Below are 56,971 nucleotides of genomic sequence, written 5' to 3' on the forward strand. Positions count from 1 at the left end.
CGCCCAGCGCCCGGAAGCAGAACTCTTCTTCATTACCGGTGCAGACGCGATGAGTCAGATCATGAGTTGGCGCGACATCGATCAAGTTTGGGACCTAGCGCATTTTGTTGGTGTTAGTCGTCCGGGTTACGTGATGAGTGATTTGGGACGTGAAAATGTCTCACAGCTTGAAATTCCAGCACTAGCGATATCCTCTACGGATTGTCGTGAACGCGTCGCCCAAGAGAAGCCAGTTTGGTACCTTGTGCCTGACGGTGTGGTGCAGTACATTGCAAAATATGGGCTGTATACCGAGTCGTAACCTCACATTCGGTGACGTAACACGGCATAATCTCTAGGTAAGGGTGACGGTATTTGTCTATGCGGTCGGGAGAAGTACAGGATGAGCGATAACTCGCAGCCGGTTTCTAGCAGGCGAGCTCTGCGAGAAAAGCGACGCGCCGAAATGGAAGCTTTGCTAGCTAATAGCAAGGCTGAGCAAGACGCTAAAGAACTCGCAGATCAGAAGAACACAGGGGAGTCCGAGAAGTCGGCTAAGCCTGCGAAAACTGAAGCGAGCCCTGAGGCGAAGCCGGATGCAGTCAAGCCGAAGGCGTCACAGCCCGAAGCTAAAGCAGAGGCTAAGCCCGCTGCTTCTCCAAAACCTTCGACTCCAGCCGCTAAGCCGGCTGTCAAGCCGTCGACCCCTGCCGCGCAAGCTACCGCTAAGCCAGCACCTGCTGTTGCTCCGAAGCCTGACGCCGCAAAACAGCCAAACGCAGCCAAGCCAGTTCCTGCTAAGCAGAATGAGGCTAAGGTCACCCCAGCATCCACTACAAGCAAGCCCGCGGACAAGCCTGTCGCAGCTCCTGCTAAACCTGCACCGCAAAGTCAGGCTAAAGCAGCTGTGCCTGCCCCTGCATCTAGCAAGCCAGAGCAGCCAAAGAACGATTCTTCAAAAGCGCAGCCTCAAGCAGCAGCCTCGGCCAAGCCTGAGACCAGCGAAAAATCCGCTGAAGCTGAACACACTCCTGAGGGGTCCACGGGGAGCGCGCCTCATTGCGCCGCGCACGCAACCGTGAGGCACTGCGCGAGCGTCGCCGCCTAGAGGGCGAAGTTGACGCTTTGACTAGCCACATTCCAACCGTGGAACCTGGCGATGACCCTAAGCCACTTACTCGTCGTCAATTGCGCCTTCAGGCGTTAGCCGAGCAAGGTCATGCCGCGCCAGCTGCATCGCCAAAGCCTGTAACCAAGCCAGCGAAGAAGCCGGCAGATCATGATGATTCACCTGAAACTACGGTGATGAGTGTTGAGCAGGCCTTGGCAGCACGTCGAGCTCATGCACCGAAGACTCCAATTGATCCAAACCTGCTGGGGGAGGACGACTCCGAGATTGATCTCGAAGTTCTTGCTCACCAGCGCGAAATGGCTGCACGTGCAGCGATCATTTCTCGTCGAGCAGCTGAACGCGAACGTCTGCGTGTGGAGAATGCGAAGCAGGGCAAGGACGACAAGTCCTCTGATCCATTCACCGGCGCGATGGGCAACATTCGCGAGGTTGAGGACCGTATCGCCAAGACTGGCGTTCAAGGTCCAAAGACACAAAGCGTTTCGCTGAACCTGGATGCTGACGGCAAGATCAGCTCGAAGAAGAACCAGGCCGCTCCTGCAGCTAAGAAGCCAGCTGGCAAGTCTGGTGTTACGGCAAAGCCTGCTCCAAAGCAGACTGCTATGCCAGCACCAAAACCAGTGGCTAAGCCTGAGGCAAAACCAGAAGCTAAGCCAGCTGCCAAGCCGGCCGCAAAACCTGCGGTGAAGCCTGCAGATAAGTCAGCTGTTGAGCAGAAGAAAGCAACACCTGCTGGTGATTCGGCAGCAGTACAGATGCCTCGCATCAACGCGGTAAATGCTCAGGGTCTGGAACCGTTGGACGTACAAACCCACGGTGTTCGACGTGCCAACAACATGCTGATTGCCATGATTGTGGCCCTTAGCCTTGGCGGCGCAGCACTGATCGCAGGACTGATCATGTTGCTCGGCAACTAATTTCATAGCAAAATAAGATTCTCGATCTACACCTCTAACAAGGAGACACCCCACTCAATGGGAGCACACGCAGATTCAATTGCCCTCGTGAAGATTGCAGCTCATGCTGCATCTGACAAGATGGCAGAAAACATGGTCGCGCTCGACGTAGCCGATCGCTTGGGCGTCACCGACGCTTTCTTGATTGTCTCTGGTGGATCAGAACCGCAGGTGAACGCAATCGTTGACGAGATCCAGGCAAAGGTTCTCGCAGAGTACAGCATGCGCCCGGTCCGCCGTGAAGGCTTCGGCATGGGTCGCTGGGTACTTTTGGATTACGGCGACGTTGTTGTCCACGTTCAGCACCAGGAAGATCGTATCTTCTACGCTTTGGAACGCCTCTGGGCCGACTGCCCAGTTATTGAGTTGCCTGAGGAATTGTCCCAGAACAACCAGTAATCTGGAATTTGCATCCTGATCAGTTAGTCCTCTATGATAATGGAGTTGCCTGATCAGGGTAGCAATCCTTTGGGGGTATGGCGCAGTTGGTAGCGCGTCTGCATGGCATGCAGAAGGTCAGGGGTTCGAATCCCCTTATCTCCACCAATTAAATCCTGAAATTCTTGGAAAAGAATTTCAGGATTTTCTCGTTTATAGGCTCATTGATTTCATCAATAGATACGTGTCTTTGAAGGACCAGAGCAGCGGGGACCTCACGCAGAGAGCAGTTGCACAAAACTCGTTGTGTTGCCGAAAGCTTTGTGCACCACTATTTTGATTCTCCTTGCGATACTGGAACAAAGTCATTCAACCAGGAGCACCATGGCACGAATTCAGCGACGCAGCTCACGAGCAAAATACACCGCCAACAACCAGACATCGACTCATAGCCTGAAGCGAGTGCGATTCATTGATGACGGTGCTGTGGAGACGGCTCCAGCGGACATCACCGCAACTCAAGCTCTTGAATTCAGCCAAACTGGTGACAACAGGATCGCTCTTTCGCTGTACCCAACGCCGAACGAAGCCGATATCCAAGAACTGACCGAGGCTTGGAACCTGCACCCGGTACTCGTTGAAGACCTCTTGCATGCTCGGCAGCGCCCCAAGCTTGAACGCTATGGCGACGTGCTCCTCATCGTTGTTCGTTCCGCGCTGTATCTTGATGAAGCCGAGACAGTTGAACTTTCTGAGTTCCATATTCTCGTCAGGCCTGGCTCCGTTGCGGTCTTTTGCCAAGATCACCGCTGGATTGATGGAACCGACGGTCACGAATTTGCTGAGTCCATCAGTAATGGAAACCTTCAACAACATCAGATGTTGCTCAAAGACCCTAAGCTACTGCGGCTAGGGGCGGAGGCTGTGCTCTATCGGATATTGGATGAAATTGTTGACGGATACGCTCCAGTTCTTCGCGGACTAGGCATTGATAAGGAACAGATCGAAAGCCAGGTGTTCGGCGGTGATGCAGCCGTCACCGAACGCATCTATCGACTAAGCCAAGAGGTCGTTGATATGCAGCACTCCACGGCGTCCCTGCTTGAGGTAGTGCGTTCACTGGACGACGGGTTCAGTAAGTATCCAGTTCCTGAGGAGCTGCAAACCTATCTACAGGACGTCACTGACCACCTAACTCGCGCTAATACCCAAGCGCTTGAGTATCGAGAAGCCTTGTCCCAGATTTTGAACGTGAACGCCACATTGGTCGCCCAACGGCAAAACGAAGACATGAAGAAGATCTCTGGTTGGGCCGCAATTCTCTTCGCCCCGACGCTGATCGCGGCCATCTATGGCATGAATTTCGATAACATGCCGGAACTTCACTGGTCCTTTGGGTATCCCGGTGCGGTGCTGTTCATGGTCGTATTTGCTGCAGCACTATATGGTGTATTCAAATGGCGTAAGTGGTTCTAAGTAGTCGTGGAACTAGGGGAGCGAAGTATTGGTCGAGAAGATTGATTTCAAAAAAGTTAGCCCCGGTTATCGTGCGAAGACTTCCGAATTTCAAGTACTAACCCTTGAACCCACTCGTTATCTGATGGTTGACGGAACCGGAGATCCCAATACATCCACGGCCTATACCCAGGCGGTGGAGTCGCTATACCCAATTGCTTACAAGCTGAAATTCGCGAGTAAGCAGATCGGGAGGGATTACGTGATGCCACCGCTTGAAGGGCTGTGGTGGGCCGATGATCTGACTAGCTTCACTGATCATAGGGATAAGTCTTTGTGGCACTGGACGCTGATGTTGATGATTCCGCGGTGGTTAGACGACGGTGACGCGCTGCAAGCTAAAGAAGCCGCACAAGCTAGCAAGAACTTGCCTGCCGCCGACAAGGTGCGCATAGAAGTCTTGGATGAAGGTCAATGCGTTCAGACCTTGCACGTTGGTGCTTACGATGACGAGGGACCGGTGCTCAAGAGCATGCACGAGGATTTCATCCCAAAGCATGGATTGCAGATGACCGGCAAACATCACGAAATCTATCTTGGAGATCCTAGACGAGTGACCCCGGAGAAGTTAAGAACAATACTTCGACAACCTGTTCAATCGCTTTAGCAACTACTAGATGTGGAGCAGAAATTGAGCCAGCAATTAGGACCAGACAGTTTGGTCAAGGACGTCCAGCAGGCGCTGGCCGAGCTGGAAGACCCCAAAGCTAGGGCCATCAACGAACGCCACGGCGATGACTTTGGCGTTAACTTGAGTAAGTTGAGGGCTTTAGCGAAGTCGTTGAAGTCTAATCAGGAACTTGCCGAGCAACTCTGGAACACGCAGGACACAGCAAGCTCTTTGGTTGCCATCTTGATTGCTAAGCCACGTAGCTTCACCCTTGAACAGCTTCTTCAATGGAGCAAACAAGCCAGCACGCCTAAGGTGCAGAGCTGGTTCCTTAGCTACATCGTCAAAAAAACTAAGCTCCTTGAACAGCTTCGATGCGCGCTAATGCTCGAGCAAGACCCAGTCCTAGAAGCAGCAGGTTGGGAGCTGACAGCACACCAAGTGGCCAAGGACCCCGACAAGCTTAATCTTCCAGAACTGCTGGATGCCATCGAGCGACGGATGGTCACGGCACCGGACCGCTTGCAGTGGGCAATGAACAATACCTTGGCAAATATCGGAATTGAACATGCCCCGCTTCGTGCCAGGGCTTTGGCAATTGGCGAGAAACTGCAGGTACTCGCGGATTATCCGACGTCACCCGGGTGCACCTCACCATTCGCTCCAATCTGGATCAACGAAATGGTGAAAAGAAAAGCCTAGGTTCAATTCACGGATGAATTGAACCTAGGCTTCGATCTCGACTGCAGTCGTTAACTTTCGTTGCTGACCAACTCGTCGGACTGTTCACGTAAGACTAGTTTGGAAACTAGCCAGATCGCTGCGGTGAGTCCACCGGTCAGTAGCAACTGGGTGCGTGCTGCAGGATCAGTCACGGCGATAACTACGATCACCGCGAGAACAACCAGAGTTGCGATGCTCAGTGCTGGGAAACCCCACAGGCGCAAAGGCAATTTCTCGCCATTCCTATCTGCCCGGCGTCGCAAGATCAACTGAGTTACCGCGATAAACGCCCAGATGATGATGATCGTTGACCCGACTACATTGAGCAGGACAGGCATGACGGTCTCAGGCCAAATCCAATTCAGACCCACCGCGAGGAATGAGAAAGTGACCGAACTGAGCACGGCCTTGGATGGCACGCCCTTGCCAGTCACGTGGGTGACAGCTCGTGGAGCCAACTTGCGCTGACCCAGCGAGTAGAGCATGCGCGAAGCCCCGTAGATATTGGCGTTCATTGCCGAGAGCAATGCAACGACGACCACGGCGTTCATCAGTAGTCCGACACCCGGGACGTTCATAACACCCAAAGCGGCAGCAAAAGGACCGTCGGCAATAGCCGGATCGTTCCATGGCAGCAGTGCCACAATGATGAGGATCGAGCCGAGGTAGAAGAAGAGGATGCGAAGCATCACTGACTTCACAGTTCGCTTGATGTTGCCAGCAGGATCACTCGACTCAGCAGCGGCAATAGAAACAACTTCGGTGCCACCGAAGGAGAAGATCACGATGAGCAGTGCGGCAGCGATCCCGGGCATTCCGCCCGGTGCGAATCCACCGTGAGCAGCAAGATTGCCAAATCCTACGGATGCGTCGGTAGGGATAACGCGTGTAAGAACCAAGACGCCGAAGACCAAGAACGCGAGAATCGCGGCAACTTTAATGACCGCAAACCAGTATTCGAACCGTCCATAGTTCCGAACACCCAATAGGTTCCCGGCGGTCAGGATGACTACAAAGCCGAGCACCCATGCCCATTGGGGGACTGCAGGGAGCCAAGTGGCCGTGATGGCTGCTGCACCGGTAGCCTCGGCGGCGATCACAACGACTAGCTGAATCCAGTACAGCCAGCCTAAGGTGCTCCCGGCGCTTCGACCCATGGCCCTGTGGGCAAAGGTACTGAATGCGCCGGAGGATGGGTGTGCAGCAACCATTTCGGCGAGCATCGCCATGATGACGATGATGACCGCCCCGGCGATCAAGTAGGAAATCAATACTGCCGGGCCTGCGATGGAGATCGCCTGGCCGGATCCAACAAAAAGGCCAGCGCCGATAGCTCCGCCCAGACCCATCATGGAAATCTGGCGTTGAGTCAGCGAAGAGTGGAGCTGGGAAGTCGGAGTTTTTATTGCGGTCATGCGGTGGCCGCCTCTGCGGGTTTGATTGCTGGCAAAGCTGCCAGCACACGATTGACATCTTCTTCGGTGCCGGAGGAAATACGTAGTCCATCACCGGCGAATGCGCGGACAATGACTCCGCCGGAAGCAAGCTGGGCTTCCAACTCGATGGTTTGCTCACCGGCATCAACCCAAACGAAGTTTGCCTGCGACTTCACAACTGGGTATCCAGCGGCCGCTAGAGCCTCATACATGCGTTCGCGCTGAGTCACGACCTCTTCGATGCGTACGGAGAGCTCATCGATGGCAGCTAGGGAAGCTACTGCGGCACGCTGTGCTAGGTCAGAGACACCGAAGGGCACTGCGACTTTACGCAAGTTTTCTGCTACTTTCAAAGGGCTGATTGCATAGCCGATTCGCAGGCCGGCAAGTCCGTAAGCCTTGGAGAACGTATGGAGTACGGCCACGTGTGGGTACTTGCGGAAGAGGGCAAGTCCATCAGCGCGTACGGTGGAACGGTCAAAATGCACGTAGGCTTCGTCGACTACGACAAGGACATCGCGTGGCACAGCATTGATGAAATCATCGAGTGCCTGGGCCTGAACAACCGTTCCAGTCGGGTTGTTGGGATTGCAGATAAAAATGAGGCGTGTTTTTTCGGTAATCGCGTTGAGCATGGCCGGCAGATCGTGACGTGATTCGCTGTCGAGGGGGACTTCAACCGGAGTGGCGCCAGCAATTCGGACCAGTGATGGGTAGGCCTCGAACGAACGCCAGGCGTACATGACTTCGTCACCTTCTGCGGCGACGGCATGAATGATCTGGGCCGCGACTTCAACTGAACCTGCCCCGAGGGTGATGTGCTCAGGGGCGATATCGAATTGGTCGCTGAGTGCATTGGTGAGCTGTGGAGCTGCAATGCTCGGGTAACGATGGATAGTTGCCAGCCCCTCCTGGATGCTGGAGAGCACAGAGGGAAGTGGGCTGTGCGGGGATTCGTTGGAGGAGAGTTTAGAAGCTCCAGCGGGTGCGGGCTTACCCTGCTTGTAAGCGGGTACTTTCTGCAAGGAGGGGCGCTGGTGAAGGGTCATGAGTTTCCTCTCTGATTGCCAAAACAACTTGAGGCTGGCAATCGTTCAAACAGCAAGACCCTTGCAACGACACTCCTTGCAGTGGTCTCGCTCATATTCTCGCGTGTCGCGATTCACAAGCAATGACTGTAGGTTGAACGATTGAACCGTGCAATCGGAGTCTGAGTACCTATGCAGGCTGCATAGTGGTCATTGCCCACCTGACTATTTTACTAGTCATTCTGCTTAGCCTTTTCCGTCTCGGCCTCGGCCCTAGCGCAAGCGGAGACTAATGGAAGCGTGCGCCCTTGAAAATGTTCATGCAGGGCAAATGAGGATGAGGTCCTTGCCACACCGGGCACGCGGTTGATCCTGTCAAAAATTTCTTGCAGGTCTTCAGCCGTGCGTGCAACTACACGTAATTGCAGATCCGAGGTTCCGGTGACCGTGTACATATCTACGATCTCGGGGATGGACTCTTCTAGGGCCGAAGCGACCGGACCATGCCCGTATCGCTGAATAATTTCTACTTGGCAGAACGCCACCAAAGAGTAGCCGAATCCCGCAGGTTCAATGCGCGGGATAATTCCTTGGATCACACCGGCATCGTGTAGCCGGGTCAACCGACTACTTACTGTCCCTCGGGCAACACCAAGGCGCCGTGCGCATTCCATGACCGGCAGCATCGGTGATTCGGTCAGTAACTCAATAAGGTCCGCGTCTAGGCGGTCAATGCTCACGATAGTCCCTCCGGGGTGTGTTTTTGATATTTCAAGGCTAACTGGCAAACGCGATTGTCTGACTCAGGATGTGCGTGGTTGTAACCCGCGTCACAGGATATGCTGAGCCCAAGAAAGGATCTACGGGAGGGTAACCATGTCAAAGCCAGCATTGGAATCAGTCGCAGGGAAACAGGTATTGGTCACTGGAGCGGCTAGCGGGATGGGACGATTGTTTGCCCGTAAGGCTGCTCTCGAAGGCGCATCCCGAGTGATCATCTGGGACGTTAATGAGGCAGGCTTAGAAGAGGTAGCTGCAGAACTCCGGTTACTCGAAGTTAATGTAGACGCTCAAGTGGTTGACTTGGCTCAGCTGGATCAAATCAAGAGTGCTGCAGCCCAGGCCATCAGCTCCGGCGGTGTGGACATTCTGATCAATAACGCGGGCGTTGTTACTGGATCTCCATTTGAACAACACCGCACCGAGCAGATCACCACCACGATTCAAATCAATACCTTGGCTCCGATGTACATCACTCACGAGTTGTTGTCTCAACTGACGCAACGGGGCACCGGACGCATTCTGACGATGGCTTCTGCAGCAGGGCTGGTGTCCAACCCGAATATGAGTGTCTACTGCGCCTCAAAGTCGGCAGCTTTGGCATGGAGCGACTCGTTGAGGCTGGAGCTTGAAAGCGATCCAGAGATTGCAGTCACGACCATCTGTCCCACCTACGTTTCAACGGGGATGTTTGAGGGAGCGAAACCCATGTTGCTCACCCCAATCTTGCGACCAGAGCAGGTCGTTGAGCGTGCATGGAAAGCCATGCTCTCAGGTACCCCATTGGTGCTCCTACCGTGGACCAGCAGGCTGGGTCAGTTCCTACGCGGTGTCTTGCCTCGCGTCGCCTGGGACTACGTGGCTGAGAACGTCATTGGCGTCTATAACTCAATGGACGAGTTCAAGGGTCGTGATCGAGAGACTACTGATCTGAAAAATCGCTGATTGCTCTTCCAATAATGGAAGCGAGTTCGTAACTTGGAATGACAGCGAGGAATAGGGGACGCAATGCAAAATCTGACGGTAAATCTATGGATGCAAGGAAACGCTGAGGAAGCCGGAGATTTCTACGCAGCTGCGTTGCCCGAAGCTAGATCTGAGGTGGAATCCCGATATCCCACCGAGGGGCTGTTGGACTTTCAGAAACCCTTTGCGGGAGAGGCGCTGACGGTCTCCGTGTGGGTTCGGGGCACGAAAATTACCCTCATTAATGCCGGAAATGAGTTTGACCCGAATCCTTCGATTTCGATTATTCTCAATTTCCGGGCCTCGGAACGAGAGTTGCTGGACAGTACATGGGCGGCGCTCAGCGATGGTGGCCAGGTCATGATGCCACTGCAGCAGTATCCTTTCAGCGAGCACTATGGATGGGTCACTGACCGTTTTGGTGTGTCGTGGCAACTGATGGAATCAGCCCAAGAGATTCAGCCCGGTGCCCAGGTATTGCCAAGCCTTATGTTCTGCGGCCAGGCACAGAATCGTGCAGCGGAGGCCTTGGAATTCTACTCAGACGTCTTCGGGGCAAAGGTCCATATGCAAGTGCCGTATGGGCAGGCCAATGAAGTAGTACATGCCGAATCAATCATGTTTTCCCAATTTTCGTTGGGTGAGGATGTTCTCTCAGCAATGGATTCAGGGGTGAGTCAACCCTTCACCTTTACCCCCGGTGTTTCTCTGCAATGGGATTGTGAAGGTCAGGCAGAGATTGATCGACTCTGGGATGCATTATCCGCCGTTCCAGAGGCGGAAGCCTGCGGTTGGCTCAGCGACAAATTCGGCGTTAGCTGGCAAATCGTCCCTGCCAACATGGACGAATTGATGAAACGACCACATGCTTTCCAGCATATGCTTGGGATGAAGAAGCTGGTGATCGACGAGTTCTAAAGTTGGTCAAAAAGAGGAGAGTTGATGCACGCGCCGAAAATCAGACCGTTTACACTGCCCCAGCTGGCGACCGGATACAGCGGTGATTTAGATGGCGGCGAGTACCTAGAACTTCTCCACTTTGACAGGCTTGTAGAACCGCTGCAGGCCCGTGAAGCGCGCCTAGAAGAATGCCTGATCAGTTCGCTGCAACTTGAACAGATCAGCAACGCTCGGTTGATCCAGTGCGAATTGAGACAGATCGACTCACCAGTCATGCAGGCCGCCGGAACGTACTTCAATGACGTACGAGTTGGATATTCACGGTTTGGATCAGCTGACTTTGCGGACGCCGAATTTGATTCCGTGGTTTTTGATAACTGCAAATTTGGTTGGTTGAATTTGCGTGGAGTGAACGCTCGCGATGTTCAGTTTCGCAATTGTCAGTTTGATGAGCTGGACCTGCAAGGAGCAAAGATTCAGCGCATGTCATTCGTGGATAGCCGCGCTGGGCAGCTGTCGAGTTCTCAGGCGACGCTTCGCGAGGTTGATTTTCAAGGATTGGATTTCGGCTTTGTTGATGGACTCGAGGGGCTCCGCGGCGCGCAGATCAGCACAATGCAACTTTCTATGCTGGCCGAACAAATGGCCTCGCACTTGGGGATCAAGCTAGCTAAGTAATTTGTTCGTGGCGCTCTGATAATTCCTTGGCGGTATCTGCAAGTAAGTCTTGCATAGCCGTTGCGGCCCTGGTCAAGGCGACATCTTTACGATGTGCCAGTCCAACGGTTCGTGACAACTGCGGCGCGCGCAACGCAATGGTGCGCAGCCCTGACGATTCAAGTGCAACGGTCGCGGGGACCACCGCAACGCCTAGCCCCTGCTTTACGAACCGCAAGACGGCATCCATTTCCCCGCCTTCAACAACGACATTTGGATGAAGGCCTGCGTCTCTATAGGTGCGCATGGTGCTAGCTCGAAGATCGTAGCTGCGCGAGAATGCGATCTGTGGAACAGGGGCTAACGCGCGTAAATCTAGTTCTTCGAGTTCCGGCAAATGCGGATTTGTCGTTGAATCAACAACCACTAGTTCTTCTTTGAATAATGCCAAGCTGTCCAAGTTACTTCCGTTGATCGAGTGCTCTGAAGTGACGATCAGGGCCAGATCCAACAGGCCGCCGTTGAGCTGATCTAGTAACTCTCGTGACCCGGCCTCCGATATCTGTAATTGCACCCCAGGGTATCGATCATGGAACGTACCGAGAGCCTGGGCCACCACTGACACACAAAGTGTTGGCGGCGCACCCAGACGCACCCGACCTCTACGTAAGCCCGCGAGGTCGGCCATCTCGCTTCGGATAGATTCTTCATCGGCAAGCATGCGCCGCGCGCGAGGAAGCAGCGCTTGGCCAGCAGAGGTGAGTGAAATGTTTCCCCTAGCACGGTGGAACAGTTCTGACCCTAGCTCCTGCTCCAACGTCGAAACTTGGCGGCTCAACGAAGGCTGAGTCAGGTGCAAAAGCTCGGCAGCGCGTGTGAAGTGCCCCACCTCGCTGATGGTGACAAAGCCTCGTAATTGCTCTAAATTCATATGCATAGCCTATCGCTATTGAAAGCATGATTATTATTCATTGGACGTATTCTCGGCAAAGGTCGAAGCTGAGAAATATGAGAACAGAAAAGCAAATATCAACTTCAGTCCTCGTCATCGGCACCGGTGGTTCAGGACTAAGAGCCGCAATCGAACTGGCCGAACTGGGCACCGACGTCCTCGCCGTGGGAAAGCGTCCAAAGAATGACGCTCACACCTCACTCGCCGCCGGCGGCATCAACGCCGCACTCGGAACCATGGATGAAGAAGACAGCTGGCAGCAACACGCTGCGGACACCATCAAGGAAAGCTACTACCTGGCGGATCCGCGGACCGTGCAGGTCGTGGCTCAAGGCGCAACCCGTGGCATCGAGGACCTTGAACGCTACGGCATGAACTTTGCACGGGAACACGACGGCCGAATTTCACAACGATTCTTCGGAGCCCACAAATTCCGTCGCACCGCGTTCGCCGGAGACTACACCGGACTAGAAATTCAACGCACACTCATCAAGCGTGCCGAACAATTGCAGATCCCGATTCTGGACTCGGTCTACGTCACCGAACTCTTGGTCGCCGACGGCGTGATTTTTGGAGCGTACGGCTTCGACGTCAACGATGGTACGGGCTACCTGATTCAAGCCGACGCAGTCATCTTGGCCGCCGGAGGACACAACCGCATCTGGCGTCGCAGTAGTTCACGGCGAGATGAAAACACCGGAGATTCCTTCCGTCTTGCCGTAGAGGCCGGCGCCCGTCTGCGCGATGCCGAGCTGGTGCAATTCCACCCCTCAGGCATTATCGAACCCGAATCCGTCGCTGGAACATTGATCTCTGAAGCAGCCCGAGGCGAGGGCGGAATCCTCACCAACGCCTTGGGCGAGCGCTTTATGAAAAGCTACGATTCCGAACGCATGGAACTGTCCACCCGCGACCGAGTTGCGTTGGCCGCCTATACGGAAATCAGCGAAGGACGCGGAACGGACAAGGGCGGTGTATGGCTTGATGTCTCTCACCTGCCACGCGAAACCATCATGTCGCGACTTCCACGGGTCTATCAGACCATGCTTGAAGAACAGATGCTCGATATCACCCGAGAAAAAATTGAGATTGCACCGACAGCCCATTATTCGATGGGAGGGGTGTGGGTTGATCCGTTGACTCATGCCAGTGAGGTTCCAGGACTGTACGCCATCGGAGAAGCCTCATCCGGACTCCACGGAGCCAACCGCCTTGGCGGCAACTCATTAATTGAGTTGCTTGTATTCGGCCGAATCGTTGGGCAGGAAGCTTCCGATTATTCACGCTCACTGTCGGTGCACCATCGGTCGCATGAAGCCATAAACAAGGCACGCAGCACTGTGGATTCGCTAGTGAACGCCGACGGTGAGGAAAACGTTCGTTCCTTGCAACGAGCAATTCGGGATGTCATGACCGAACATGCCGGGGTCGTTCGCAACGAAGAGAGCCTAAATCGCGGACTGGAGAAACTGGCGGAGATCGAAGAGAGAATGCAAAACATTGGTATTCATCCGGACATCGCTGGCTACCAAGACCTCTGTCATGCCTTTGATCTCAAGTCTTCTGTTCTAGCTGCCAGGGCAACATTGGAATCCGCCGTGGAACGCAAAGAGACACGCGGTTGTCATAACCGTAGTGATTACCCAATGACGGATCCAAGGTTGCAAGTGAATCTGGTGTGGTCGCCAGAGGGAATTGTTCGTGAAGCGATTCCTGCAGTGCCTGAAGAGATCGAAAAACTGATCACCGAAGTCTCGCAAATCGGCAAGCTGGTCGAATAGGTCTTATTGGACGCGAGAAATCGACATGCTCCTGCTCCTCGGAACGAATAAAATGGCGTAACTTGCCAGTGGCGTTCCGGGGAGCAGACTGCGTTCATTTGATAGTAATTCTCCTTCTTTGAACCGCTACTGACCTGGAAAGGCAACAGCCGTAATGAAGTCTTAACTTCATAGAAATAGACACGTGGGGGAGCCGACGCGGTCGATGGGTAAAATCAAGATTGTCTAGGGACAATGAATTTTGTCTATGAGTGTTTCGCGGCCGTTTATCGGTCAGAGTACGAAAAGCTCAGAGCAACTGTTGAATGGGGAATCTGTCGATGCATCTAACGCCGCGCGAGCACGAAAAGCTCATGATCGTTGTCGCCGCGGACCTGGCGCGCAGGCGTCAAGGACGCGGACTGAAGCTCAACTATCCAGAAGCTACGGCCATCATCACCTATGAGCTGATGGAAGGCGCCCGTGACGGTCGCACCGTGGCGGACCTGATGAGCTACGGAACCACGATCCTTCGACGTGAGGACGTGATGGAAGGAATCGCCGAAATGATGCATGACGTTCAGGTCGAAGCAACTTTTCCTGACGGCACCAAGCTCGTTACGGTCCATAGTCCCATCCGTTAGCATCGACGGTTAGAAAGGCACTGATCATGATTCCCGGAGAATACGTACTTCGCGACGAGCCGATAGCTTGCAACCAGACGCAGAAGACCCGAACGATTAATCTCGTGAACCGTGGCGACCGCCCGGTGCAAGTGGGCTCCCATTTTCACTTCGCTGAAGTCAACCCAAAGCTTGAATTTGACCGTGATTCCGCTCGCGGATTCCGCCTCGACATACCCGCCGGAACAGCGGTGAGGTTCGAACCAGGGGACGCACGCAGCGTTAGGTTAGTCGAATATTCCGGAGCACGAGAGGTTCACGGATTCCGAAATGCGGTTGGCGGTCCACTAGAGAATACCGCCGATCAGATCACAGCCAACGAAGCATCGCAGAATGAGCAGGAGCTGTAATCATGGGCTTCGAAATGACCCGCAAGCAGTACTCGGAAATGTATGGCCCAACCACCGGTGACGCAATTCGCCTGGCTGACACGGAACTGCTTCTAGAAATCGAAAAGGACTACACAACCTATGGAGAAGAAGTTGTCTTCGGTGGGGGAAAAGTCATTCGTGACGGCATGGGACAAAATGGTCGCCTAACCCGAGATCAAAACATTCCCGATACCGTGATCACCAACGTCGTGGTTCTGGATTACAGCGGTATCTACAAAGCAGACGTAGCTTTGCGCGATGGACACATCTTCAAAATCGGAAAGGCTGGCAACCCAGATATCTCTGACGGCGTCGACATCACTATTGGTGCCGCAACCGAGATCATTGCCGGTGAACACAAGATACTGACGGCCGGAGCCATCGACACCCATATTCACTTCATTTCTCCGGGTCAGGTAGAAGCGGCTTTAGCCAATGGCACCACCACTATGATCGGTGGCGGTACTGGACCAGCTGAAGGAACCAAGGCGACCAGTCTGACCCCTGGTTCGTGGAATATCGCACGGATGTTGCAGGCAGTGGAAAACCTTCCGGTCAACATCGGATTTTTGGGTAAAGGGCACGCCAGCGATACGGCACCTCTAGTCGAACAGATTCGAGCCGGAGCCATTGGGCTGAAGATCCACGAGGATTGGGGCGCAACTACATCCTCCATCGACACATCGCTGAAGGTAGCCGATGAATATGACGTTCAAGTCGCGATTCACACCGATACGTTGAACGAATGTGGCTTTGTCGAAGACACCATTGAGGCGATCGCTGGGCGCGTTATTCATACCTTCCATACCGAAGGCGCCGGAGGTGGTCATGCTCCGGACATCATTCGCATGGCTGGCCTGTCCAACGTCATCCCTGCTTCGACCAATCCCACGCTGCCGTATACAACCAATACGGTTGATGAGCACCTGGACATGCTCATGGTGTGTCACCACTTAAATCCCGATATACCCGAGGATGTCGCCTTCGCCGATTCACGCATTCGTCCTGAAACGATTGCTGCCGAGGACGTCCTGCACGACATGGGAGTATTTTCCATTACTTCCTCAGACTCGCAGGCCATGGGCCGCGTGGGCGAAGTGGTGCTACGTACCTGGCAGGTAGCGGATTCCATGAAACGCCAGCGCGGTAAATTAGCCGGGGATCCAGAGATTGGCGACAATGCGCGGCTGAAGCGCTACGTTGCCAAGTACACGATCAATCCTGCAATTGCGCAAGGAATTTCAGATTCCATCGGTAGCGTTGAAGAAGGAAAGTTCGCTGACCTGGTGCTGTGGGATCCTGCGTTTTTCGGTGTGAAACCAGACCTGGTGATCAAGGGTGGCATGGTCGTGCAATCGATTATGGGCGATTCAAATGCTTCGATTCCAACCCCACAGCCGCGCACGCTCCGCCCTAGCTTTGGTGCTATGGGTTCGGCAGTTCATTCCAGCTCCATCACCTTCATGTCCCAGGCGGCCATTGATGACGGGGTCCCGGAGCAGTTGGGACTTCGCAAGATCATTCGACCTTGCCACGGCATCCGCAACCTCACCAAGGCTGATCTGAAGCACAACGGGCAGACCCCAGAGATCAAGGTTGATGCTCAAACCTATGAGGTTTTTGTTGATGGTGAACTGGCCACCTGCGAACCGTCCAAGGAACTGCCGATGACTCAACGGTATTTCCTGTTCTAGCAGAGCTATCGCATGAAAGTTTTTGAGAAGGAGCACAATGATTATTGAAAAACTCGTGGGAAACATCCATGAGGAATCCGCCGATCTGCTTGCCGACAGGCATCACGAGAAGGTGGTTCTGCCCAGTGCGGATCTGGTCAAACGAATCCAACGGGTTAGCACTGACCATGGGCGAGAACTAGGGCTTCGGCTAGCGCCGGGACCGGATTTGAAAGACGGTGATATCTTGATGATTTCAGATTCCGAGCTCATCACCATTTCTGTCTTGCCTACAGACGTTTTGGTTATCGCTCCACAATCAATCTACGAGATGGCTTTCATCGCTCATTCACTGGGCAATCGTCACCTGCAGGCACAATTCTTCGATATTGAATCGGAGTACACGGCTGAGGTGATGGTGGTGCAATACGACCATACTGTTGAGGACTTCTTGAAGCATCACCACGCTCCATACGAACGTCAGGAACGTGTTATGCCTGTTCCTTTCCGACATGCAGAACACACCCACTAGCTCTGGGCATCTGCTGACCTTATTGCAGCTTTCGGATTCTGCTCTTCCCACGGGCGCCTTCAGTCACTCGTTTGGAATGGAATCCTATTTGGAATCAGGTCAGGTTCAGGATGAACATAGTTTTGCCCTGTGGCTTCGGCAGTTTCTAGCGCAATCGTTGGCCTATACAGATGGCTTGCTACTTCGCTTTGCTTTCGAAGCTGAAGATAAGGAACGCATTATTGCGCTGGACTCAATGATCCATGCTTCGACACTGCCTAAGCAGCTACGTCTGGCGGCTCAAAAAATGGGTGGGCGGATGTTGGCCGTATCCTTGGCAGGATTTGAGGTGCCTGAGCTGCGAAGCTATGAACAAGCGATACGTTCGGGGCGGTGCGTAGGGCATCCGGCCATCGCTTTTGCGTTGGCCGCTCGCGGAGCCGGAGCACCGCTGGCGGATGCGCTGAGCAGCTACTTGTTTTCGACAGCGATAAGCCTGACACAGAACGCAATTCGTGCCATTCCGCTGGGGCAAGATGCCGGGCAACGGGTGATCCGCTCGATGCACGAAGCCGTTGGTGAAACAGTTACCAAAATCTTCACCCTGGATGACCAAGATTTGGGTGTGGCCGCACCGGGACTCGAGATCGCACAGATGCGACATGAGCACCAGCGCGCACGCATGTTCATGTCTTAAAACATCTGCCAAAGACCGTTGACGCGGTCCGAACTAATTTGAGGAACACACTTATGGAACCGATTCGTATTGGTATCGGAGGCCCCGTGGGCGCCGGAAAGACCCAACTAATTGAACGCATCACCCGTGCACTTGACGGGGAGATCTCGATGGCGGCGATCACCAACGACATCTACACCATCGAGGACGCAAAAATTCTGGCAGCCAACGGAGTGCTGCCGTTGGACCGAATTGTTGGGATTGAAACTGGCGGTTGCCCACACACCGCTATCCGTGAAGACACTTCGATGAACGAAGCGGCCATTGAAGACCTGAAAGCAAAGCATGAGGACTTGCAGGTCATCTTCGTTGAGTCTGGTGGCGATAACCTTTCAGCCACGTTCTCGCCAGAGTTGGTTGATTTTTCTATTTACATCATCGACGTGGCCCAGGGGGAGAAGATTCCCCGCAAGGCAGGCCAGGGCATGATCAAGTCGGATCTTTTCATCATTAATAAGACAGACTTGGCCCCTTACGTTGGAGCAGACTTGTCGATTATGGAATCTGATTCCAAGCAATTTCGAGGCCACAAGCCGTTCTGCTTCACTAATCTGAAGACGGATGACGGACTCGAAGAGGTCATCACTTGGCTCAAGCGCGACGTTTTGATGACGGATCTTGCCTAGTGGACCAGTCTCGACTCACCGGTGAACTGGCGCTGCGTATTGAGCGCAGGGCGGGTAAGGACGTCGCCACCAGCCAGTTTCATCAAGGTGCCCTGCGGGTTTTGCGACCCCACTATCTCGATAGCACCCCGCAGGTCTGCTACACCGTAGTTAATCCCGGAGGCGGGTATCTTGGCGCCGATACGTACGGCGTTGACGTGCAGGTTGCGGCTTCGGCCAGCCTTCTATTAACTACGCAGTCTGCAACAAAGATCTACCGCACGCCACAGGGCGAAGCGCTCTCACGTATGAGCGTTGAGCTAGAGCAAGACGCAGTCCTAGAGTATTTGCCCGATCAGCTCATCGCTTATCAAGATGCAAGTTATCGGCAAGAAACCGTCGTGAAGATGGACAGCTCCAGTTCACTGGTCATCTTCGAAGTAATTACGCCTGGCTGGAGCCCTGACGGACAGTTATTTCGTTATGATCGAATCCGTTTGCGCACTGAAATTCATGTGGACGGTGAGCTGGCAGTACTCGACAATCTATTGGTAGAACCGGGAGCCCAAGCCGTAGAGTCGCTCCTGTATTTGCAGGAGTACACCCATGTGGGAATGCTTCTGGCGGTGGATTCACGGATCGATTCTCAGATGGTTGAATCCTTGAGAGACGTTGCCTACGAGGTTGCTGAGAAACAAAGTGAGCCCGTGCATGTTGGGGTTTCCGAGACTGCTACCTCAGGGCTGTCGGTACGAACCTTGGGCACATCAACTGAAGGTGCCACCGCAGTGTTGATGAGTATCGTCAACGAGTTGCGTCAGCGTTTGCGCGGTCAGGCAGCTGTACAACTGCGTAAGTACTGAGTCCTTATCGTCGTTGTAATTGATCTAGGGCCAGAACCTCATCGCAGGTATTGGCAAGTGAACTAAGGTCATGCGACGCGATGATGACTGCGGCACCCCTCGACGCTCGGGCACGCAGGACCTCAAAAACGGCACCTGTCGTTTTTGGGTCTAAGGCGGACGTCGGCTCATCACAGAGCAACACCTTTGGATCTAAACTGATCGCTCGTGCCAGCAGTGCTCTTTGCAACTGACCATCCGAGACTTCCGCCGGACGCCGTTCCAAAAGGGTTTCGGGTAGTTGGGCCTCGGCACAAAGTTGGAGTATATGGTCTCGATAGCGCTTTTGATTAGGTCTCGACCGGCCGTCCCGGAAAGACAAAGGTGTACAGATCGTTTCGGCCAAGCTCAGGCGAGGATCTGCATAATTCCTAGGATTTTGGGGGAGCAAACCGATGTTCTGGCGCAGTCTTGCAGGGATTTTCGATTTGTTGGTTCCTGCCGAGACCACCGTTCCGCTGATCACAACGTTTCCCGAGTCCGGCAAGTGCAGTAGAGAGGCCACGGACAGCATTGTCGTTTTGCCCGCCCCAGAAGGCGCCGTAATTCCAACGACTTCTCCGGCGGCCACAGTCAGTGACGCTGACGATAAGATCATTTGTCCGCCACGACTTACAGTTACCTTTTCAAGAGTCAGGCTCAACGCTTTGCTCCTACACTGTCGGCCTGGATGGTGACGAGTTGCCCGTGATCCATCACGTGCACAACATCAGCCATGTTTTCGGCCAGATCATGGTCGTGGGTAACGATGAGGACGATCGCGCCCCGTTGAGCTGCGCCGCGCAGAATGTCAGCCACAATCGTTCGGGTCGTGTTATCCAGTGCGCTGGTTGGTTCATCGAGCAAGATGCATTTCGGCTCTGAGACCAGTCCGAGAGCCAGAACCGCACGTTGAGCCTGTCCACCGGATAGTTGGTGCGGATACAGATCTAGTAGGTGTGGCTCTAATCCGAATCCTTGCCAGTACCCAATGAGGTCAGGATTGCTGGTTGGGCGTAACTGCTGACGGAAAGTTCGTTTGAGCGCCGAACGCAGCGTACGTACTGGATTGAGGGCGGTGGCCGCCGAGCCGGGAATGAATACCAGTTCTTTACCGAGGAGCTTTCCTTCGGCGGCATTTTTGTCCGATTTTCCGTGGAAGGTCAGCCTGGAACTAGCCTCCAAATTTTCGGGAAGTAGTCCTGCGATGGCTCGCAAGAACACGGTTTTTCCGGCCCCTGATTCTCCGGTGAGCGCATGGATAGTTCCGGGGGAGGCACAGAGCGAAGCCGAATGCACTAGATGACTTGTTCCGGCTGTAACCGACGCCGTGATTTGTAGCCCGGGCGCGGATATCTGCTTTTGGAATTGCCCGGATGATTCGTTTGATAATGCCGCCGGTGCCTTGTGGCGAGCACCCTGTTTTGGTTCGTGGAGATGATGCGATCCGGTCGTGGCCGTCCAACTGGCCAGGATCAACGCTATGGACGGGAATACGAGCAGCCACCACGCGCCGGAGAGAATCCCGCTGCGGGCGTCTTCGAGTAGCAGCCCCAATGAAGCTGACTGTGCAGGTAGCCCCACGCCGAGAAACGACAATGCGGACTCATGCCACATGGCGTGCGGTATCTGAAGGGCGAAAGCGATTGTGGCCTGCGGTAGCACGGCCGGGATGAGGTGAGTTCGCCACAAGGCTAGTGGCCGTGCACCTGTTGACAGACTCAGCTGCACAAATCCACGTTCGCGCTCCGAGAGGAGCTTGGCACGCAGTAGCCTGGCGGTTTGAGTCCAATGGGTGAGTGCAATGGACAGCACAATGGCCCAGATCTGCCCTGGCCACAAGGCCAAAATGACTACGGAAAGTAAAAGGTGCGGAATCGCATTGAGTACATCAATGAGCCGCGTGATGATTCGGTCGGCCCATTTACCGGAGGTGACCGCCACTACCGCAGCAAGAATCCCCAAAAGCGTCGAGAAAACTGCAGCGCCGATGGCCATCACCAGCGAGACGCGCAATGCAGCGGCTGTGCGGGACCAGAGGTCGCGTCCAAGTTGGTCTGTACCAAACCAATGACTGGGGCTTGGGGGCTGATACACCGAGGCGAGATTCACTGTATTTACCGCTGCGGGATTCAGTGCCGGAACCAACAGCGCGTATGTCAGCAGCGCAGCCCCAATGATTGCTACAAACCAGGAGTAACTGGACTTAGTCATTGTTCACCCGGGCATCCGCTAGTAGGTATGCGGCATCGGCTAGGGCATTGCCTGCAAAGACCGCCAGTGCAGAACAAGCAGTGACCGCTGCCAGCAGAGCGAAGTCTCCTGCTATGGCTGAACCAACAACTGCTGAGGCGATACCTGGCCAGGAAAAGATGGTTTCAATTAGTAGGGCGCCAGTGATCAATTCGCCTAGACGAGCACCAATGACCGTAATAAAAGGAAGTAGCGCTTGGGGCAAGGCTTCGGCAAGTAACACCTGTTTTGCACCTCGACCGCGGGCAGCCAAGACCGAATCAGAATCCACTGCTTCCAGCAGCGAAGTGCGCAAGTTTAAAAGCAGCCAGGGCAACAAGCTAATGGCCAGAATGACTGCCGGCAGGAATAAGTGCGACAGTATCGATGCGGGCGTCGGGGTCATGCCTGCTGCCGCTACACCTGAGGTGGGCCAGCCTAGCGGCAAAGCAAATACGGCGATGGCTACCAGCGCCAGAACAAATACTGGAACCGACTGCGCCAGCTGCCCGATGGCCTGAACCAAACGATCAATTAGTTGGTTGCGATAACAAGCGGCTGCCAAAGCCAAAATCAGGGATAAGAGGATTGCTAGGATCAGGCCGGTGCCGGTAAGAAGCAACGTGTAAGGAATGCGTTCAAGTAGCACCTGGCCTACCGGCCGAGAGGCCGTGATGGAAATGCCAAAGTCACCGCGGATCGCATGCGTGATCCAGTGAGTCCAGACTTGAAGCCAAGGCTTGTTGAATCCTAGTTCGTCTCGAAGCTGTTCACGCAGTTCGGGGTCGGTATGCGCATAGCTGGAGCCAAGGTAAGTTGCCAAAGGATTAAACGGTGCAATGCTTGCTAGCGCGAAGACCACGGCGGTTAGCCCGGCTGTGACCGGAAGGGCTACGAGCAGGCGTCGCAGAACCAGCTTGCCAGCTAGAGCCCACCGACTTGAATGAGTCGTCATCGTCATTTTTTGCTCCACGCGCCGATTTTGGCCCAAGGTCCCCATGCGGTGCCGTGCTCATGCGGTTCAAGAAGTGTGCCGGTGGTGTTCCACGTATTGTGGACGTCGCTGCGCTGTACATAGCTGTGATCAATGAAAGCGATCAGGAGCATTGAAGGATCTTTAACGTAAAGATCCTGAACGTCTTTGTACGCTGTAGCGCGGGTTTTTGGATCAGTGCTGGTACGTCCTTGATGAAGCGCCTGATCCATTTTTGCATTTGAGAAGTGAGTCGGATTGTCGTAGTACGCTCCGGCCTCGGGATAGCTGGAGTGCAGCATTTTGTAGAGCTGCGTATCTACGTCGTATGGAGTGTCTCCGCCGCCGAGCATGATTGAATCTGTACTCACGCGTGGTTCAGCCTGGTCAAAGGTCGCTGGCTGGACTGAAATCTTGATGCCAAACTTTTCGAGTTGGGAAGCCAGCGCCAAAGATAGGTCTCTGCGTAATGTGTCGCCAGGATTGTAGAGCAAGGTGAATTCGGCCCGTTGCCCATTTTTGGTCCGTATGCCATCTTTGTTCGAGACCCAGCCGGCATCATCTAGTAGTTCTTCGGCTCGCCGCGGGTCACGGGTGAAGACTGCCTTGGAATTGTAGAACTGCCCATATTCCGGTGGCACAAAGGTGTAGGCAGGGCGGCCTGCCCCCGCCAATACACCGGAGATCATTTCTTCCCTGTTGATCGCCAGGTTCAGGGCTAGGCGAACCTTCGGATCCTTGGTAAACGGGTGATCGGCCGGGAGCGAGATGCCGCGCCAGTCAGCGCTGGAGGCAGTAACGACTTCGTATCCTTCACGTTGGGCAAAGCTGGCTGCGAGGCGAGGAGGTAAAACGGTGCCAGTGAAATCGGAACTAGCCATCGCTTGAGTTCGAGCGTTGTCGTCTTCCGACTGAGTGTAAGAAACTTTTGAACGTCCGGCGGTCCGTCACGGTAATTCTTATTGGCGCTCAAGGTGAGTGACGAGCTGTCGAAATGATCGAGCACATAGGGACCGGTGCCTACTGGCGATCGGTTCAGTGAAGACTCACTGATTGGTGTACCTTCATGGATCAGTTCAGAAGGGGCAATACCGACGAGCAAGGAAGTCTTAAACGAGACTTGCGGTTCATGGAGGGTGAAGCGCACACCGTCTTTGCCATGGGTTTTGACCGATGCAAGATTTTCCAGCGTGCTCGCTAGGGGAGAGGCAGTGCGTGGGTCTTTGATTGCCTGATAACTAGCGACGACGTCGGCTGGATCCAGCGTTGTCCCATCGCTGAAGTTGATGCCATTTCGTAGCGTAATATCCCAAGTTAATCCGTCGGCGGAAATCTTAGGATCTTTCTGGGCCAAGAGCGGAACGATTTGCGGCAGCGTGTCAGATTCGCCCTCTAGAGTGAATAAGGATTCGTTGATTTTTCCCACGCCATTGTTATCAAAACCTGCCAGTGGATTCAGTGAGTCCGGTAGTGCTGGAGTGAGCAAATTTACCGTTGGTTTCACCGATGCATCAGAAGTAATTGCTTGGCAGCCGGTGCATGCAATTACGATGGGAAGCAGAATCGCTACGGCGCGGGACACGGGCTTGCGCACGGGCACAGGTCCTTTCCAAGCAAAAGGGTGTTTGATGATCTCAGAATACATGTGTTCAGCTGGACAGATGTCTGTGTTACTCGGAGTCGTAGCGCCCTTTGAAACGATGGTGAACCGTGGCTGAAGAAGAATTAGAAAGAATTGGCTCTGACGCGCTCGCGAAGGTGCATCAGACGATTCCGGAATGGATCGAAGTTTTTTCTTTATGTGCCGACGAAACGCGTATCAGGATACTTATCGCCATGCACGCAGCGCCGGGTTCGTCGGTTAGCCAGCTAGCCGAGGCGACGCAACTTTCGGCCAACACGGTCACCCAGGCACTGGCTACTTTGCACCGCGCTGAAGTGGTGCAGGCGCAACGTGACGGCAAATACCGTAGGTGGCAGCTGATTCATCCCGGAATCCATCAACTCTTACATCAGCTTGAAGCGCCGCATTCGAAATTGCATCCCGAACATCAGGTTTAGCGTCTTTCAGCAACATGCCGGTAAGCGCGTGAATGAAGACAGCCGGTGAGCTTAGTTGATTTCGTCTTTGCGAAAGCAACCAAACTCACCGGCTGTTTTATGTCTGTGGTTCTTAACGTTTGCGTACTACACGCTGTTCATCCCACACTGGTTCAGCAGACTCATACACATTTCCGTCTGAGCCAAAGACCAAGAATCGATCAAAGCCGCGGGCAAACCAGCGGTCGTGCGTGACAGCAAGAACGGTTCCTTCAAAAGCGTTAATGGCCCGTTCCAAAGCTTCACCCGAATGCAGGTCGAGGTTATCGGTTGGCTCATCAAGAAGCAGCAGTGTGGCACCAGAAAGTTGCAATAACAAGATCTGGAATCGAGCCTGCTGGCCACCGGAGAGAGACTCAAATTTCTGTTCCGATTGACCGGCCAACCCGTACCCGTCCAACGCGCCGGATGCGGCTTCGCGTGCCATGCCTGAGCGGTGTTCGTCGCCTCGGTGCAAGATTTCCAGAAGGGTCCTACCAAAAAGATCTGGTCGCGTGTGCGTCTGGGCAAAGTACCCCGGGCGGATTCGAGCCCCGAGCTTGACCGTACCTTCATGCTGAACCTCGGCAATCACCACATCTGAGACGGGAAGATGCTCACGTTCTGGATCACTGCCACCGGTGGCTAGTAAGCGCAGGAAATGGGACTTACCTGATCCGTTGGAACCTAGAACGCCGACTCGGTCACCGAACCAAATTTCTGTTGAGAAAGCCTTCATTAGACCGGAGAGTTCAAGCTTTTCGGCTACTACGGCACGTTTTGCGGTTCGCCCGCCCTTCAGGCGCATCTGCACGTTTTGTTCCAGGGGGATTGCCTGTGGAGGGCCAGCTTCTAGGAACTTCTCCAAACGAGTGGTTGCCGCATGGTAGCGGTTGGCCATGTCCGAGCGGAAGGCGGCTTTGGTCTTATACATATTGACCAGTTCCTTGAGCTTGGCATGCTCTTCATCCCAGCGTTTGCGTAGTTCCTCAAACCGCTCGTTGCGCTCTTGGCGTGCCTGAATGTAGCTGCCGAAGGCACCGCCATGAATCCAAGCGGTAGCTCCGCCATGGCCTGGCTCAAGTGTGACGATACGGGTGGCAGCGTTATTCAGTAGCTCGCGGTCGTGGCTAATAAAAAGTACCGTCTTTGGCGAGTTGAGCATCTTCTCTTCAAGCCAGCGTTTACCCGGAACATCAAGATAGTTATCTGGCTCGTCCAGCAGAAGCAGTTCGTCGTTACCTTCAAAGAGCGCTTCGAGAACCAAACGCTTTTGCTCGCCGCCCGAAAGTGTGCGGGCGAGCCTACTGGAAGCGGCATCAAATTCCACACCAAGGGCTGCCATGCAGACCTTGTCCCATGTGGTTTCTAGCTCGTAACCACCGGCGTCGCCCCATTCAATAATGGCTTCGGCGTAACGCATGTGGACTTTTTCGTCCTCGCTGGTGAGCATCAGCGTTTCGTATTTTGCGACTTTCTGTGCGGCCTGAGCAAGTGCTGGGGCGGCGGTGGAAAGCAACAATTCTTTGACGGTTGTTTCATCCCGGACTTGGCCAACAAACTGGCGCATGATGCCCAGCGTTCCGGTGCGGTTGATGGTTCCTTCATCGGCTTTGAGGTCACCGGCAATGATCTTAAATAAGGTCGTCTTGCCGGTACCGTTGGGGCCAATCAGTGCGGTCTTGGTGCCAGCTGAGACCTTGAAGGTGACGCCGCCCAGCAATTGGGTGCCGTCGGAGAGGAAGTATTGGATGTCAGTAACGTCGATATGAGCCACCAAGCCATCCTATCCGAGCGGTTGCACCCATTAGTGCTCAGGGTCGCGGACTACTTGTTGTACTTGTAGAATCCTTCGCCGGTTGCGACGCCGAGCTTGCCGTGATCGATGTATTCGCTTTTGAGTAGAGCGGCGAATTTCTTGCTGGTCTCGTCGCCGTTGCTGGAGATGTGATAGGCGGTGTTTAGCCCGACGATGTCATAGATTTCAAACGGTCCATAGGGTGCACCGGTTCCTAGCTTCCAGGTGGTGTCGATGGTGGCAGCGTCAGCCACTTCGTTGACTAACAGGTGGCTCGCCGATTCCAAGAATGGAACAAGCATCGAGTTGAGGACGTAGCCTGGCTGCTCCTTCAGAACTCGAATGGCTACCAAGCCGGTGCGTTCGGCAAAATCTACGACTGCCTCGTAGGCTTCCTTGCTTGTCTGGGCGGTGCCCATGACTTCACCGGTGTTGTTCTTCCAGATGTTGTTCGCATAATGCAGTGCCAAGAATTGTTCTGGTCGTCCGGTGAAGGGGGCGATGTCGGACGGCAATAGTGTGGAGGAATTGGTAACAAAGATCGTCTCCGGGCGTGCGGCTTCCGCGAGCTTGCTGTAGGTCTGTTCTTTGACTGCCAAGCTTTCTGGTACCGCCTCTATGACTAGATCTGCGTGCTTCACTGCTTCGTCTAGATCGGTGGTCAGTTTGATTGAGTCACGGGCGGCCTGGGCCTTGTGCTGATCGCCAAAGAAGTTGGCATATTCCAGGACCAGTGCGTCCAGACGTCCTGCGGCAACGCGAAGTGCCTCCTCGTTGATGTCGAAGCCGACAGTTGGCAGTCCGTGGTAGGCGGTCTGGAAAAGGATCTGTGAGCCGAGGACGCCGGTTCCTAGGACGGTGGTATTGGTTAGTTGCATGATGGATCTCCTTGAAAATTGAACTTTCAATCAAAGTTTGCGCTTTTAGTTGAAAGCATGCAACTAAATGTGAGGAGCGGAACCATTCGACTTGAACAGTCTGGTTTACCGTTGCTTTTCGTTCACCAGCATTTGGTTCTGTACTGAGAATCTTGGGAGGAAAAGTCTGGAAATACTCAAGGGAGAAACGCGTGTCTCGCGCTGCAACAAAGAGTTTTGGATTGATGGCAGCAGTTTTACTGGCATCGGCCATCGCACCACCGGTAATGGCGGACAACGCCGAGTACTTCGAACGGGTCGCTACCTATCCTGTTTATCAAAACCATCCTGATGGAGCCCAAGCGACAACGGCAGCGGAAATTTCGACGGTCTCTTCCGACGGAAACACACTGATCTACTCAGATGCACTCTCTGGCAGCATCGGCTTCCTTGATATTAGAGACCCCTCCAGCCCTCGAGGACTTGGCCTGCTCGGTTTGCATGAATTAGGAAGCGCCGAAGACGAGCCCACGAGTGTTGCCGCCTACGGTCAATACGTGCTTGTGGTCGTCAATAGCTCCGCTAGCTATGGTGATCCCTCTGGACGAGTAGACGTAGTTCGAATTTCTGACCGCAAATTGGTACACAGTATCAAACTGTCCGGCCAACCTGACTCCATAGCAATTTCTAAAGATGGAGCTTATGCAGGCATTGCCATTGAGAATGAACGTGATGAGGAATTAGGCGAGGGCGGTCTACCGCAAGCGCCAGCTGGGGCAGTTGCCATCATTGACTTCAAAGATAAAAACCCTGAGTCGTGGCGGCTTCGAGAGGTACCCCTCACCTCCGGAACACGCTCCGATCCTAAGCTCCTGCCACTACTGGCCAAGGCAGGGCTGGATACTCCAGAAGATCCGGAGCCAGAATACGTCAGTATCAACACCAAAAATCAGTTGGCGGTAACCCTCCAAGAAAATAACGGAGTTGTGCTCATCGACTTGCGCACAGCAAAACTCAAGCGGGCATTTAGCACCGGCACCGTTGATCTTGAAGGCATCGACACAAAGGACGATGGGCAACTGGATGTCAACGGATCACTGGACGCCGTGCCTCGTGAACCAGATGCGATTGCATGGCTTCAAGACCGATATCTAGCCACCGCCAATGAAGGCGATTGGAAGGGTGGAAGCCGAGGTTTCACGATCTTTGATTCACGCACCGGGAAAATCGTCTGGGACGCCGGTAATTCGCTAGAACAACTCGCGCTGTCTCAAGGTCTGTTCCCAGAAGGCCGGGCTGATAAAAAAGGTACGGAGCCTGAGGGTCTGGCCATCGCTAACTACAACGGGGTGGACTACGGCTTTGTAGCAACAGAGCGAGCTAACTTCGTGGCCGTTTATGACTTGTCTGATCCAAAATCGCCGCGTTATGTGCAGACGCTACCTACTACCAATGGCCCCGAAGGTCTCTTGCCAATCCCAGGACGAAATTTGTTGGCCGTGGCCTCCGAAACGGATGAAGATCAAGTCCGCTCGGCAGTGAGCCTGTATTCCTTTGGCGCGGATCAGCCACAATTCCCGCAGCTGGAATCAAATACAAAATCGTTGGTTCCATTCGGCGCCTTGAGCGGTCTGAGCTCTGATCCAAAAGATCCAAATAAGCTCTATGCGGTCAGTGACAACGCCTACGCGTCACGGATCTACTCCATCACCACAGGCAATCCCGCCACTGTCGATAGCTCGATTCCCGTGACCGGTGCAAGTACCGACTTAGACCTCGAAGGAATAGCAGCGCGTGAAGAAGGTGGGTTCTGGGCCGCAAACGAGGGATCGACGGGCAAGAACAACAAGCTGGTGAAGATTGACGAAACCGGTAAGGTGCAGCAGGAAGTTGCGCTGCCCTCAGAGGTTGTGGGCTCCTTGCAGAAACAGGGCCTTGAAGGTGTGAGCGTTCGTGGCACCGGTAAGGACGAAGAAGTTGTATTCACCCTTCAGCGAGAAGTTCCAGGTGAATCATTTGTGCGTATCGGCACGTACAAACCCAGCACGGGAGATTTCAGCTGGTTTGGATACAAACTGGATCCCGCGGTTGAGGGAACGTGGAATGGCCTCTCGGAAATTACCGCGTTACCTGATGGGTCTTATGCTGTCATCGAACGCGATAACCAGCCAGGACCTGCGGCCAAGCACAAAGCGATCTACCAGTTCGAGGGGCCGCTGGCCCAGCAGGGTGACTCAGGCGAGTCGGTACCAATGGTGCACAAGAAACTCGCTGTTGATGTATTGCCGGTGCTTGAACAATCTCACGGGTGGACCCACGAGAAGCTGGAGGGACTGGCGGTAGCCGGTGACCAGGTTTACGTAGTGACCGACAATGATGCTGTGGATGAGGCTACCGGCGAAATAGTCTTTGCCAAGCTGGGGGCAGTAGCGAACGTATTTGATCTGCAGGATTCGCCATTACCTGATGCAGCGAGCCAAGGACCGATCTCTGAGAAACCTGGCCGCGCACAACTGGTGCCACTGGCCTAGGCACAGCCACGAGTAAAGGAAGTCAGAACTGGCGCCGATAGCTTGTGGCTGATTCCTGTGAGTCTGGTGGTTGCGGTTCTAGGAGCTGCAGCTGCAGTCAAATCAGCACGAGAGCGCCGAACGAAATAGCTGTCAGCTCCAGGTACTGGGCATGAATTAGGGCGTGGCATCCATGGATGCCACGCCCTAAAAATATGCTTATTTCTTCTTCTGAACCTGGGAAACGACCACAGCAGCAACGGCTGCGATTACCAAGGAAATAAGAAGGAACTTGCCGCCCTTATTGGACTTCTCCTTCGGAGTCAAGTTCTTCTGAGCCGACTGTACGGCGCTCTGAACCGAAGTTCGAGCACGCTTAGCAGCCTTGGAGTTACCACCGACGTTGTCGATCAAGTTGGAGCCAGCCTTGCTGATTGCTTCAACATTGACACCGGAAACAGCCTCATTCCAGCCGCCACGGATTTCCTTTGGCAGTTCTTCTTTGGCAGCCTTGGCGAGTTTCGCCAATGACTTCTCAACTTCTTTAAAGCTCTTAGCAGTCTTCGACATGTTTTCCTCTCTGGTGGACCTTTAGGTCTCATTCACTAGCCTAGCCAGCTAGCCGTTAGCTCTCAAGCGCACGGCGTTGCGCTCAGTGCGAACCGAGGATCTTCCGGATGCGTGTGCGTAGCGCACTGAGCAGACAAATGAGCATCAGTATGGCGGCAACCAGGCTGGCGGTGGCAAATAACGGCGAGGAATCTCGGCCCGTGTATCGATCGATAATGATCCAGACCAAAACCCATAGTGCTCCGGCGTTGAGGTAAATCCCGATGGGATTTTTGAAACTAATAGCGCATAAGAACAGTGCGAGCAGAACGAGCACCAAAGCCGTGGCGCCTTTGAACATCAGAGAATTCGGGTCGCCGTGATGGATGGCGACGAAGGCGATGGTTTGAGCCAGGATAATGAGCGCCAACCAACCGGCAAATAAGCCGAAACACGCTCTGGTTAACCAGCGATCAATCTGGTGGACCAAGAAGCTGCGATCGATCATGATGGCGATTCGAATAAGAATTGCTAGCAGGACGTAACCGCAAAGCAGGCTCAGGCCAATCATTTCCTGCTTCAGGCACAGCACCCACAAGGCGTTAAAGAGCACTACAGCAAGAACCCAGAGTCGCATACGTCGATGTAGCTCAAGGCGCCACCGCGCGATACCTTGCCAGATGGCATAGAGGCCCAAGGCCGCCATGAGCCCGAGCCACGGAAGCAGTCCAGGCAAGGGAACAGAACTGACAAAAGCGTCCCGTTCCAGCCAGCTACCGGCCACGTCAACCAGGTTAGACGCCGCGAGTACTGCCCATAAGGCCCAGCTCAAACCAAGGAGCATGAGTGCGCTGTAGGCGCCGGATACCAACCTTATTTCCACAGTTTTGAATTTATCACGGTTGACGTGTGCAAACTGCAAGCCACGGTTAGAGTTGAGATATGACTGATCTTTGGGTTCGACAGGCAATTTCTCAGCTCAACGCCGACGCCAATCGCAGCGCTGACACACACCTGTTGGGGTTTGAGCTTCCGGCGCACTGGGGGATTGAGCTGTACCTCAAAGACGAGTCGGTGCACCCCACCGGTTCGCTCAAACACCGACTAGCCCGTTCACTGCTGCTCTACGGACTAGTTAATGGACGAATCAAGGAAGGTACCACCTTGGTGGAGGCTTCCAGCGGATCAACCGCGGTATCAGAAGCCTACTTCTCGCGCATGCTCGGACTGGAATTCATCGCGGTGGTACCCGCCTCCACGAGCACCGAGAAGATTAAGCTCATCGAGTTTTACGGCGGTCGATGCCACCTTGTTGACGGTGCTGGGCAATTAGATGTTGCAGCCCGCGAGTTGGCAGCCCAGTCTGGTGGCTACTATCTTGACCAGTTTACCTACGCTGAGCGGGCCACCGATTGGCGAGGGAATAACAACATTGCTGAATCGGTCTATGCCCAGATGTCTGCCGAACCGCACCCAATCCCAAGCTGGATTGTCGTAGGCGCCGGAACCGGCGGAACCAGTGCAACCTTTGGCCGCTACGCTCGTTATAAGCAGCACGACACCCGCATCTGTGTTGCGGACCCAGAAGGCTCCGCATTTTATGAAGGCTGGAAAACCGGAAACCCCGATTACGTCTCCGGTACGGGTTCAAGAATTGAAGGTATCGGGCGACCGACGGTTGAGCCTTCTTTTATGCCCGGCGTGATCGACCATATGATGCAGGTCCCGGACGCAGCCTCCTTGGCAGCCATGCACTTGCTGCGTGCCAAGACTAGGTACTTTGCTGGCGGTTCCACCGGCACCAACCTTTACGCCGCGTTTAAGACCATCTCGCAGATGCTAAAAAACGGTGAGCAGGGCAGTGTGGTGACCCTGCTCTGCGACTCCGGCGAGCGCTACACAAACACCTATTACAACCAGCAGTGGCTTGATGATCAAGGCTTGAACCTTGCCCCGTACACCGAAGCGATGGAGCAGTTCCTCGCCACAGGTACGTTCGAGCACTAGTTTTTGCTTTTTAGCTTTTTGCTTTAGCCAGCTGGTGGTGTGGGCATCAAACCCTGGGTGCGTTTACGCTGGTGCACCGAGAAGTAGGCCAAGCCAGCTGACCCAGCGATAAATTCTCGTTGTGATCGAGCGGGCAGATAAATGATGTCGCCGAGAGTTAACTCGATTCGCGAGTCCTCGGTGACCAAGGTGCCCGAGCCGGCAAAAATGTGGAGCAGCACATCGAGCGCCGGGCCTTGATGTGCCCCGATGCTCTGGTCTGGCGCCAAGGAGATGACGTTGGCATCAAGGTCTCGTTCTTCTGGTTCCAGCTTCCAAATCGCCCCGTTTTTCACCCCAGCAGGTAGTTGGTTGGTGTTGGCCATGCGGCGCGGTTGAGTCATTAGCTTGCCTCTTGCTCCTGTATTGGTGCACTTGTTGGTGCACTGCCTTATTAGTTCAGCCTAGCTAAGTGCTGGCCTGTCATGGCTTTGGTGCACGCTGAACATTAAGAAGTGTCAGCAGATGTGTTCTGCGGCACTAGTTGTTGTGCTCAGCGGAACCATGTCAACTGGTGCGTAGCCATGGCACAAGGTAGATGGGCGCAGTACTGTGAGCAGTAGACCCGCAAAAAAATGTGTGCAGGAGGAATATTTTGCCTAATGTAGCCGACCACCTGATTGAACAGCTTGATGCCCAAGGGGTTCGCCGTATTTACGGTATCCCGGGGGACTCGCTAAATGGAATCACCGATGCACTACGCGAGAACGGTCGAATGGAGTGGGTTCACCATCGACATGAGGAAGCCGCCGCCTTTGCCGCCGCAGCTGAAGCAGAAATTACCGGCGAGCTGGCCGTCTGCGTTGGCTCCTGTGGACCTGGCAACCTTCACCTGATCAACGGCCTGTACGACGCTAATCGTTCGCGAGTTCCGGTGTTGGCCATCGCCGCACAGATCCCCACCGAGGAAATTGGCTCCAACTACTTCCAGGAAACCAACCCGGTGGAAGTTTTCCGTGGGTGCTCCGTTTATGCTGAGCAGGTTTCTGATCCAAAGCAAATGCCACGCATGCTTCGCATCGCCATCCGTGAGGCCATCGAAAAGCGTGGCGTCGCCGTATTGGTGATTGCCGGAGACGTTGCCCTGTCGGAAATGGAGCGCACTGCAACTCAGCTCATCGCTAAGACCAACCCTCGTGTTCTGCCCAATGAGCAGGAGCTCGAGCGTGCCGCAGAGATCCTTGAGGGTTCGCGTAAGGTGACCATCCTTGCTGGCGCCGGCGTTGCTGGTGCCCATGACGAGGTCGTGGCCCTAGCCGATAAGCTCGCCGCCCCGATTGTCCACGCCATGCGCGGTAAGGAACATATCGAGTACGACAACCCCTTCGACGTGGGCATGACCGGCCTGCTGGGCTTCGCCTCCGGCGCTAAGGCCATCGCCGAGTGTGATGTGCTGTTGATGCTGGGCACAGACTTCCCGTACCAACAGTTCTACCCACAAAACGCCACGATCATCCAAGTGGACATCCGCGGCGAACAGATTGGGCGACGCACCAAGGTTGACGTGCCATTGGTGGGTACGGTCAAAGACACTGCCGCTGCGCTGAGCGCACTATTGCCGGTGCAAACGCATCGTAAGCACTTGGAGCACGCCCTAGAGCATTACCGTAAGACGCGCACCAAGCTTGACGAGCTCGCTGAGCCTTCGAAGCCTGGCTCGGCGATTCACCCGCAGTACCTTGCACGACTTATTGATCAAGCGGCCGATGAGGACGCGGTCTTCACCGCCGATGTTGGCTCCCCGGTGATTTGGGCTGCCCGCTACCTAACCATGACCGGCAAGCGTCGGGTGCTCGGGTCCTTTAACCACGGTTCGATGGCTAACGCGCTGATGCAGGCTCTGGGTGCCCAGGCGGTGGATCGTAGCCGCCAGGTGATTGCCTTTGCTGGCGACGGTGGGCTAGCCATGATGCTGGGCGAACTGCTGACCGCCACGCAGAATAAGTTGCCGGTCAAGGTAGTGGTCTTCAACAACTCGTCCTTGAACTTTGTTGAGCTGGAAATGAAGGCCGCCGGCTTTGTCACCTATGCCACCGATCTGCAGAATCCTGACTTTGGTGCAGTGGCCACCGCGGCCGGACTCAAGGGCTACCGGGTGGAGGACTCGGCTCAGCTGGAGTCCACAGTCAAGGAATTCTTGGCTCACGATGGCCCTGCAGTACTTGATGTGATCACGGATCGCCAGGAAATGTCGATGCCACCAAATGTGAAGCTCGAGCAGGCTAAGGGCTTTGCGCTCTATGCCATCCGTACGGTCCTGTCGGGTCGTGGAGATGAGTTGCTGGATCTGGCCAAGACCAACTGGCGTCAAGTGTTCTAAGGATTTATGCATATGCTTGTTGCTGGCGCCTTTGGCGCCAGCAACATTTTTGTGAGAGCTAGAAAGTAGGCGTCTTGACTTCGCAACCTGCTGCCGCGCACGCGGCTACCACCGAAGACTTCGTTAATAACCTTGCGGCGCTGAACCAGCGCATTGCTGCGGCCACCAGTGCTGCAGGCCGTGAAGCGGACTCTGTGCGATTGTTGCCGGTCACCAAGACCATCGATGTTGATCGGTTGTCGCTGGCCATCGCGGCCGGGGTCAGTACCTTGGGGGAGAACAAGGTTCAAGAAGCTCAGGGGAAGCACGAAATTTTCCGCGAGCAGTTCCCTCACCTGCGCTACGCCATCATTGGCCCGTTGCAAACCAACAAGGCAAAATTTGTGGCCCAGTTTGCTGATGAGTTCCACGCATTGGATTCGTTGAAGCTGGCTGAAACCCTACAGCGTCGTCTAGAACTAGAGGACCGCACCCTTGAGGTGTTCATCCAGGTAAATACCTCGGGTGAGGAAAGTAAGTCGGGAATTTCTGCCTCAGCTGCCGCAGAGTTACTTGATGGTCTCTCGTCGTTGGATCGGCTTAATCCGGTAGGGCTGATGACTATGGCCGCCCACACCACTGATGAACAACAGATTCGCGCGAGCTTCTCCCTGTTGCGTCAAACCCTAGAGTCCTTGCAGCCGGATGCGCCGGCGGGCTTTAAACACCTGTCTATGGGCATGAGTGGCGACTACGAACTGGCTATTGCCGAAGGTGCCACCGTGGTGCGGGTGGGCCAGGGAATCTTTGGCGCTCGCAACTACGCCTAACACGGTGAGCAACTAGCGACTAGCGGCCGGTGACGGATCCATAGGAGGGCAGCGAGCTAATTTGGCTTGCTGCCCTTTCCTCTGCCCCGTGCTCGCCGGTTGAGGTTCTCCGGTTGTGCACAGCGCGTGGGCTAGAAGCTGAAGTGTCGGCATTTGGAGCCACACTATATGTAGTGGGGCGAGGGCACACGGCGGACTAGATGTAGCAATGAGAACACGCCGAGAAACTTGTCACAGAATAATTTTTAACCCACATGCTGTGGCGACGAAGCTGTGGAAAAAGTTTGACAGACCCCGAAAAATCGCGGTTTAAACGGGGTCGAATATCCACAGTTCCTGTGGACGTAGCGGGGAAGAATGACATACTTGTAATACATCATCTTGTGGCTGCTTGACCGACTAAACACAACATGTAGTATTGAACTCGTTGGTGCGGCTCGCACCAGTAGCACCTCAAAGACCCTGTTTTTGAGGCATCCGAGAGGACAGCTGGGAATTTCCATCAGCAGATGGAATCCGGCCAACATCAAGAATTTTCTAAAGGGGATCAGGGACATGGCCATCACCGTTTACACGAAGCCTTCCTGCGTTCAGTGCAACGCTACTTACCGCGCGTTGGATAAGAAGGGCGTCGAGTACAACAAGGTCGACATCTCGCAAGATGCCACTGCGTTGGAGCACGTCCGTGGCTTGGGCTACATGCAGGCACCTGTCGTCGTTACCGACGATGATCACTGGTCGGGCTTCCGTCCAGACAAGATCGATCTGCTGGCTCCAGCTAACTAAGCACCAGCCCAATCCGCTCACTTTGTAGTGGAGGCAAAAAAGATGTCACCCACAGCACTTGCCGACAAGCAAAACGCTGAGGCCCACGAATCAGTTAACCTCACCAAATCGCAGTTGATTTATTTCTCTTCGGTTTCGGAGAACACCAAGAGGTTCGTGGACAAACTAGAGATGAATGCGGCTCGGATCCCGGTCTTTGCCACCGAGCCGCCGCTCATTTCCGCCGCACCGTACGTATTGCTCATCCCCACCTATGGGGGAGAGCGAGGCAAACACTCCATCGTTCCGCAAATCATGAAATTCCTGCGGTATGACGAAAATCGAGTAAATCTTCGTGGAGTGATCGGTGCGGGGAACACAAACTTCGGCGAGTACTACTGCATCGCGGCTAAGCGAATTGCTCAGAAATGCAACGTACCCGTACTTTATACATTCGAACTTATGGGGACGTCGGAAGACGTTCTCAAAGTCAAAGAAGGGCTTGAAACCTTTTGGACACCAGCGTCGCCGAATTGGCAGGAACGATGACGAGCTCAAAGGAGCTCCCAGCCCAGTTCCAGGGCTTGAGCTACAACGACCTGAACGCCATGCTGAACCTTTACGGTCCAGATGGAAAGATCCAGTTTGAAGTAGATCGCTACGCAGCCCGTCAGTACTTCTTGGATCACGTGAACAACAACACCGTGTTCTTCCATGATCTTGACGAGAAGCTGGCTTACCTCGTAAAGCACGAGTACTACGAGCGCGAGACTCTTGATCAGTACTCGATGAACTACATTCGTGATCTGTTTAAGCACGCCTTCGACAAGAAGTTCCGTTTCGAAACTTTCTTGGGCGCCTTCAAGTTCTACACCTCTTACACGCTGAAGACTTTTGACGGCAAGCGTTACCTAGAGCGTTACGAAGACCGCGTATGCATGGTTGCACTGCACCTTGCTCGTGGCGATGAAAAGTTGGCAACCCAGCTCGTTGACGAGATCATTGACGGTCGTTTCCAGCCTGCAACTCCAACCTTCCTCAACGCTGGTAAGGCTCAGCGTGGCGAACTAGTTTCCTGCTTCTTGCTTCGTATTGAAGACAACATGGAATCCATCGCCCGTGCGGTCAACTCCTCGCTGCAGCTTTCCAAGCGCGGTGGCGGTGTTGCACTATCACTGACCAACCTGCGTGAGCACGGTGCACCGATCAAGCAGATTGAGAACCAGTCCTCGGGCGTCATCCCAGTGATGAAGCTTCTTGAAGATTCCTTCTCCTACGCCAACCAGCTTGGCGCACGTCAGGGTGCTGGCGCGGTCTACTTGAACGCACACCACCCAGACATCTACCGGTTCTTGGACACCAAGCGTGAAAATGCTGATGAGAAGATCCGTATCAAGACCCTGTCTTTGGGCGTTGTCATCCCAGACATCACCTTCGAACTTGCTCGCAAGAACGAAGACATGTACCTGTTCAGCCCTTACGATGTAGAGCGCGTTTACGGCGTACCGTTCAGCGAAATCTCGGTTACTGAAAAGTACTACGAGATGGTTGATGACTCGCGTATCAAGAAGGCGAAGATCAGCGCTCGTGACTTCTTCCAGACTCTGGCAGAGATCCAGTTCGAGTCCGGTTACCCGTACATCATGTTCGAAGACACCGTGAACAAGGCAAACCCAATTGCCGGCCGTATCACCATGTCGAACCTCTGCTCGGAAATCTTGCAGGTTTCGTCAGCCTCTGAATTCGGCGATGACTTGAGCTACTCAAAGGTTGGCAAGGATATTTCTTGCAACCTTGGTTCCATGAACATTGCCAAGGCTATGGACGGCAAGAACCTGGCAGCTTCTGTAGACATCGCGATCCGCGCACTGAGCGCCGTGTCGGATATGTCCTACATCGGTTCGGTTCCTTCGATTGCAGACGGCAACAAGAAGTCGCACGCCATCGGCCTAGGCCAGATGAACCTGCACGGCTTCCTCGCTCGCGAGCACATCTACTACGGTTCTGAAGAAGGCATCGACTTCACCAACATCTACTTCTACACGATTCTGTTCCACGCATTGACTGCGTCGAACAAGATCGCCATGGAGCGCGGTGAAACTTTCGATAACTTCGAGAACTCAAAGTACGCGTCGGGAGAATTCTTCGACAAGTACACCGACCAGCAGTGGGTTCCAGCAACCGAGCGCGTACGCGAGCTCTTTGCCGACATCCACATTCCTACCCAGGAAGACTGGAACGCTCTGAAGGCGTCGGTTATGGAGCACGGTATCTACAACCAGAACCTGCAGGCTGTTCCACCAACCGGTTCGATCTCGTACATCAACAACTCGACTTCCTCGATCCACCCGGTCGCAGCGAAGATCGAGATCCGCAAGGAAGGTAAGATCGGCCGCGTTTACTACCCGGCTCCTTACATGAACAACGAGAACATCGACTTCTACGAAGATGCTTACGAGATCGGCTACGAGAAGATCATTGACACCTACGCTGCTGCTACCCAGCACGTGGATCAGGGCTTGTCGTTGACTCTGTTCTTCAAGGACACCGTAACTACTCGTGACATCAACAAGGCACAGATCTACGCATGGCGTAAGGGCATTAAGAGCCTTTACTACATCCGCCTGCGCCAGATGGCCTTGGAAGGTACCGAAGTTGAAGGTTGCGTTTCCTGCGCACTGTAATGCCTGAGATTAGTAGCCACTCAATAGGGCGCTAATATCACAAAGCAGCTGCCGTTTGGTCCGAACCAACGGCAGCTGCTTTGTATAAAAACACACGTCAGATCACATGAGATCTGACGCTAGATTTAAGTTTTGCTGACTCTGTACAGTTTGAAAGAACGGTAGAGTTGGTAGCAAAGTTCGTTACACGATTTAGCTTTTCGATGAGGGGCAATGACCGAGAAGATTCAGCTGACCAATAAGGTTGAAGCGATCAACTGGAACCGTATCCAGGATGACAAAGACGTTGAGGTTTGGAACCGTCTCGTCAACAACTTCTGGCTTCCTGAGAAGGTGCCGCTGTCCAACGACATCCAGTCGTGGGCTACCTTGACCGAAGACGAAAAACTGCTGACCATGCGTGTATTCACCGGTCTAACCCTGCTGGATACCATTCAGGGAACCGTCGGTGCAGTGTCATTGATTCCAGATGCAATCACCCCTCACGAAGAGGCCGTGTACACCAACATCGCGTTCATGGAATCGGTACACGCAAAGAGCTACTCCTCGATCTTCTCGACCTTGGCATCCACCAAGGAAATTGATGAGGCTTTCCGCTGGTCCACTGAGAACGTGAACCTGCAGAAGAAAGCTCAGATCATCGAGGGTTACTACCACGGTGAAGATCCACTGAAGCGAAAGATCGCCTCGACTCTGCTCGAGTCGTTCCTGTTCTACTCCGGCTTCTACCTGCCAATGCACTGGTCCTCGCACGCTAAGCTGACCAACACCGCTGACTTGATCCGCTTGATCATTCGCGATGAAGCCGTCCACGGCTACTACATCGGCTACAAGTTCCAGAAGGGCTTGGAAGGCGCTAGCGAAGAACGCAAGCAGGAGCTGAAGGACTACACCTTCGAGCTCATGTACGAGCTGTACGAAAACGAAGTTCAGTACACTCACGATCTTTATGATCCAGTTGGCTTGGCTGAAGATGTTAAGAAGTTCCTGCACTACAACGCTAACAAGGCGCTGATGAACTTGGGCTACGAAGCGATGTTCCCATCGACCGTAACCGACGTATCCCCAGCAATTCTGGCCGCGTTGAGCCCGAATGCTGATGAGAACCACGACTTCTTCTCCGGATCGGGTTCCTCCTACGTCATCGGTAAGGCAGTCAACACCGAAGACGAGGACTGGGACTTCTAGTCCGTCAACTTCGAGTCGCCTGAAAAGGTATAAATGAGCCAGGGCCTGCAGATTACTGCAGGCCCTGGCTCGTTTATATCGTCTCCAAATTCATTGCTACGTCGGTGAACACAAGGTGTGAACTTTCCTGAATCGAGAAACTAGCAAGTCCTGGTGATCAGCTTTGCAAGCACTATTCATGTGCGAGCATTGGTGACAAAGTGGAACTGGCAGATCATTCCCGAAGGGAAACGACGATGGAGTTCGACACTAGATGTGTAATTGCCGGGGGAGGCCCTGCCGGCATGGTGGCAGGTCTCTTGCTGGCCCGCTGTGGTGTGCCAGTGACCGTACTGGAGAAGCACGCAGATTTTCTCCGAGATTTTCGCGGTGACACAATCCATCCATCAACGCTGCAGTTGCTAGATGAGCTTGGCTTGATGAGTGAATTTGAGAAGATCGATTTCAGCAAGGTGAGCGGTGCACAGTTCCCTACCCGCGACGGCAAGGTCACTACCGTGCTGAACCTAGCGGCGATCAAGCATCCCTATCCATATATAGCGATGGCGCCACAGTGGGACTTCTTGAATCTGTTAGCTCGTGCCGGGGAAGCCGAGCCGAACTTTGATCTGCGGATGAACTGCGAAGTCCTTGACGTCTTGAGTGTGGGCGACAGGATTGTCGGTGTTCGATATTCAGGACCAGACGGGGTCAAAGAGATCAGAGCCCTGTTAACGATCGCAGCAGACGGGCGTTGGTCGAGGATTCGAGATTCCGCAGGGATAGTGATGAAAGACTTTGCCGTTCCGATTGATGTCTGGTGGTTCAAGGTATCAGGCCAATTGGATCGCCCGAATGTTTTGTCCCCAGCATTCGCTCGAGATAAGTCGTTCGTCATGATTCCCAGAACTGACTATGTGCAGATGGCGATGTTGCTGCCTAAAGGCATGGATTCCGAGCTTCGAGCCCAAGGAGTTCAGGCGTGGCGCAGTTCAATCATTGAAGCCGCTCCAGAACTTGCCACCGGTGTTGGTGATCTGAGCTTGGATGATGCGAAACTTTTAGACGTCAAGCTTAATCGTGCCCGACGGTGGTGGCGCTCCGGATTATTGTGCATCGGAGATTCGGCGCATGCGATGAGCCCGGTTGGTGGAGTTGGCGTCAACCTTGCGGTTCAAGACGCGGTGGCGACCGCCAGAATTCTGGCTGAACCCTTACGGAAATGGACGATCTCCGACAGAGACGTTCAAAGAGTTCAGAAGCGACGCATTGTCCCAACGATTATTGTGCAATCAGTGCAACGCATCATGCATCGTGGGCTGCGGCGGATCATGCGGAGCAACGAAGAAGTCACTTTACCGCTGCCGGTAGCTGTGTTGCTTCGACATTTTCCCAAGCTGGCTTCAGTACCTGCCCGTTTGCTTGGTGTTGGTGTTATTCAGGAGCACTCACCATTGGCAGCGCGACGAACAAAATGAGTTGAACTTCCGGGTTAAACACATCGAAGGTGCAGTTCCAACCCTTGCGGGGGAACTACACCTTCGAAGGAAGTCTCTTAGCGAGCCTGGATGTTGGTAGCCTGTGGGCCCTTTGGACCAGCTTCCAGGGTGTACTCAACGGTCTGGCCCTCTTCGAGGCTACGGAAACCGAAGCTCTGGATAGCGCTGTAGTGTGCGAAAACGTCAGCAGATCCATCAGAAGGAGCGATGAAGCCGAAGCCCTTTTCAGCGTTGAACCATTTCACGGTGCCAGTGGCCATAGTGTTATTTCCTTATTTATTGATTGGCCACGATGTGGCCTGGTTGCCGATTCGAAGTTCCGAACCGGAAAATTTTGGGTTACCTCGAGCAGAGCTGCCGAGAACGATTCGCCTGCCGTCGATACGGACTATCGAATACTGATTTTGCCGGTATCGGCCAAAACGGGAGTCGCTGCACTAGCTTAAACATCGTCGGAATCCAGGCTGCTAACGGGTAATGACCCCACGCTAGCGGAGTAGAACAAGGAATCCACAGAGATGTGACGTTGAAAGTCGTCGAGATGTTTTATCTGCAGTGAAGAAGAGAAGATGAAGAATTCGTTTCGGTAGGAGTTCAATCAATCCGAAGATCGGTGAACCGATTTGTAATGCACAGACGATTTGTTGGCCGTGCTACAAATCCTACTGCTAACGTCTGTCGGCGGGTGAGTCACACCTGCAGGCGTCGAGGTAACAACTAAAGCGTACCATTGATTCGGCCAACCGGCGAAGTGATTGACACTACGTTGGCGCGTCGTAGCGAAGAAAGCCCGGAATTCCGGCGATTTTTACCATGAATGTTCGTGTTGCGTCCCGCGGTGTTGCACTGTTCTCTCCTGCTGCCGAGGATTCAATCGCAGGGCAGCCGAAGGGTATGAACAGTTTTACAGTGCGGCGGTGAGTAGCTCAGCGTTGATTGTGGCACCGGCCAAAGTTCCAGACGCCGCCGCTGCCATGACCATTGCGCCCAGATTGCTTGCGTTGCCTACAGCGTAGACACCTGGGATCGCGGTGGCCCCGGATCCGTTGACGGCGATATATGTTCCCAACGGATGTTCGCTCACCTCGCCGCCCAGAGATTTGTAGAGTTCTGCGTTGGCGTGCATTGCACTAGCAACGATCACTGCCTGAGCGTGCAGTTTCTCATTGTTATCTAGGCGTATAGCTTCGAACGTGCCTGACTGATCAAACTCCAGCGCTTGCACGCTCTGGTTTACTACCGGAATGTCTAGGGCCTTGAGGATCGAATTTCCTTCTTCGGTGAGCTCGGCAGGTTCGTGGTTGACGAACGTGATGTTGGAACTCAGCTGCTTAAACATCATTGCTTGATGTGCACTCATCGGGCCGCAGCCAATGACAAGTATCTCTTGGTCGCGGACTTCCCAGCCGTGGCAGTAGGCGCAGTGGATGGCGGAGGTTCCCCACGCACGATCAAGCCCTGTGATCTGCGGAAGCTGATCCTTCAGTCCGGTGGCCAGGACGATACGTTCCGCAGTGAAGTTCCGCCCATCAGCCTTGACGCTAAACCCCTCTGCCAGGGTGCCTGATAATGAACTCACGGTTCCCTCGGTGAGATGAACTCCGTAACTCGCTGCTTCCTGCCGACCACGTTTGAGGAGTTCAAGAGGATTGCTGCCTTCTTGGCCGAGAAGGTTGTGGGCATGTAGTGCTGAGGTGTTGCGCGGTTGTCCTTCGTCGATGAGCAGTACTGAGCGCATCGACCGTGCCAACGCAATTGAAGCTGCCAGGCCGGCGCTGCCGCCTCCGATAACGATGACTTCAAAGTGTTCCATGATGGTTCCTCTCGAATGGTGAAGCTGAGATTTTTACCTTATCGACGGTTTGCATTAGAGGGTGTAGCGTTTTGCGCATGACGCAAGAATTGGAAGTAGACCAGGTCATTCGACAGCGCATCCGCACCTTACGGCAAAACCATGGCTGGTCGTTGGAGTCATTGGCGAGTAAGGCCTCGCTCAGCGTTTCAACACTGAGCCGAATCGAAACCGGAAGCCGTCGGATTGCGCTGGACCAGCTGGTGCCGATCGCCAAAGCCCTAAGCACAAGCCTCGATGAACTTGTTGCCACGTCGGAAGCTGAGATCATCATTCGGCCCGAACCGATTTCACTGCCCGGCATTACTCTGTGGAAGCTCTCGACGGATGATGCCGTTAATGGGGTCAACGTTTCTAAGATGCGTATTGATCCTTCTAAAGCGCCGGCGCCTAGCGAATTACGTATCCATCCGGGGAAAGAGTGGTTCACCGTTTTGCTTGGTGAGATTCAGTTAAAGCTGGGGGAGCGGACGTATCACGTGAAGGCGGGTCAGTCGGCGCAATTCGATACGATGACGCCGCATGCCATCTGGGCGAAAGACGGTGTTGCAGAAATTTTGGGCATCTTGGACAGCGCTGGACAGAAAGCTCATCAGCATGACAGTGGCAACTAGTCTGTTGGTTTTAGTCGCTCTTGGATAACCTGAGGGCAGTGCAACATTTTCAAACGCCAGGAGGACAGCGATGACGCATCAGCTCACTGAGGAACTCGAGAAGATTCTCGCTAAAGGTGACTACTATTTCGAGTCTTTGGGGCAGGGGCGCTACCGTTCGTCATTGCACGCGCAAGGAGCCTGGAATGAACACGAGCAGCACATGGCTCCGGCGTCAGGAATCTTGGCTTACGAACTGGAAAACTTTCAGCCTCGTGATGACATGCGCATTGCCCGGCTGAGTTTTGAAATCCACGGATTGATCCATGCAGGTGAATTTGAGATCACCACGCGAATGGTTCGACCGGGACGAACCATCGAGCTGATCGAAGCTGAGATGACAGCCAAGGGCCGAACCAGCATCGTGGCACGGGCATGGAGAGTGATTAAAGGCGATTCGAGCCAGGTCGCTGGTATCGAAGATGCAACAATTCCTGGTCCAGATGAATGCGAAGTACAGCAAGTTAGCCAGCGTTGGCCAGGCGGGTACATTCGTTCGCTCGAAATGCGGGCAGGCAAGGATTGGCGACTTGGCAAGGGAATCGCTTGGTTGCGCACCAAGTACGCACTTGTTGATAGTGCAGATGCTTCAGATATGGCTAGGCTCGTAGGTTTGATCGATACCGCCAACGGTGTCGCCCCACGCGTCGAGCCCAGCGAGGGGACTTGGGTCTACCCAAACTTGGATCTGCAGATTCACATGTACCGACAGCCTGAAGGTTCGTGGCTCGGGTTAGAAGTGCAACAGAGCTTCGGCGCCGACGGAATTGGGCTCACCTCGACGGTACTGCACGATCTCACCGGTCCGTTTGGTCGAGCCGAACAGATTCTGACTGTACGTTCGCGCTAGAAAGCGTTCAGGATGCAGAAAGTTGGGAAAGTAGCTTTTTGAGTTCCGGCTTGGGCATAAGAACAAACTGACGCTCGCGATACTTCTCGCGGTCAGCGCCATGAACACGGAACAATGCGTAACCCCGTTTGAGCAGGAAGGTCACTGGCTTTCGCCGCTGGGCGACGTCGCGGACAAAGCGACGAATGCCAGTGACTAGCGCGGGCTCATCAACGTAGTATGCCTGTACGTTGATTCCCTTTGCCTTCAGTGGCTCGAGCAGTTCGTAAAGAAAAATTCCTTCAGCGACAATCGGTCCGGCAGCTGACCTGATTTCTCGGTGCCCGTCATAGCTGGAAGTTGAGATCGAATAGTTCGGAACCATGGTGCTGCCGTTTTCCAACAGCTCATCGATCGCTTGTAGCGCGGCTTCCTTATTCCAGGTGCCCGAATGATCCCAGTCGACTTCGCCGTACGCGGTACGCGGGAACGGGACAGGATTGCCATCTTCACTGAGCTGTCGGTAGTACTCGTCGAGCGGCAGATGCGGATTACCGTACTTTGACGCGAGATAGGACTTTCCTGAACCGGAGGGTCCGCCGATCAGGATGACAGGAGTAGAAGAATTTGGCACGCCTATAATTATGGCGCAGATTTCTCAGCTGACTACATTCCTGCGTTGTGACATCAACTCCACTGGTAGCCAATGCCTGAATTAGACTCATTGTTATGAGTTTGTTCAATCCTCAGTCGGATGCTCCGCTAACACTAGAAATCGAAGATCCTAGCGGTGATCCTGCTGCAGATTTGGAACGCGGGGTTCAGTTACTTCGCGAAATTCAATCTGGAGATCGTGGGCCGACCCTGCGGTTGTATCGTCCGGATCCTACGTTGGCTTTTGGCCAGCGCGATGTTCGTTTATCTGGATATGAAGCAGCTCGTCAGGCCGCAGAAGACCGAGGCTTCATGCCTCTGGTGCGCAAGGCTGGCGGCCGTGCTGCTGCCTACCACCGTGGATCATTAATTGTTGATCACCTCGAGCCACAACACGAAGCGGTATTGGGACAGCAAAAACGCTTTGAAGTTTTTGCTGATATTTATGCTAAGGCCCTTGCCCGTTTGGGTGTTGATGCTCGGATCGGCCCCATTCCGGGAGAATACTGCCCGGGGAGCACTCCGTTCATGGACTACCAACCTCAGCTTCGCCACGAAACTATCCGGTAAAACTCGTGGGGACAGCCCAGCGCGTGGTCGCCGGAGCATGGCTTTTCTCCTCGGTGTTTGTCATTGAGGATTCAGAGCCACTGCGTCAGGTGCTGAACGCTGTCTATCAAGCAATGGAAATCCCGATGGACCCGACGACGGTGGGTGCCGCCAGCGATCTTGTCGCCCCCGCAACTACTGAAGCCTTCATCGCTGCGCTCCTTGAGGAATACCGGGAGCATGTCAGCTTGATCGGCGCATGAGCTAACAACTCTGGGCAACAAAAAATCGGTACCTGAAATTCAAGTACCGATTTTTTATTGGGGTCAGCGCTGATACTTGGTGTAACTAATTAGGTGCCGATGCGCTCTACAACTTCTTCGATTCGTGGGTTGGTGGCAGCAGTGCCATCAGGGAAGATCAATGTCGGAACCGTCTGATTGCCGTTGTTGAAGGACTCCACAATCTCAGCGGTACCTTCAACTTCTTCGATGTTTACCTCGGTGTATGCCACACCCTTCTGATCCATCAGACGCTTGAGGTTACGGCAGTATCCGCACCAGCTAGTGGTGAACATGGTGACGCCACCTGCGTCAGGAACGTACTGGTCAAGGTTCAATTCGTTGCTCATACAGGGTATAACCGTGACCCTATTGTGTTTGTTCCCAAAGTGGCCCAGAATTTTCTCTGATTTCCTTGAACTTGATGGTTAGACTGGGAGCAGATTTCCCCGGGCGGTACGAGGAGCAGAAAATGTGTGGACGGTACGTGATGGCCAAGGCAATCGGTGATTTAGTTGCTGAGGCCGAAGCTGAGGCTGACGAAAACCTTGAACTGCGACAGTCGTGGAACGTAGCCCCAACCACTGATGTGCCGGTAGTGCTAGAGCGTCTGATTGATGATCAGTTGCACAGGCAAATCCATGTTGCTCGGTGGGGACTGGTTCCTGGATGGGCGAAGGAACTGTCCGTAGGCGTTAGAGCTTTTAACGCACGTAGCGAAACTGCGGCCAGCAAGCCGACCTTTAGAGCAGCGGTGAAAAAACGTCGGGCTGCGGTTCCCGTCCAGGGCTATTACGAGTGGAAGAAGAGGGGAGCAAAAAGCGTCCCTTCTTTGTGCACCGTGAAGATGAGAAGTTGATCTTTTTTGCTGGACTGTACGAGTGGTGGAAGGACGAGGATGACACATGGATCCTCTCCACCTCGATTCTGACTATGGAGTCGCCTTCCGCCGATGAGCCCGGGGTGCTTGGTGAGCTTGCTGGACTGCATGACCGATTGCCGATTCCGATGGACCATCAAATGATGGCACGGTGGATGAACCCTGCGGAAGCAGACGGTCAAGGGTTAATCGAGGAATTGCGGGCTCAAGCTTTTGACGTCGCATCAACTTGGACCATGCACGAGGTTGATAAGGCGGTTGGTAATGTGCGCAATGATTCTCCGCAACTTATCGAAGCGCACAGCAACGCACTGTTCTAGCCAGCGACGCCAGCGGCTAAGAATGTTTCAAAAAGCACCCTTTAAACATTTCGGCAGCCAACCACTGATGGTTGACTGCCGAAAGTGTCTAATGAGCCTTTTAGTGGCCGCGCTTGATCCACTCGTCCAGATTCGGGGCTTCCGCACCGATGGTGGTGGCGTCACCATGGCCGGTGTTCACTACAGTCTGTTCAGGCAGGGTCAGCAACTTGGTCCGAATCGATTCGATGATCGTTTCGAAGCTCGAGTAGCTGCGCCCGGTCGCGCCCGGGCCACCGTTGAACAGGGTGTCACCACTGAAGAGCACACCCAGATCTTCTGCATAGAAGCTGGTGGACCCCGGCGAGTGGCCCGGGGTATGTAGCGCCGTGAGGGTTGTACCAGCGATGGTGAACGTGTCACCATCGTTGATTTCAGCGTCTACGTCGCGCTCTGGGTAGACAGCATCCCAGAGCATGCGATCTTCCATGTTGAGGAAGAGCGGAGCATCCACGGCGTCAGAAAATTCGCCGGCTACTCGGATGTGGTCGTCGTGTCCGTGGGTGAGCACAACTGCCATCACTTCGCGTTCGCCGATGACTTCACGAATCTTCTCAATATCGTGGGCAGGATCAATGACTAGTACCTCTGAGTCATCACCGATGATCCAGACATTGTTATCAACGTCCCACGTGCCACCGTCGAGAGAGAAGGTACCTGAGGTAACTACGTTTTCGATACGAGCGGTCATTAGATTTCCACCACCGAACGCAGCACGGTACCTTCGTGCATCTTGTTGAAGGCTTCCTCGATCTGGTCAATAGAGATGCGCTCGGTGACAAAGGCACCGAGGTCAAGACGTCCGAGCTTGTACTGCTCAACCAGCATCGGGAAATCATGGCTTGGCAAGCAATCGCCGTACCACGAGCTCTTTAGTGATCCGCCGCGGCCGAAGACATCAAGCAATGGCAGTTCCAGCTTCATCTCTGGGGTTGGGACACCCACGAGCACAACGCGGCCGGCAAGGTCACGAGCGTAGAAGGCCTGCTTGTAGGTTTCTGGGCGGCCTACTGCGTCAATGACAACGTCGGCGCCGAAGCCACCGGTCAGTTCCTGGATAGCCTCAACAGCGTCAACCTTGGAAGAGTTAACGGTGTGGGTGGCGCCGAACTTCTTTGCGCCTTCCAGCTTGTCTGCGTTGACATCCACGGCGATGATGGTGGTCGCACCGGCTAGCTGCGCGCCGGCAATGGCAGCTGCGCCAACACCGCCGCAGCCGATCACGGCTACCGACTCGCCACGCTTTACTTCGCCGGTGTTGATAGCTGCACCGATGCCAGCCATGACACCACAGCCGAGCAGACCTACAGCTGCTGGATCAGCATCTTCGTCAACAATGGTGCACTGACCGGAGTGAACCAAGGTCTTTTCGGCGAAGGAACCAATGCCCAGTGCTGGGGATAGTTCGGTGCCGTCCTCAAGGGTCATCTTCTGGGTGGCATTGAAGGTATTAAAGCAGTACTTTGGCTGACCCTTGGCGCAGGCGCGGCACTGGCCACAGACTGCACGCCAGTTCAGGATAACGCGGTCGCCAACTTTGACGTTGGTGACGTTCTCGCCAATCTGGCTGACTACTGCGGTGGACTCGTGGCCCAACAGGTAAGGATATTCATCGCCGATGCCACCGAGCTTGTAGTGCAAGTCGGTGTGGCAGACGCCGGTAGTGAGCACGTCGACAACTACTTCTCCGGGACCTGGGTCCGGAACGATGATATCGACGACCTCAACTGGTGCGTCCTTAACACGGGAAATGACGGCTTTGACCTTATGAGGCATGGGATTTAACTCCTGAAACGATTGAGTGTTGCTGTTTCGATGCTATCGGTGTGTTCGGTACTAATCGAGCATTCGCGGCACAATGACGCACCCGGTTTCGCCCAGAGCCAAGTCGTCAGTGACTTTCACATCTTTTGTTGCTCTGCGGCTGGCTACTAGTGAAGCTGCGCAGAGATTTATTTTGCTGCGCAAGGTGCCCCAGTTCCCCTCGGCGCCAAACTGTCGGAGCCGATGACTAGTGTAACTATCGTTCGAACAAGTATTCGAATAGACTGGTTCTACTAAGTAAGGAGTGCACACGTGGGGATGTTCACCGAGTCAATTGAGGTTGCCCGTGCAGCAAGCGGAATGCCACTGCGCGTGAAATGGCAGGGGCGGGACTACCGACTGGTTGCTGAACCTCAGCGTTGGTTTGAACGTCGCAAGTGGTGGGACGAAAACCTGCGGATTCCTCGGGGAATCGGGGCAGGGCTCGCTGACTATGAGATGTGGCGCTTGCAGTTGGTTGCGGTGAGCGGATCCAAACAAGAGCACACCTTTGATGTGAGCTTTGATGTGCAAACCGAGAGGTGGCGGCTGGTGCGCGTGCACCAAGAGCTGGCCCAAAGCGCCTGAGCTTACGGGCAGGGGAACATATTTTCGAAGGACCATTATGAGCTTTACCCATCTGAACGTCAGTTCTTCCTATAGCGCCCATTACGGGGTGTCACATCCGCGCACCCTGGCTCAAGCAGCCAAAGCGCAAGGAGCACCTATGCTGGCGCTTACTGACAGGGATGGGCTTTACGGGACGGTCAAACATGTAGCTGCCTGTATGACAGAAGGTATAGCTCCCATTCTCGGAGTGAATCTGGCTGTACTCGATGACAATGGGGCAACTCTAGGCAGGATCGTTTTACTGGCGCAGGGACACAGCAATGGTCTTGGATATGCAGCACTCTGCCGAGCTATCAGCCTCGCACACAATACTGCTCACGGCGTGCCTGGGCTCAGTGCTAATCAGTTGGATCAGCTAAGCAAAAGCGGAAACCTGATGCTCCTGCTAGGTGGTGAATCAGACGTAGCTCGAGCAATCCTGAAAGGGAATTACGCTAAAGCCCGCGGACTGTTGGTCGAGTGGAAAAAACGAGTTGGAAAAATGCTGCGGGTAGAAATCACCACGCACCTCTCCGCTCCTGGTTCGCGCCACAGCTTAGGTGAAGCATCACGCCTACTGCGCTACGCCTACGAACGTCAGATCAAAGCGGTACTGTCCAACGCCGTGCGCTACGTAGACCCCGACGGGGCAGTCACCGCAGACATTTTGGACTCGGCGCGGGCTCTACATAGCCTGAAAAATCTGGATTTCTGCCAACCCAACGGGCAAGGGTGGCTGAAAACACCGCATGAGATGTTTCAACTGGCTACCGAAATCGGCCAAGCTACCGAAAGGAGCTGGGCGCACCAGATGCTGCGGGAAACCGAAGCGGTGGCACACTGGGCGGCAATAGATCCCGTAACGGACCTGGGGTGGAAGTCGCCGGTCATTCCGGAAGCCAGGGTGATCGGCCTGTATCGACCGGCCATGCAAGAACTCACCGATCGTGTATACGGGGCCGTGCCCACCCTATTAAGAAACGAAGCACCAAACGTAGTAGAAGAACGCCTAGCCCTAGAGCTGGGCGTGATCGAACGGTTGGACTTCGCCGGCTACTTCCTCACTGTGGCGGAGACCGTAAACCTGATCACCGAGATGGGCGTACGCGTAGCCGCCCGAGGCTCAGGCGCATCCTCGTTAGTGAACTACCTTTTAGGTATTAGCCAAGTAAACCCGTTGGCCCACGACCTAGTGTTCGAACGTTTCCTCTCCGATACCCGCACCACCCTGCCCGATATTGATATTGACGTTGAATCCGCGCGACGCCACGAGATCTATCACAAGATTTTCTCCAGCTTCGGTGAGGAACGCGTCAGCCTGATGAGCATGCAGAATGCTTACCGCGCCCGTGGCGCTGTCCGCGACGCAGGTGCTGCCTTGGGTGTAGAGCAGGAGCAAGTGGACGAGATCGCCAAACAGCTCTGGCGCTTCTCTGCCTCCTCTTTCCGTGAAGCGCTGGTGGAGAAGCCAGAGTTAGCAGCGTTAGCACAGCGCATTACCGATGACACTCAGCTCGATATTCTCATTGACGCCACCGAACGATTGGACCGACTGCCAAGACATATCTCCATGCACCCCTGCGGGGTGATCCTCTCTGATGCGAGCTTGCTGGACCGTACCCCGGTGCAGCCCTCAGGCATCGGATTGCAGATGAGCCAGTTCGACAAGCACGATATGGACCTGATGGGGTTGATCAAGCTCGACGTGCTCGGGGTGCGCATGCAATCAGCCATCGCCTACACGCTTGAAGAGATCGCTCGCATGCACCCAAGCAAGGAGCAAGCGTCTCGTGCAGGCGGACACACTAACGACAGTTACATCGATGCCAGTGGAGCGATTGACCTAGCCAAGGTGCCACTCGATGATGAACCCACCTTTGATCTGATCCGCTCCACTCACACCCTGGGCTGCTTTCAGATTGAGTCCCCAGGACAGCGTGAACTGGTTGGCAAACTCGCTCCCCGTGAGTTTAACGATCTGATCATCGACATCTCGCTCTTCCGTCCCGGGCCCATGCAGTCGAATATGGTCAAGCCCTATCTAGAACACCGCCACGGATTCGCTCCCGCCCAATACCTGCACCCAGACCTGATCCCTGCGCTCGCCGAAACCCACGGGGTTACCGTCTTCCACGAGCAGGTGTTGCGCATGCTTGATGTGCTGACCGGCTGTGGTCTAGGGATGGCTGATGTCTACCGGCGCCTGCTTGGCAACCCAGAGAAAGAACCAGCCGTTGAACGCTACGTGCGTACCGAGGCAACCAAGCGCGGCTACAGCCAGGAAACTATTGATCAAGTCTGGGAGGTGCTCTCTGGGTTCGGGTCCTTTGGCTTCTGCAAAGCCCACGGGGCTGCCTTTGCCGTACCCACCTATCACTCGGCTTGGCTCAAAGCGCATCACCCCGAGGCTTTCCTCGCTGGGATCTGGGAACACGACCCAGGCATGTACCCCAAACGATTACTGGTTTCCGAAGCGCGGCGTATGGGCGTCCCTATCCTCCCGCTAGATATCAACCGCTCCAACGGACACTATCGAGTCGAACGAGTATTCGAATACGCTCCAGCGAAGGTTCCCATGGTGCCCAGAGCCGTAGGATCACAACGCCCCGGACGCTACGGAATCCGGTTAGCCTTCCGCGACATTCACCAGATGAGTGAACGCGAAGTCCAGCGACTAGTGACGGGCCAGCCATATGAGCACCTCGCAGATGTCCGCGCCCGCGCAGGGCTCTCACGACGTACCTACCAAAACCTTGCCGCGCTTGGTGTCTTTGACTCTTTACTGGCAGGAACCTCTCGTGCCGATACGATCGCTCACACTCAATCGATGGTGCACAGCTCTCTGCCGGCCAAATACCGTCCCGGCCCCGGCCAACTGGCACTGGACCTCGGGCAGATCGAACACATCAAAGCCACCGGAACACAGCTGGATCCGGCCGAGGTAGTACGCACCGAACTAGACCTGATGCACCTAGATGCCAGTGAGCATTTGATGACTTCCTATAGGCGCAGGCTCTCACACCTGCCTATTACCCAAGCAGCGGAACTACTACACCTGCGTAACGGCACCGAGGTACTAGTCGCCGGAGTGCGCATAGCCACTCAAACACCACCTATGCGTGGCGGTAAACGCGTGGTCTTCATTTCCGTGGATGACGGGACCGGCTGTATCGATGCCACCTTCTTCGATGACACACAACAACGCACCGGGCCTTTACTCTTCTCTACCCGCATGTTGCTCATCCATGGAGTCACCCGACGCACCGGACCACGTGGCATCTCACTACAAGCACTGAACGCTTGGGATCTGCATCAGTCAGAATCGTTGCCGGTCGCCGGATACCTTGAAGAACAAGGACGACCGCAAATTAGTTACCGACCAAAGTTCGGCGAGGGCGCACGCAAGAGCGAGAGCGTCGGCGAACTCGCCAAACGTATGGAGGCCGAAGGGCTTGATCAGCGTGGGGCGTGACTAAACCGAAGAAATATGCCCGTTGGCATCGATAACAAACGAAGGGTTATGCACAAAGTCCCAGCGGAAACCATCCGGATCAGCTACGCACGCACTCTTGCCACCCCACGGCTGCACCGTTGGCTCAGAGATCGAGCTAGCGCCCGCATCCAACGCTCGCCGGTAGTGATGATCCACTTCATTATCCGAATGCACGTTATGCCCCAAAGAAAGTGGGGGAGCCATTTTGCTGTGACCGACATTTCCGTACTCGGACGGCATCTGTTTTACATCCCAAAGGGCAAGCATCAGACCGTAGCCTGCGCGGACAAAAGCGATCTCCGGGTGAGCTGGTTGAACCAGTTCGAACCCCAAGCCCTCGGTGTAGAACTTGGTGGAAATTCTGACATCGCGCACACCGAGGGTGATGGCGCTGATTACCGGGGAGCAGGTTTGTTCATGACATAAGCCTAGGCTTCTGAGATAACAGAAGCCATGGATGATCGAGCTTTCCACGAATTTTCGAGTCCCACTGGTGCACGGGTTAGCGGAGTTTGTTCTAGGAGTCTTGACCAGTGGGCCCAAAGAGTTTGGGTATGTCATGAGCCTGTTTAATGCAGACTCGTTGTTGAACGAATCACATGTGGGTCAACAATCCTCCCGAAACCCGAAGTGAACGCGCGCTGAAGTGAGGTCCTGAACTAAACTGGATTCTGGCTGGCTGTGGCCAAGGTATGCCACAAGCTATGAAGCCATCCCAGATTGAAAGGTAGAACCCGATCTCATGAGCGAGCAGCTGACTCTCACCATTGACGGCGAGCAGGTACAGGTGGACGCGGGAACAACCGGTCTGCAGTATTTCACCAATGATAAAGACGTGGTTGTTATGCACGTCGATGGTGTCCTACGCGACCTGGCCCGCGAACTTGTTGCTGGAACCACTGTCACCCGCGTAACCATCACCGACCCAGAAGGGTTGGAGGTGCTGCGTCACTCCACTGCCCACGTCATGGCTCAAGCTGTGCAGCAGTTGCGCCCCGATGCCAAGCTGGGCATTGGACCGTACATCACTGACGGTTTCTACTTCGACTTCGATGTCGCTGAGCCATTCACCCCAGAAGATCTGAAGCAGCTGGAAAAGATGATGCTTAAGATCGTCAACCAGAACCAGCTCTTTGCCCGCCGCGAAGTTTCGCCAGAAGAAGCCAAGGCAGAAATGGCTGACGAGCCATACAAGTGCGAGCTGCTGGCCAAGGCTGACTCGGCCGATACTTCAGGTGAAGGCGTGACCGTTGAGGTTGCTGCCGGCGAAACCACCATCTACGACAACGTTGATCGCAAGTCCGGCGACACTGTGTGGAAGGATCTGTGCCGTGGCCCGCACCTGCCAAACACCAAGCTGATCAAGAACGCTTTCTCGCTGACCCGTTCGGCCGCCGCCTACTGGTTGGGTAGCGAAAAGAACAAGCAGCTGCAGCGCATCTACGGCACCGCATGGCCAACCAAAGAGGACCTCAAGGCCTACCAGGAGCGTCTGGCTGAGGCTGAGCGTCGCGACCACCGCAAGCTCGGTGCCGAGCTGGACCTGTTCTCCTTCCCGGATGAACTTGGCTCGGGCCTGCCGGTGTTCCACCCTAAGGGCGGCATCATCAAGCGCGAGATGGAAGACTACGTGCGCGATCGCCACGTAGAAGAAGGCTTCCAGTACGTGGGCACCCCACACATCTCCAAGGATGGGCTCTTCCACACCTCGGGTCACTTGCCTTACTACGCGGACACCATGTTCCCGCCACTTCATATCGATGAAGAGCGCGACGAAGATGGCAACATCACCAAGCCGGGTCAGGAATACCGTCTGAAGGCAATGAACTGCCCGATGCACAACCTGATCTTCCGTGGCCGCGGACGTTCTTACCGCGAACTGCCACTGCGCTTGTTCGAATTCGGTCACGTCTACCGCTACGAGAAGTCCGGTGTGGTCCACGGCCTAACCCGCGTGCGCGGTTTCTCCCAGGATGACTCGCACTCCTACGTCACCAAGGAACAGGCACCGGCTGAAGTTGAGCACCTGCTGAACTTCATGCTTTCGTTGCTGCGCGACTTCGGTATGGATGACTTCTACCTGGAGCTATCCACTCGCGATCCTGAATCGGATAAGTTCATCGGTTCGGACGAGCAGTGGGAAGAAGCCACCGCCGTGCTAGAACGTGTCGCCACTGAAACCGGTGTTGAGCTGGTTGCTGATCCAGGTGGAGCCGCATTCTACGGTCCGAAGATCTCGGTTCAGGCTAAAGATGCCATCGGCCGTACCTGGCAGATGGGTACCGTTCAGTACGACTTCAACCAGCCTGCACGATTCGGTCTGGAGTACCAGGCTGCTGACGGAAGTCGTCAGGAACCGGTCATGATCCACGCTGCGAAGTTCGGATCCATCGAGCGTTTCTTGGGCGTACTGACCGAGCACTACGCTGGTGCTTTCCCTGCATGGCTTTCGCCGGTCCAGGTTCGCGCCATCCCAGTGGCTGAGGCTTTCAACGATTACCTTTCCGAGGTTGTCGCCAAGCTCAAGGCTCAGGGTGTTCGTGTTGAACTGGACGACTCAACGGATCGTTTCCCAAAGAAGATCCGCAACGCGTCCAAGGACAAGATTCCGTTTGTACTCATCGCCGGTGGCGAAGATGCCGATGCGAATGCAGTGTCCTTCCGCTTCCGCGACGGAAGTCAGGAAAACCAGGTGCCAATCGACGATGCAGTAGCTCGCATTGTTGAAGCCATCAAGAGCCGCGATAACAACAACTAGTTGCTACTAGTGCCGATAGGGAGCCCATAAGTATGCAGGAATCAGATCAGTCCGTCACCGACGATTTTGAACTCGCCGGTGTGCCGGATTCGTTCCAGCGCCTATGGACTCCCTATCGGATGGCTTACATCAAGGGCGGCCAGGACCAAGTCAAAGATGAGGCTAGCTGCCCGTTCTGTGCTGGTCCCGGTCGCACGGATGAAGAAGCGTTGATCGTGCACCGCGGGGAAACCTGCTACGTGATTTTGAATCTCTTCCCGTACAACCCGGGGCATTTGCTGGTGTGCCCCTACCGCCATGTGCCTAACTACACCGACATCACGGTGGAAGAAACCGCAGAAATGGCGGCGTTGGCTCAGCAGTCAATGCGGGTTTTGCGTAAGGTCTCGAACCCAAGCGGTTTTAACTTGGGCATGAACCAGGGTGAATCCGGGGAGCGGGAATTGCTGCTCACCTGCATCAGCACATTGTGCCTCGATGGAGCGGAGACGGGAATTTTTTCCCGATCATTGCTCAAACAAAAGCGATCCCGCAGACACTTTCTGAGGTTCGTGAGGCCATCGCTGCGGCATGGGACAGCGAGAACCCGAGCTAAACACACATCAGTGTTGTGTGGCGGTAGGAATATCCAATTATTCCTACCGCCACTTTCTGTTTAACCCCGGCGATCAGTCGCCACGCACACCCAAGGTGCATTAACCGAAGAAGAAGCTCTGACTAGGTAATTGAGG

General features: G+C 54.5%; 54 protein-coding genes, 1 tRNA gene and 3 pseudogenes (1 of these 58 running past the window's edge). 38 read left to right on the forward strand and 20 right to left on the reverse strand.

The window, feature by feature from the left end; genetic code table 11:
• The 8 genes from nadD to N6V40_RS10720 all read left to right on the forward strand — a co-directional run.
• Positions 1 to 301 carry the 3' portion of a nicotinate-nucleotide adenylyltransferase gene (gene nadD / locus N6V40_RS10685; protein ID WP_262197604.1) on the forward strand. 224 nt of this gene lie to the left of the window's left edge, so only the last 301 of its 525 coding nucleotides appear in the window; the start codon falls outside the window, past its left edge; it ends in the stop codon at positions 299 to 301.
• 81 nt (positions 302 to 382) lie between these two features.
• Entirely contained in the window at positions 383 to 1,087 is a 705-nt protein-coding gene (locus N6V40_RS10690) for a hypothetical protein (protein ID WP_262197606.1), read from the forward strand.
• Complete coding sequence (locus N6V40_RS10695) at positions 1,039 to 2,028, forward strand: hypothetical protein (RefSeq protein ID WP_262197607.1); 990 nt, start codon at positions 1,039 to 1,041, stop codon at positions 2,026 to 2,028. Before N6V40_RS10690 ends, N6V40_RS10695 begins: the two co-directional genes overlap by 49 nt.
• Before the next feature lie 57 nt (positions 2,029 to 2,085).
• Positions 2,086 to 2,466, forward strand: coding sequence for a ribosome silencing factor (rsfS, locus tag N6V40_RS10700; protein ID WP_131088346.1), 381 nt, complete (start codon positions 2,086 to 2,088; stop codon positions 2,464 to 2,466).
• Positions 2,467 to 2,537: 71 nt separating this feature from the next.
• Positions 2,538 to 2,613, forward strand: a tRNA-Ala gene (locus N6V40_RS10705).
• Between the two features lie 216 nt (positions 2,614 to 2,829).
• The gene (locus N6V40_RS10710; protein WP_262197610.1) at positions 2,830 to 3,921 is read left to right on the forward strand and encodes a magnesium and cobalt transport protein CorA; all 1,092 of its coding nucleotides are present in this window, start codon (positions 2,830 to 2,832) and stop codon (positions 3,919 to 3,921) included.
• 28 nt (positions 3,922 to 3,949) lie between these two features.
• Complete coding sequence (locus tag N6V40_RS10715) at positions 3,950 to 4,567, forward strand: GyrI-like domain-containing protein (protein WP_262197611.1); 618 nt, start codon at positions 3,950 to 3,952, stop codon at positions 4,565 to 4,567.
• A gap of 24 nt (positions 4,568 to 4,591) precedes the next feature.
• Positions 4,592 to 5,272, forward strand: coding sequence for a DNA alkylation repair protein (locus N6V40_RS10720; RefSeq protein WP_131088341.1), 681 nt, complete (start codon positions 4,592 to 4,594; stop codon positions 5,270 to 5,272).
• Positions 5,273 to 5,322: 50 nt separating this feature from the next.
• Here N6V40_RS10720 and N6V40_RS10725 read toward each other — a convergent pair whose 3' ends face one another.
• The 3 genes from N6V40_RS10725 to N6V40_RS10735 form a co-directional block, all read right to left on the reverse strand.
• Positions 5,323 to 6,708, reverse strand: coding sequence for an amino acid permease (locus N6V40_RS10725; protein ID WP_131088340.1), 1,386 nt, complete (start codon positions 6,706 to 6,708; stop codon positions 5,323 to 5,325).
• Positions 6,705 to 7,778 carry a histidinol-phosphate transaminase gene (gene hisC / locus N6V40_RS10730; protein ID WP_131088339.1) on the reverse strand — a complete coding sequence of 358 codons (1,074 nt, stop codon included), beginning with the start codon at positions 7,776 to 7,778 and terminating at the stop codon, positions 6,705 to 6,707. Before hisC ends, N6V40_RS10725 begins: the two co-directional genes overlap by 4 nt.
• Positions 7,779 to 7,990: 212 nt before the next feature.
• Positions 7,991 to 8,497: an Lrp/AsnC family transcriptional regulator gene (locus tag N6V40_RS10735; RefSeq protein WP_262197613.1), complete on the reverse strand. Its 507-nt coding sequence runs from the start codon at positions 8,495 to 8,497 to the stop codon at positions 7,991 to 7,993.
• A gap of 136 nt (positions 8,498 to 8,633) precedes the next feature.
• On the opposite strand from N6V40_RS10735, the gene N6V40_RS10740 reads away from it, so the two are divergent.
• From N6V40_RS10740 to N6V40_RS10750, 3 genes are all read left to right on the forward strand, one after another.
• Positions 8,634 to 9,482, forward strand: a complete 849-nt coding sequence (locus tag N6V40_RS10740) for an SDR family NAD(P)-dependent oxidoreductase (RefSeq protein WP_262197615.1) — start codon at positions 8,634 to 8,636, stop codon at positions 9,480 to 9,482.
• Positions 9,483 to 9,545: 63 nt separating this feature from the next.
• Positions 9,546 to 10,421 (forward strand): VOC family protein, encoded by an 876-nt coding sequence (locus N6V40_RS10745; RefSeq protein WP_262197616.1) that lies wholly within the window; start codon positions 9,546 to 9,548, stop codon positions 10,419 to 10,421.
• Between the two features lie 24 nt (positions 10,422 to 10,445).
• The gene (locus tag N6V40_RS10750; protein ID WP_131088335.1) at positions 10,446 to 11,081 is read left to right on the forward strand and encodes a pentapeptide repeat-containing protein; all 636 of its coding nucleotides are present in this window, start codon (positions 10,446 to 10,448) and stop codon (positions 11,079 to 11,081) included.
• Here N6V40_RS10750 and N6V40_RS10755 read toward each other — a convergent pair.
• Positions 11,074 to 11,991 carry a LysR family transcriptional regulator gene (locus N6V40_RS10755; RefSeq protein WP_262197617.1) on the reverse strand — a complete coding sequence of 306 codons (918 nt, stop codon included), beginning with the start codon at positions 11,989 to 11,991 and terminating at the stop codon, positions 11,074 to 11,076. The two genes, N6V40_RS10750 and N6V40_RS10755, sit on opposite strands and share 8 nt — an antisense overlap.
• 77 nt (positions 11,992 to 12,068) lie before the next feature.
• Here N6V40_RS10755 and N6V40_RS10760 point away from each other — a divergent pair, with 77 nt between their 5' ends.
• From N6V40_RS10760 to N6V40_RS10795, 8 genes are all read left to right on the forward strand, one after another.
• The gene (locus tag N6V40_RS10760) at positions 12,069 to 13,793 is read left to right on the forward strand and encodes an FAD-binding protein (RefSeq protein ID WP_262197618.1); all 1,725 of its coding nucleotides are present in this window, start codon (positions 12,069 to 12,071) and stop codon (positions 13,791 to 13,793) included.
• A gap of 320 nt (positions 13,794 to 14,113) precedes the next feature.
• On the forward strand, positions 14,114 to 14,416 hold the full coding sequence (locus tag N6V40_RS10765; protein ID WP_262197619.1) for an urease subunit gamma: 303 nt from the start codon (positions 14,114 to 14,116) through the stop codon (positions 14,414 to 14,416).
• A 26-nt stretch (positions 14,417 to 14,442) separates the two neighbouring features.
• Positions 14,443 to 14,805, forward strand: a complete 363-nt coding sequence (locus N6V40_RS10770; RefSeq protein WP_131088331.1) for an urease subunit beta — start codon at positions 14,443 to 14,445, stop codon at positions 14,803 to 14,805.
• A gap of 2 nt (positions 14,806 to 14,807) precedes the next feature.
• A complete protein-coding gene (gene ureC, locus N6V40_RS10775) occupies positions 14,808 to 16,520 on the forward strand; it encodes an urease subunit alpha (RefSeq protein ID WP_262197620.1) in 1,713 nt (570 codons plus the stop codon).
• A gap of 37 nt (positions 16,521 to 16,557) precedes the next feature.
• A complete protein-coding gene (ureE, locus tag N6V40_RS10780) occupies positions 16,558 to 17,031 on the forward strand; it encodes an urease accessory protein UreE (RefSeq protein WP_131088329.1) in 474 nt (157 codons plus the stop codon).
• An 88-nt stretch (positions 17,032 to 17,119) separates the two neighbouring features.
• Positions 17,120 to 17,707, forward strand: coding sequence for an urease accessory protein UreF (locus tag N6V40_RS10785; protein WP_315973674.1), 588 nt, complete (start codon positions 17,120 to 17,122; stop codon positions 17,705 to 17,707).
• A 53-nt stretch (positions 17,708 to 17,760) separates the two neighbouring features.
• Positions 17,761 to 18,372 (forward strand): urease accessory protein UreG, encoded by a 612-nt coding sequence (gene ureG, locus N6V40_RS10790; RefSeq protein WP_131088327.1) that lies wholly within the window; start codon positions 17,761 to 17,763, stop codon positions 18,370 to 18,372.
• Positions 18,333 to 19,214 (forward strand): urease accessory protein UreD, encoded by an 882-nt coding sequence (locus tag N6V40_RS10795; protein ID WP_262197622.1) that lies wholly within the window; start codon positions 18,333 to 18,335, stop codon positions 19,212 to 19,214. The genes ureG and N6V40_RS10795 overlap by 40 nt, the downstream gene beginning before the upstream one ends.
• Before the next feature lie 4 nt (positions 19,215 to 19,218).
• Here N6V40_RS10795 and N6V40_RS10800 read toward each other — a convergent pair whose 3' ends face one another.
• The 4 genes and pseudogenes from N6V40_RS10800 to N6V40_RS17695 form a co-directional block, all read right to left on the reverse strand.
• Positions 19,219 to 19,896 carry an ABC transporter ATP-binding protein gene (locus N6V40_RS10800; protein WP_131088326.1) on the reverse strand — a complete coding sequence of 226 codons (678 nt, stop codon included), beginning with the start codon at positions 19,894 to 19,896 and terminating at the stop codon, positions 19,219 to 19,221.
• On the reverse strand, positions 19,893 to 21,446 hold the full coding sequence (locus N6V40_RS10805; protein WP_262197624.1) for an ABC transporter permease subunit: 1,554 nt from the start codon (positions 21,444 to 21,446) through the stop codon (positions 19,893 to 19,895). Before N6V40_RS10805 ends, N6V40_RS10800 begins: the two co-directional genes overlap by 4 nt.
• Positions 21,439 to 22,419 carry an ABC transporter permease gene (locus tag N6V40_RS10810; RefSeq protein WP_131088324.1) on the reverse strand — a complete coding sequence of 327 codons (981 nt, stop codon included), beginning with the start codon at positions 22,417 to 22,419 and terminating at the stop codon, positions 21,439 to 21,441. Before N6V40_RS10810 ends, N6V40_RS10805 begins: the two co-directional genes overlap by 8 nt.
• A gap of 2 nt (positions 22,420 to 22,421) precedes the next feature.
• Positions 22,422 to 24,082 (reverse strand): annotated as a pseudogene (locus N6V40_RS17695) (ABC transporter substrate-binding protein).
• Positions 24,083 to 24,147: 65 nt separating this feature from the next.
• Here N6V40_RS17695 and N6V40_RS10825 point away from each other — a divergent pair.
• Positions 24,148 to 24,498, forward strand: a complete 351-nt coding sequence (locus N6V40_RS10825; protein WP_262197628.1) for an ArsR/SmtB family transcription factor — start codon at positions 24,148 to 24,150, stop codon at positions 24,496 to 24,498.
• A 112-nt stretch (positions 24,499 to 24,610) separates the two neighbouring features.
• On the opposite strand, the gene N6V40_RS10830 is transcribed toward N6V40_RS10825, so the two are convergent.
• Positions 24,611 to 26,293, reverse strand: coding sequence for an ABC-F family ATP-binding cassette domain-containing protein (locus N6V40_RS10830; protein WP_131088321.1), 1,683 nt, complete (start codon positions 26,291 to 26,293; stop codon positions 24,611 to 24,613).
• A gap of 50 nt (positions 26,294 to 26,343) precedes the next feature.
• On the reverse strand, positions 26,344 to 27,192 hold the full coding sequence (locus N6V40_RS10835; RefSeq protein WP_131088320.1) for a 3-hydroxyacyl-CoA dehydrogenase: 849 nt from the start codon (positions 27,190 to 27,192) through the stop codon (positions 26,344 to 26,346).
• Positions 27,193 to 27,383: 191 nt separating this feature from the next.
• Here N6V40_RS10835 and N6V40_RS10840 point away from each other — a divergent pair, with 191 nt between their 5' ends.
• Positions 27,384 to 29,702: an esterase-like activity of phytase family protein gene (locus tag N6V40_RS10840; protein ID WP_262197629.1), complete on the forward strand. Its 2,319-nt coding sequence runs from the start codon at positions 27,384 to 27,386 to the stop codon at positions 29,700 to 29,702.
• 198 nt (positions 29,703 to 29,900) lie between these two features.
• Here N6V40_RS10840 and N6V40_RS10845 read toward each other — a convergent pair whose 3' ends face one another.
• Both N6V40_RS10845 and N6V40_RS10850 read right to left on the reverse strand, forming a co-directional pair.
• Positions 29,901 to 30,251 carry a hypothetical protein gene (locus N6V40_RS10845; protein WP_262197631.1) on the reverse strand — a complete coding sequence of 117 codons (351 nt, stop codon included), beginning with the start codon at positions 30,249 to 30,251 and terminating at the stop codon, positions 29,901 to 29,903.
• A gap of 82 nt (positions 30,252 to 30,333) precedes the next feature.
• Positions 30,334 to 31,101, reverse strand: coding sequence for a TspO-related membrane protein (locus tag N6V40_RS10850; protein WP_262197632.1), 768 nt, complete (start codon positions 31,099 to 31,101; stop codon positions 30,334 to 30,336).
• A gap of 71 nt (positions 31,102 to 31,172) precedes the next feature.
• Between N6V40_RS10850 and N6V40_RS10855 the strand changes: the two genes are divergently transcribed.
• Positions 31,173 to 32,237 (forward strand): PLP-dependent cysteine synthase family protein, encoded by a 1,065-nt coding sequence (locus tag N6V40_RS10855; RefSeq protein ID WP_131088316.1) that lies wholly within the window; start codon positions 31,173 to 31,175, stop codon positions 32,235 to 32,237.
• A 23-nt stretch (positions 32,238 to 32,260) separates the two neighbouring features.
• Here N6V40_RS10855 and N6V40_RS10860 read toward each other — a convergent pair whose 3' ends face one another.
• Positions 32,261 to 32,620 (reverse strand): cupin domain-containing protein, encoded by a 360-nt coding sequence (locus N6V40_RS10860; protein ID WP_262197634.1) that lies wholly within the window; start codon positions 32,618 to 32,620, stop codon positions 32,261 to 32,263.
• A gap of 251 nt (positions 32,621 to 32,871) precedes the next feature.
• On the opposite strand from N6V40_RS10860, the gene poxB reads away from it, so the two are divergent.
• From poxB to N6V40_RS10895, 7 genes are all read left to right on the forward strand, one after another.
• On the forward strand, positions 32,872 to 34,596 hold the full coding sequence (poxB, locus tag N6V40_RS10865) for a ubiquinone-dependent pyruvate dehydrogenase (protein ID WP_262197636.1): 1,725 nt from the start codon (positions 32,872 to 32,874) through the stop codon (positions 34,594 to 34,596).
• A gap of 74 nt (positions 34,597 to 34,670) precedes the next feature.
• Positions 34,671 to 35,405 carry a YggS family pyridoxal phosphate-dependent enzyme gene (locus N6V40_RS10870; protein WP_262197637.1) on the forward strand — a complete coding sequence of 245 codons (735 nt, stop codon included), beginning with the start codon at positions 34,671 to 34,673 and terminating at the stop codon, positions 35,403 to 35,405.
• Positions 35,406 to 35,960: 555 nt separating this feature from the next.
• The gene (nrdH, locus tag N6V40_RS10875) at positions 35,961 to 36,191 is read left to right on the forward strand and encodes a glutaredoxin-like protein NrdH (protein WP_131088312.1); all 231 of its coding nucleotides are present in this window, start codon (positions 35,961 to 35,963) and stop codon (positions 36,189 to 36,191) included.
• A gap of 42 nt (positions 36,192 to 36,233) precedes the next feature.
• On the forward strand, positions 36,234 to 36,719 hold the full coding sequence (gene nrdI, locus N6V40_RS10880) for a class Ib ribonucleoside-diphosphate reductase assembly flavoprotein NrdI (protein WP_131089769.1): 486 nt from the start codon (positions 36,234 to 36,236) through the stop codon (positions 36,717 to 36,719).
• On the forward strand, positions 36,716 to 38,854 hold the full coding sequence (nrdE, locus tag N6V40_RS10885; RefSeq protein ID WP_131088311.1) for a class 1b ribonucleoside-diphosphate reductase subunit alpha: 2,139 nt from the start codon (positions 36,716 to 36,718) through the stop codon (positions 38,852 to 38,854). The genes nrdI and nrdE overlap by 4 nt, the downstream gene beginning before the upstream one ends.
• A 213-nt stretch (positions 38,855 to 39,067) precedes the next feature.
• A complete protein-coding gene (gene nrdF, locus N6V40_RS10890) occupies positions 39,068 to 40,042 on the forward strand; it encodes a class 1b ribonucleoside-diphosphate reductase subunit beta (RefSeq protein ID WP_131088310.1) in 975 nt (324 codons plus the stop codon).
• A gap of 236 nt (positions 40,043 to 40,278) precedes the next feature.
• Positions 40,279 to 41,499, forward strand: coding sequence for an FAD-dependent oxidoreductase (locus tag N6V40_RS10895; RefSeq protein ID WP_262197640.1), 1,221 nt, complete (start codon positions 40,279 to 40,281; stop codon positions 41,497 to 41,499).
• Positions 41,500 to 41,576: 77 nt separating this feature from the next.
• On the opposite strand, the gene N6V40_RS10900 is transcribed toward N6V40_RS10895, so the two are convergent.
• Both N6V40_RS10900 and N6V40_RS10905 read right to left on the reverse strand, forming a co-directional pair.
• Entirely contained in the window at positions 41,577 to 41,780 is a 204-nt protein-coding gene (locus tag N6V40_RS10900; RefSeq protein WP_013349123.1) for a cold-shock protein, read from the reverse strand.
• 644 nt (positions 41,781 to 42,424) lie between these two features.
• Positions 42,425 to 43,333, reverse strand: coding sequence for an NAD(P)/FAD-dependent oxidoreductase (locus N6V40_RS10905; RefSeq protein ID WP_262197643.1), 909 nt, complete (start codon positions 43,331 to 43,333; stop codon positions 42,425 to 42,427).
• A 77-nt stretch (positions 43,334 to 43,410) separates the two neighbouring features.
• Between N6V40_RS10905 and N6V40_RS10910 the strand changes: the two genes are divergently transcribed.
• Together N6V40_RS10910 and N6V40_RS10915 are read left to right on the forward strand one after the other, a co-directional pair.
• Positions 43,411 to 43,986 (forward strand): helix-turn-helix domain-containing protein, encoded by a 576-nt coding sequence (locus tag N6V40_RS10910; protein WP_262197644.1) that lies wholly within the window; start codon positions 43,411 to 43,413, stop codon positions 43,984 to 43,986.
• Between the two features lie 70 nt (positions 43,987 to 44,056).
• Positions 44,057 to 44,875 carry a thioesterase family protein gene (locus tag N6V40_RS10915; protein ID WP_131088306.1) on the forward strand — a complete coding sequence of 273 codons (819 nt, stop codon included), beginning with the start codon at positions 44,057 to 44,059 and terminating at the stop codon, positions 44,873 to 44,875.
• 7 nt (positions 44,876 to 44,882) lie between these two features.
• On the opposite strand, the gene N6V40_RS10920 is transcribed toward N6V40_RS10915, so the two are convergent.
• Positions 44,883 to 45,488 (reverse strand): uridine kinase family protein, encoded by a 606-nt coding sequence (locus N6V40_RS10920; protein ID WP_131088305.1) that lies wholly within the window; start codon positions 45,486 to 45,488, stop codon positions 44,883 to 44,885.
• A 95-nt stretch (positions 45,489 to 45,583) separates the two neighbouring features.
• On the opposite strand from N6V40_RS10920, the gene N6V40_RS10925 reads away from it, so the two are divergent.
• Positions 45,584 to 46,078 (forward strand): lipoyl protein ligase domain-containing protein, encoded by a 495-nt coding sequence (locus tag N6V40_RS10925; RefSeq protein ID WP_315973675.1) that lies wholly within the window; start codon positions 45,584 to 45,586, stop codon positions 46,076 to 46,078.
• A 5-nt stretch (positions 46,079 to 46,083) separates the two neighbouring features.
• Complete coding sequence (locus N6V40_RS17360; RefSeq protein ID WP_315973676.1) at positions 46,084 to 46,320, forward strand: hypothetical protein; 237 nt, start codon at positions 46,084 to 46,086, stop codon at positions 46,318 to 46,320.
• Between the two features lie 89 nt (positions 46,321 to 46,409).
• Here N6V40_RS17360 and N6V40_RS10930 read toward each other — a convergent pair whose 3' ends face one another.
• Entirely contained in the window at positions 46,410 to 46,688 is a 279-nt protein-coding gene (locus N6V40_RS10930; protein WP_262197645.1) for a mycoredoxin, read from the reverse strand.
• A 74-nt stretch (positions 46,689 to 46,762) separates the two neighbouring features.
• Here N6V40_RS10930 and N6V40_RS10935 point away from each other — a divergent pair.
• Positions 46,763 to 47,538, forward strand: a pseudogene (locus tag N6V40_RS10935) (SOS response-associated peptidase).
• 100 nt (positions 47,539 to 47,638) lie between these two features.
• On the opposite strand, the gene N6V40_RS10940 reads toward N6V40_RS10935, so the two are convergent.
• Positions 47,639 to 48,268 (reverse strand): MBL fold metallo-hydrolase, encoded by a 630-nt coding sequence (locus N6V40_RS10940; protein WP_131088301.1) that lies wholly within the window; start codon positions 48,266 to 48,268, stop codon positions 47,639 to 47,641.
• A complete protein-coding gene (locus tag N6V40_RS10945) occupies positions 48,268 to 49,353 on the reverse strand; it encodes an S-(hydroxymethyl)mycothiol dehydrogenase (RefSeq protein ID WP_131088300.1) in 1,086 nt (361 codons plus the stop codon). The genes N6V40_RS10940 and N6V40_RS10945 overlap by 1 nt, the downstream gene beginning before the upstream one ends.
• A 306-nt stretch (positions 49,354 to 49,659) precedes the next feature.
• On the opposite strand from N6V40_RS10945, the gene N6V40_RS10950 reads away from it, so the two are divergent.
• Together N6V40_RS10950 and N6V40_RS10955 are read left to right on the forward strand one after the other, a co-directional pair.
• Positions 49,660 to 49,968 carry a DUF6504 family protein gene (locus tag N6V40_RS10950; RefSeq protein ID WP_262199726.1) on the forward strand — a complete coding sequence of 103 codons (309 nt, stop codon included), beginning with the start codon at positions 49,660 to 49,662 and terminating at the stop codon, positions 49,966 to 49,968.
• A 37-nt stretch (positions 49,969 to 50,005) separates the two neighbouring features.
• Entirely contained in the window at positions 50,006 to 53,461 is a 3,456-nt protein-coding gene (locus N6V40_RS10955; protein WP_131088298.1) for a DNA polymerase III subunit alpha, read from the forward strand.
• Here the strand turns inward: N6V40_RS10955 and N6V40_RS10960 are convergent, their stop codons facing one another.
• A complete protein-coding gene (locus N6V40_RS10960; RefSeq protein WP_262197646.1) occupies positions 53,462 to 54,043 on the reverse strand; it encodes a VOC family protein in 582 nt (193 codons plus the stop codon).
• A 181-nt stretch (positions 54,044 to 54,224) separates the two neighbouring features.
• On the opposite strand from N6V40_RS10960, the gene thrS reads away from it, so the two are divergent.
• On the forward strand, positions 54,225 to 56,240 hold the full coding sequence (thrS, locus tag N6V40_RS10965) for a threonine--tRNA ligase (protein ID WP_131088296.1): 2,016 nt from the start codon (positions 54,225 to 54,227) through the stop codon (positions 56,238 to 56,240).
• A 32-nt stretch (positions 56,241 to 56,272) separates the two neighbouring features.
• Positions 56,273 to 56,835 (forward strand): annotated as a pseudogene (locus N6V40_RS10970) (HIT family protein).
• Positions 56,836 to 56,971: the final 136 nt, after the last annotated feature.

Source organism: Glutamicibacter sp. M10, assembly GCF_025452055.1.
Lineage (GTDB): Bacteria > Actinomycetota > Actinomycetes > Actinomycetales > Micrococcaceae > Glutamicibacter.

Excerpts from the sequence above, each read along its gene's own strand:
- N6V40_RS10690 (WP_262197606.1), top strand. The coding sequence starts at position 383 with ATGAGCGATAACTCGCAGCCGGTTTCTAGCAGGCGAGCTCTGCGAGAA.
- rsfS (WP_131088346.1), top strand. The coding sequence starts at position 2,086 with ATGGGAGCACACGCAGATTCAATTGCCCTCGTGAAGATTGCAGCTCAT.
- N6V40_RS10710 (WP_262197610.1), top strand. The coding sequence starts at position 2,830 with ATGGCACGAATTCAGCGACGCAGCTCACGAGCAAAATACACCGCCAAC.
- N6V40_RS10725 (WP_131088340.1), bottom strand. The coding sequence starts at position 6,708 with ATGACCGCAATAAAAACTCCGACTTCCCAGCTCCACTCTTCGCTGACT.
- hisC (WP_131088339.1), bottom strand. The coding sequence starts at position 7,778 with ATGACCCTTCACCAGCGCCCCTCCTTGCAGAAAGTACCCGCTTACAAG.
- N6V40_RS10740 (WP_262197615.1), top strand. The coding sequence starts at position 8,634 with ATGTCAAAGCCAGCATTGGAATCAGTCGCAGGGAAACAGGTATTGGTC.
- N6V40_RS10745 (WP_262197616.1), top strand. The coding sequence starts at position 9,546 with ATGCAAAATCTGACGGTAAATCTATGGATGCAAGGAAACGCTGAGGAA.
- N6V40_RS10750 (WP_131088335.1), top strand. The coding sequence starts at position 10,446 with ATGCACGCGCCGAAAATCAGACCGTTTACACTGCCCCAGCTGGCGACC.
- N6V40_RS10755 (WP_262197617.1), bottom strand. The coding sequence starts at position 11,991 with ATGAATTTAGAGCAATTACGAGGCTTTGTCACCATCAGCGAGGTGGGG.
- N6V40_RS10760 (WP_262197618.1), top strand. The coding sequence starts at position 12,069 with ATGAGAACAGAAAAGCAAATATCAACTTCAGTCCTCGTCATCGGCACC.
- N6V40_RS10765 (WP_262197619.1), top strand. The coding sequence starts at position 14,114 with ATGCATCTAACGCCGCGCGAGCACGAAAAGCTCATGATCGTTGTCGCC.
- N6V40_RS10770 (WP_131088331.1), top strand. The coding sequence starts at position 14,443 with ATGATTCCCGGAGAATACGTACTTCGCGACGAGCCGATAGCTTGCAAC.
- ureC (WP_262197620.1), top strand. The coding sequence starts at position 14,808 with ATGGGCTTCGAAATGACCCGCAAGCAGTACTCGGAAATGTATGGCCCA.
- ureE (WP_131088329.1), top strand. The coding sequence starts at position 16,558 with ATGATTATTGAAAAACTCGTGGGAAACATCCATGAGGAATCCGCCGAT.
- ureG (WP_131088327.1), top strand. The coding sequence starts at position 17,761 with ATGGAACCGATTCGTATTGGTATCGGAGGCCCCGTGGGCGCCGGAAAG.
- N6V40_RS10805 (WP_262197624.1), bottom strand. The coding sequence starts at position 21,446 with ATGACTAAGTCCAGTTACTCCTGGTTTGTAGCAATCATTGGGGCTGCG.
- N6V40_RS10810 (WP_131088324.1), bottom strand. The coding sequence starts at position 22,419 with ATGACGACTCATTCAAGTCGGTGGGCTCTAGCTGGCAAGCTGGTTCTG.
- N6V40_RS10835 (WP_131088320.1), bottom strand. The coding sequence starts at position 27,192 with ATGCAACTAACCAATACCACCGTCCTAGGAACCGGCGTCCTCGGCTCA.
- N6V40_RS10845 (WP_262197631.1), bottom strand. The coding sequence starts at position 30,251 with ATGTCGAAGACTGCTAAGAGCTTTAAAGAAGTTGAGAAGTCATTGGCG.
- N6V40_RS10855 (WP_131088316.1), top strand. The coding sequence starts at position 31,173 with ATGACTGATCTTTGGGTTCGACAGGCAATTTCTCAGCTCAACGCCGAC.
- N6V40_RS10860 (WP_262197634.1), bottom strand. The coding sequence starts at position 32,620 with ATGACTCAACCGCGCCGCATGGCCAACACCAACCAACTACCTGCTGGG.
- nrdH (WP_131088312.1), top strand. The coding sequence starts at position 35,961 with ATGGCCATCACCGTTTACACGAAGCCTTCCTGCGTTCAGTGCAACGCT.
- nrdI (WP_131089769.1), top strand. The coding sequence starts at position 36,234 with ATGTCACCCACAGCACTTGCCGACAAGCAAAACGCTGAGGCCCACGAA.
- nrdE (WP_131088311.1), top strand. The coding sequence starts at position 36,716 with ATGACGAGCTCAAAGGAGCTCCCAGCCCAGTTCCAGGGCTTGAGCTAC.
- nrdF (WP_131088310.1), top strand. The coding sequence starts at position 39,068 with ATGACCGAGAAGATTCAGCTGACCAATAAGGTTGAAGCGATCAACTGG.
- N6V40_RS10895 (WP_262197640.1), top strand. The coding sequence starts at position 40,279 with ATGGAGTTCGACACTAGATGTGTAATTGCCGGGGGAGGCCCTGCCGGC.
- N6V40_RS10900 (WP_013349123.1), bottom strand. The coding sequence starts at position 41,780 with ATGGCCACTGGCACCGTGAAATGGTTCAACGCTGAAAAGGGCTTCGGC.
- N6V40_RS10905 (WP_262197643.1), bottom strand. The coding sequence starts at position 43,333 with ATGGAACACTTTGAAGTCATCGTTATCGGAGGCGGCAGCGCCGGCCTG.
- N6V40_RS10910 (WP_262197644.1), top strand. The coding sequence starts at position 43,411 with ATGACGCAAGAATTGGAAGTAGACCAGGTCATTCGACAGCGCATCCGC.
- N6V40_RS10915 (WP_131088306.1), top strand. The coding sequence starts at position 44,057 with ATGACGCATCAGCTCACTGAGGAACTCGAGAAGATTCTCGCTAAAGGT.
- N6V40_RS10925 (WP_315973675.1), top strand. The coding sequence starts at position 45,584 with ATGAGTTTGTTCAATCCTCAGTCGGATGCTCCGCTAACACTAGAAATC.
- N6V40_RS10930 (WP_262197645.1), bottom strand. The coding sequence starts at position 46,688 with ATGAGCAACGAATTGAACCTTGACCAGTACGTTCCTGACGCAGGTGGC.
- N6V40_RS10940 (WP_131088301.1), bottom strand. The coding sequence starts at position 48,268 with ATGACCGCTCGTATCGAAAACGTAGTTACCTCAGGTACCTTCTCTCTC.
- N6V40_RS10945 (WP_131088300.1), bottom strand. The coding sequence starts at position 49,353 with ATGCCTCATAAGGTCAAAGCCGTCATTTCCCGTGTTAAGGACGCACCA.
- N6V40_RS10950 (WP_262199726.1), top strand. The coding sequence starts at position 49,660 with ATGTTCACCGAGTCAATTGAGGTTGCCCGTGCAGCAAGCGGAATGCCA.
- N6V40_RS10955 (WP_131088298.1), top strand. The coding sequence starts at position 50,006 with ATGAGCTTTACCCATCTGAACGTCAGTTCTTCCTATAGCGCCCATTAC.
- N6V40_RS10960 (WP_262197646.1), bottom strand. The coding sequence starts at position 54,043 with ATGACATACCCAAACTCTTTGGGCCCACTGGTCAAGACTCCTAGAACA.
- thrS (WP_131088296.1), top strand. The coding sequence starts at position 54,225 with ATGAGCGAGCAGCTGACTCTCACCATTGACGGCGAGCAGGTACAGGTG.